General features: G+C 63.4%; 55 protein-coding genes and 1 pseudogene (1 of these 56 running past the window's edge). 35 read left to right on the top strand and 21 right to left on the bottom strand.

What is annotated here, in order from left to right:
• Window positions 1-248 precede the first annotated feature (248 nt).
• The gene (locus tag MKZ91_RS19520) at window positions 249-686 is read left to right on the top strand and encodes a BA14K family protein (protein WP_336172723.1); all 438 of its coding nucleotides are present in this window, start codon (window positions 249-251) and stop codon (window positions 684-686) included.
• A 108-nt stretch (window positions 687-794) separates the two neighbouring features.
• On the opposite strand, the gene MKZ91_RS19515 is transcribed toward MKZ91_RS19520, so the two are convergent.
• Window positions 795-1,436: an MBL fold metallo-hydrolase gene (locus MKZ91_RS19515; protein ID WP_336172721.1), complete on the bottom strand. Its 642-nt coding sequence runs from the start codon at window positions 1,434-1,436 to the stop codon at window positions 795-797.
• Between the two features lie 68 nt (window positions 1,437-1,504).
• Window positions 1,505-1,669 (bottom strand): hypothetical protein, encoded by a 165-nt coding sequence (locus MKZ91_RS19510; RefSeq protein ID WP_336172720.1) that lies wholly within the window; start codon window positions 1,667-1,669, stop codon window positions 1,505-1,507.
• 140 nt (window positions 1,670-1,809) lie between these two features.
• Here MKZ91_RS19510 and MKZ91_RS19505 point away from each other — a divergent pair, with 140 nt between their 5' ends.
• Together MKZ91_RS19505 and MKZ91_RS19500 are read left to right on the top strand one after the other, a co-directional pair.
• Complete coding sequence (locus MKZ91_RS19505) at window positions 1,810-2,433, top strand: DUF1236 domain-containing protein (protein ID WP_336172719.1); 624 nt, start codon at window positions 1,810-1,812, stop codon at window positions 2,431-2,433.
• Between the two features lie 336 nt (window positions 2,434-2,769).
• Complete coding sequence (locus MKZ91_RS19500) at window positions 2,770-3,036, top strand: hypothetical protein (RefSeq protein WP_336172718.1); 267 nt, start codon at window positions 2,770-2,772, stop codon at window positions 3,034-3,036.
• A 76-nt stretch (window positions 3,037-3,112) separates the two neighbouring features.
• On the opposite strand, the gene MKZ91_RS19495 is transcribed toward MKZ91_RS19500, so the two are convergent.
• Window positions 3,113-4,003: a branched-chain amino acid aminotransferase gene (locus MKZ91_RS19495; protein WP_336172717.1), complete on the bottom strand. Its 891-nt coding sequence runs from the start codon at window positions 4,001-4,003 to the stop codon at window positions 3,113-3,115.
• A 374-nt stretch (window positions 4,004-4,377) separates the two neighbouring features.
• Between MKZ91_RS19495 and MKZ91_RS19490 the strand changes: the two genes are divergently transcribed.
• From MKZ91_RS19490 to MKZ91_RS19475, 4 genes are all read left to right on the top strand, one after another.
• Complete coding sequence (locus MKZ91_RS19490) at window positions 4,378-4,857, top strand: MarR family winged helix-turn-helix transcriptional regulator (protein WP_336172716.1); 480 nt, start codon at window positions 4,378-4,380, stop codon at window positions 4,855-4,857.
• 160 nt (window positions 4,858-5,017) lie between these two features.
• Window positions 5,018-5,719 carry a response regulator transcription factor gene (locus tag MKZ91_RS19485; protein ID WP_336172715.1) on the top strand — a complete coding sequence of 234 codons (702 nt, stop codon included), beginning with the start codon at window positions 5,018-5,020 and terminating at the stop codon, window positions 5,717-5,719.
• Between the two features lie 32 nt (window positions 5,720-5,751).
• The gene (locus tag MKZ91_RS19480; RefSeq protein ID WP_336172714.1) at window positions 5,752-7,134 is read left to right on the top strand and encodes an ATP-binding protein; all 1,383 of its coding nucleotides are present in this window, start codon (window positions 5,752-5,754) and stop codon (window positions 7,132-7,134) included.
• A 59-nt stretch (window positions 7,135-7,193) separates the two neighbouring features.
• On the top strand, window positions 7,194-7,697 hold the full coding sequence (locus tag MKZ91_RS19475; protein WP_336172713.1) for a tetratricopeptide repeat protein: 504 nt from the start codon (window positions 7,194-7,196) through the stop codon (window positions 7,695-7,697).
• A 3-nt stretch (window positions 7,698-7,700) separates the two neighbouring features.
• On the opposite strand, the gene MKZ91_RS19470 is transcribed toward MKZ91_RS19475, so the two are convergent.
• From MKZ91_RS19470 to MKZ91_RS19450, 5 genes are all read right to left on the bottom strand, one after another.
• Complete coding sequence (locus MKZ91_RS19470) at window positions 7,701-8,264, bottom strand: protein tyrosine phosphatase (RefSeq protein ID WP_336172712.1); 564 nt, start codon at window positions 8,262-8,264, stop codon at window positions 7,701-7,703.
• A gap of 5 nt (window positions 8,265-8,269) precedes the next feature.
• Window positions 8,270-8,611, bottom strand: coding sequence for a tRNA-binding protein (locus MKZ91_RS19465; protein ID WP_336172711.1), 342 nt, complete (start codon window positions 8,609-8,611; stop codon window positions 8,270-8,272).
• Window positions 8,612-8,775: 164 nt separating this feature from the next.
• A complete protein-coding gene (gene proC / locus MKZ91_RS19460) occupies window positions 8,776-9,594 on the bottom strand; it encodes a pyrroline-5-carboxylate reductase (RefSeq protein WP_336172710.1) in 819 nt (272 codons plus the stop codon).
• A gap of 2 nt (window positions 9,595-9,596) precedes the next feature.
• Window positions 9,597-10,097, bottom strand: coding sequence for a YbjN domain-containing protein (locus MKZ91_RS19455; RefSeq protein ID WP_043618087.1), 501 nt, complete (start codon window positions 10,095-10,097; stop codon window positions 9,597-9,599).
• A 448-nt stretch (window positions 10,098-10,545) separates the two neighbouring features.
• Entirely contained in the window at window positions 10,546-10,806 is a 261-nt protein-coding gene (locus tag MKZ91_RS19450; protein ID WP_336172709.1) for an accessory factor UbiK family protein, read from the bottom strand.
• Between the two features lie 203 nt (window positions 10,807-11,009).
• Here MKZ91_RS19450 and lgt point away from each other — a divergent pair, with 203 nt between their 5' ends.
• The 6 genes from lgt (at window position 11,010) to MKZ91_RS19420 (ending at window position 17,279) form a co-directional block, all read left to right on the top strand.
• Window positions 11,010-11,852, top strand: a complete 843-nt coding sequence (lgt, locus tag MKZ91_RS19445) for a prolipoprotein diacylglyceryl transferase (RefSeq protein ID WP_336172708.1) — start codon at window positions 11,010-11,012, stop codon at window positions 11,850-11,852.
• Window positions 11,853-11,864: 12 nt separating this feature from the next.
• On the top strand, window positions 11,865-12,968 hold the full coding sequence (locus MKZ91_RS19440; protein ID WP_336172706.1) for a class I SAM-dependent methyltransferase: 1,104 nt from the start codon (window positions 11,865-11,867) through the stop codon (window positions 12,966-12,968).
• Window positions 12,969-13,173: 205 nt separating this feature from the next.
• Complete coding sequence (gene pgeF / locus MKZ91_RS19435; RefSeq protein WP_336172705.1) at window positions 13,174-13,968, top strand: peptidoglycan editing factor PgeF; 795 nt, start codon at window positions 13,174-13,176, stop codon at window positions 13,966-13,968.
• A gap of 1 nt (window position 13,969) precedes the next feature.
• Window positions 13,970-15,121, top strand: a complete 1,152-nt coding sequence (locus MKZ91_RS19430) for a M24 family metallopeptidase (protein ID WP_336172704.1) — start codon at window positions 13,970-13,972, stop codon at window positions 15,119-15,121.
• A 177-nt stretch (window positions 15,122-15,298) separates the two neighbouring features.
• Window positions 15,299-16,138, top strand: a complete 840-nt coding sequence (locus tag MKZ91_RS19425; RefSeq protein ID WP_336172703.1) for a hypothetical protein — start codon at window positions 15,299-15,301, stop codon at window positions 16,136-16,138.
• Window positions 16,139-16,346: 208 nt separating this feature from the next.
• Window positions 16,347-17,279 (top strand): ribose-phosphate pyrophosphokinase, encoded by a 933-nt coding sequence (locus MKZ91_RS19420; RefSeq protein WP_065775021.1) that lies wholly within the window; start codon window positions 16,347-16,349, stop codon window positions 17,277-17,279.
• Between the two features lie 117 nt (window positions 17,280-17,396).
• Here the strand turns inward: MKZ91_RS19420 and MKZ91_RS19415 are convergent, their stop codons facing one another.
• The 3 genes from MKZ91_RS19415 to MKZ91_RS19405 all read right to left on the bottom strand — a co-directional run bounded on the left by MKZ91_RS19415 (window position 17,397) and on the right by MKZ91_RS19405 (window position 20,800).
• Entirely contained in the window at window positions 17,397-17,795 is a 399-nt protein-coding gene (locus MKZ91_RS19415; RefSeq protein WP_336172701.1) for a DUF779 domain-containing protein, read from the bottom strand.
• Window positions 17,796-17,956: 161 nt separating this feature from the next.
• Complete coding sequence (gene adh / locus MKZ91_RS19410) at window positions 17,957-19,465, bottom strand: aldehyde dehydrogenase (protein WP_336172700.1); 1,509 nt, start codon at window positions 19,463-19,465, stop codon at window positions 17,957-17,959.
• Window positions 19,466-19,843: 378 nt separating this feature from the next.
• Window positions 19,844-20,800 (bottom strand): helix-turn-helix domain-containing protein, encoded by a 957-nt coding sequence (locus MKZ91_RS19405; RefSeq protein ID WP_336172699.1) that lies wholly within the window; start codon window positions 20,798-20,800, stop codon window positions 19,844-19,846.
• A gap of 311 nt (window positions 20,801-21,111) precedes the next feature.
• Here MKZ91_RS19405 and MKZ91_RS19400 point away from each other — a divergent pair, with 311 nt between their 5' ends.
• From MKZ91_RS19400 to MKZ91_RS19375, 6 genes are all read left to right on the top strand, one after another.
• Entirely contained in the window at window positions 21,112-22,293 is a 1,182-nt protein-coding gene (locus MKZ91_RS19400; protein WP_336172698.1) for a benzoate/H(+) symporter BenE family transporter, read from the top strand.
• Window positions 22,294-22,538: 245 nt separating this feature from the next.
• A complete protein-coding gene (locus tag MKZ91_RS19395) occupies window positions 22,539-23,147 on the top strand; it encodes a 50S ribosomal protein L25/general stress protein Ctc (RefSeq protein ID WP_336172697.1) in 609 nt (202 codons plus the stop codon).
• A 263-nt stretch (window positions 23,148-23,410) separates the two neighbouring features.
• Window positions 23,411-25,795 carry a putative bifunctional diguanylate cyclase/phosphodiesterase gene (locus tag MKZ91_RS19390; protein WP_336172696.1) on the top strand — a complete coding sequence of 795 codons (2,385 nt, stop codon included), beginning with the start codon at window positions 23,411-23,413 and terminating at the stop codon, window positions 25,793-25,795.
• 110 nt (window positions 25,796-25,905) lie between these two features.
• Window positions 25,906-26,640, top strand: coding sequence for a substrate-binding periplasmic protein (locus MKZ91_RS19385; RefSeq protein WP_336172695.1), 735 nt, complete (start codon window positions 25,906-25,908; stop codon window positions 26,638-26,640).
• 67 nt (window positions 26,641-26,707) lie between these two features.
• Window positions 26,708-27,427 (top strand): aminoacyl-tRNA hydrolase, encoded by a 720-nt coding sequence (gene pth, locus MKZ91_RS19380; protein ID WP_336172694.1) that lies wholly within the window; start codon window positions 26,708-26,710, stop codon window positions 27,425-27,427.
• A gap of 143 nt (window positions 27,428-27,570) precedes the next feature.
• Window positions 27,571-28,494, top strand: a complete 924-nt coding sequence (locus MKZ91_RS19375) for a squalene cyclase (protein ID WP_336172728.1) — start codon at window positions 27,571-27,573, stop codon at window positions 28,492-28,494.
• Between the two features lie 55 nt (window positions 28,495-28,549).
• Here the strand turns inward: MKZ91_RS19375 and MKZ91_RS19370 are convergent, their stop codons facing one another.
• Window positions 28,550-29,179 (bottom strand): TetR/AcrR family transcriptional regulator, encoded by a 630-nt coding sequence (locus MKZ91_RS19370; protein ID WP_336172693.1) that lies wholly within the window; start codon window positions 29,177-29,179, stop codon window positions 28,550-28,552.
• Window positions 29,180-29,302: 123 nt separating this feature from the next.
• Here MKZ91_RS19370 and MKZ91_RS19365 point away from each other — a divergent pair, with 123 nt between their 5' ends.
• Window positions 29,303-29,863 (top strand): GFA family protein, encoded by a 561-nt coding sequence (locus MKZ91_RS19365; protein WP_336172692.1) that lies wholly within the window; start codon window positions 29,303-29,305, stop codon window positions 29,861-29,863.
• Window positions 29,847-30,149 (top strand): DUF6958 family protein, encoded by a 303-nt coding sequence (locus tag MKZ91_RS19360; protein WP_336172691.1) that lies wholly within the window; start codon window positions 29,847-29,849, stop codon window positions 30,147-30,149. Before MKZ91_RS19365 ends, MKZ91_RS19360 begins: the two co-directional genes overlap by 17 nt.
• 72 nt (window positions 30,150-30,221) lie before the next feature.
• On the opposite strand, the gene clpS is transcribed toward MKZ91_RS19360, so the two are convergent.
• Window positions 30,222-30,533 (bottom strand): ATP-dependent Clp protease adapter ClpS, encoded by a 312-nt coding sequence (gene clpS, locus MKZ91_RS19355; RefSeq protein ID WP_336172690.1) that lies wholly within the window; start codon window positions 30,531-30,533, stop codon window positions 30,222-30,224.
• A 109-nt stretch (window positions 30,534-30,642) separates the two neighbouring features.
• Window positions 30,643-31,218: a hypothetical protein gene (locus MKZ91_RS19350; protein ID WP_336172689.1), complete on the bottom strand. Its 576-nt coding sequence runs from the start codon at window positions 31,216-31,218 to the stop codon at window positions 30,643-30,645.
• Window positions 31,219-31,409: 191 nt separating this feature from the next.
• On the opposite strand from MKZ91_RS19350, the gene ychF reads away from it, so the two are divergent.
• A complete protein-coding gene (gene ychF, locus MKZ91_RS19345; RefSeq protein WP_336172688.1) occupies window positions 31,410-32,513 on the top strand; it encodes a redox-regulated ATPase YchF in 1,104 nt (367 codons plus the stop codon).
• A gap of 85 nt (window positions 32,514-32,598) precedes the next feature.
• Here the strand turns inward: ychF and MKZ91_RS19340 are convergent, their stop codons facing one another.
• A complete protein-coding gene (locus MKZ91_RS19340) occupies window positions 32,599-33,705 on the bottom strand; it encodes a hypothetical protein (RefSeq protein ID WP_336172687.1) in 1,107 nt (368 codons plus the stop codon).
• A gap of 190 nt (window positions 33,706-33,895) precedes the next feature.
• On the opposite strand from MKZ91_RS19340, the gene MKZ91_RS19335 reads away from it, so the two are divergent.
• The 3 genes from MKZ91_RS19335 (at window position 33,896) to MKZ91_RS19325 (ending at window position 35,204) form a co-directional block, all read left to right on the top strand.
• Window positions 33,896-34,348: a MaoC family dehydratase gene (locus tag MKZ91_RS19335; protein WP_336172727.1), complete on the top strand. Its 453-nt coding sequence runs from the start codon at window positions 33,896-33,898 to the stop codon at window positions 34,346-34,348.
• Complete coding sequence (locus MKZ91_RS19330; protein WP_336172686.1) at window positions 34,348-34,818, top strand: MaoC family dehydratase; 471 nt, start codon at window positions 34,348-34,350, stop codon at window positions 34,816-34,818. The genes MKZ91_RS19335 and MKZ91_RS19330 overlap by 1 nt, the downstream gene beginning before the upstream one ends.
• Before the next feature lie 173 nt (window positions 34,819-34,991).
• Window positions 34,992-35,204, top strand: coding sequence for a hypothetical protein (locus tag MKZ91_RS19325; RefSeq protein WP_336172685.1), 213 nt, complete (start codon window positions 34,992-34,994; stop codon window positions 35,202-35,204).
• A gap of 85 nt (window positions 35,205-35,289) precedes the next feature.
• Here the strand turns inward: MKZ91_RS19325 and MKZ91_RS19320 are convergent, their stop codons facing one another.
• Window positions 35,290-35,835: an adenine phosphoribosyltransferase gene (locus tag MKZ91_RS19320; protein ID WP_336172684.1), complete on the bottom strand. Its 546-nt coding sequence runs from the start codon at window positions 35,833-35,835 to the stop codon at window positions 35,290-35,292.
• Window positions 35,836-36,033: 198 nt separating this feature from the next.
• On the opposite strand from MKZ91_RS19320, the gene MKZ91_RS19315 reads away from it, so the two are divergent.
• Complete coding sequence (locus MKZ91_RS19315) at window positions 36,034-36,219, top strand: DUF1059 domain-containing protein (protein WP_336172683.1); 186 nt, start codon at window positions 36,034-36,036, stop codon at window positions 36,217-36,219.
• Window positions 36,220-36,243: 24 nt separating this feature from the next.
• Here the strand turns inward: MKZ91_RS19315 and MKZ91_RS19310 are convergent, their stop codons facing one another.
• The 3 genes from MKZ91_RS19310 to MKZ91_RS19300 are packed head-to-tail and all read right to left on the bottom strand — an operon-like array spanning window position 36,244 to window position 38,752.
• The gene (locus MKZ91_RS19310; RefSeq protein WP_336172682.1) at window positions 36,244-37,503 is read right to left on the bottom strand and encodes a CCA tRNA nucleotidyltransferase; all 1,260 of its coding nucleotides are present in this window, start codon (window positions 37,501-37,503) and stop codon (window positions 36,244-36,246) included.
• A complete protein-coding gene (locus tag MKZ91_RS19305) occupies window positions 37,500-38,132 on the bottom strand; it encodes a CoA pyrophosphatase (protein ID WP_336172681.1) in 633 nt (210 codons plus the stop codon). Before MKZ91_RS19305 ends, MKZ91_RS19310 begins: the two co-directional genes overlap by 4 nt.
• Window positions 38,129-38,752, bottom strand: coding sequence for a DUF1285 domain-containing protein (locus MKZ91_RS19300; protein WP_336172680.1), 624 nt, complete (start codon window positions 38,750-38,752; stop codon window positions 38,129-38,131). The genes MKZ91_RS19305 and MKZ91_RS19300 overlap by 4 nt, the downstream gene beginning before the upstream one ends.
• Window positions 38,753-38,923: 171 nt before the next feature.
• On the opposite strand from MKZ91_RS19300, the gene MKZ91_RS19295 reads away from it, so the two are divergent.
• The 6 genes and pseudogenes from MKZ91_RS19295 to MKZ91_RS19270 all read left to right on the top strand — a co-directional run bounded on the left by MKZ91_RS19295 (window position 38,924) and on the right by MKZ91_RS19270 (window position 46,654).
• Complete coding sequence (locus MKZ91_RS19295) at window positions 38,924-39,937, top strand: AAA family ATPase (protein WP_336172679.1); 1,014 nt, start codon at window positions 38,924-38,926, stop codon at window positions 39,935-39,937.
• 3 nt (window positions 39,938-39,940) lie between these two features.
• The gene (locus MKZ91_RS19290; protein WP_336172678.1) at window positions 39,941-40,861 is read left to right on the top strand and encodes a DUF58 domain-containing protein; all 921 of its coding nucleotides are present in this window, start codon (window positions 39,941-39,943) and stop codon (window positions 40,859-40,861) included.
• On the top strand, window positions 40,858-43,668 hold the full coding sequence (locus MKZ91_RS19285; protein WP_336172677.1) for a DUF4159 domain-containing protein: 2,811 nt from the start codon (window positions 40,858-40,860) through the stop codon (window positions 43,666-43,668). Before MKZ91_RS19290 ends, MKZ91_RS19285 begins: the two co-directional genes overlap by 4 nt.
• A gap of 10 nt (window positions 43,669-43,678) precedes the next feature.
• The gene (locus MKZ91_RS19280) at window positions 43,679-45,748 is read left to right on the top strand and encodes a hypothetical protein (protein ID WP_336172676.1); all 2,070 of its coding nucleotides are present in this window, start codon (window positions 43,679-43,681) and stop codon (window positions 45,746-45,748) included.
• Window positions 45,745-46,218: a GNAT family N-acetyltransferase gene (locus tag MKZ91_RS19275; RefSeq protein WP_336172675.1), complete on the top strand. Its 474-nt coding sequence runs from the start codon at window positions 45,745-45,747 to the stop codon at window positions 46,216-46,218. The genes MKZ91_RS19280 and MKZ91_RS19275 overlap by 4 nt, the downstream gene beginning before the upstream one ends.
• Window positions 46,219-46,272: 54 nt before the next feature.
• Window positions 46,273-46,654 (top strand): annotated as a pseudogene (locus MKZ91_RS19270) (GNAT family N-acetyltransferase).
• A 58-nt stretch (window positions 46,655-46,712) separates the two neighbouring features.
• Here MKZ91_RS19270 and MKZ91_RS19265 read toward each other — a convergent pair.
• Entirely contained in the window at window positions 46,713-47,258 is a 546-nt protein-coding gene (locus tag MKZ91_RS19265) for a GNAT family N-acetyltransferase (protein ID WP_336172674.1), read from the bottom strand.
• A 260-nt stretch (window positions 47,259-47,518) separates the two neighbouring features.
• Here MKZ91_RS19265 and MKZ91_RS19260 point away from each other — a divergent pair, with 260 nt between their 5' ends.
• Window positions 47,519-48,496, top strand: a complete 978-nt coding sequence (locus MKZ91_RS19260; protein WP_336172673.1) for a glutathione S-transferase family protein — start codon at window positions 47,519-47,521, stop codon at window positions 48,494-48,496.
• A 36-nt stretch (window positions 48,497-48,532) separates the two neighbouring features.
• On the opposite strand, the gene MKZ91_RS19255 is transcribed toward MKZ91_RS19260, so the two are convergent.
• On the bottom strand, window positions 48,533-49,000 hold the full coding sequence (locus MKZ91_RS19255) for an NUDIX domain-containing protein (RefSeq protein ID WP_336172672.1): 468 nt from the start codon (window positions 48,998-49,000) through the stop codon (window positions 48,533-48,535).
• Window positions 49,001-49,109: 109 nt separating this feature from the next.
• Here MKZ91_RS19255 and MKZ91_RS19250 point away from each other — a divergent pair, with 109 nt between their 5' ends.
• Both MKZ91_RS19250 and MKZ91_RS19245 read left to right on the top strand, forming a co-directional pair.
• The gene (locus MKZ91_RS19250; RefSeq protein ID WP_336172671.1) at window positions 49,110-50,012 is read left to right on the top strand and encodes a metallophosphoesterase family protein; all 903 of its coding nucleotides are present in this window, start codon (window positions 49,110-49,112) and stop codon (window positions 50,010-50,012) included.
• Window positions 50,013-50,286: 274 nt separating this feature from the next.
• On the top strand, window positions 50,287-50,435 hold the beginning of the coding sequence (locus MKZ91_RS19245) for a tetratricopeptide repeat protein (protein WP_336172670.1). Its footprint extends 400 nt past the window's final position; 149 of the gene's 549 nt are visible here — the first part of the coding sequence; the start codon lies at window positions 50,287-50,289; its stop codon lies off the right edge, out of view.

Below are 50,435 nucleotides of genomic sequence, written 5' to 3'. Positions count from 1 at the left end.
CGGGTTTCTTCAACATGGCCCACTGAATCACAAACCCCCAGCTCTCGCCAGGGGTTTGTCAGCAGTCTGAGCCCGGCAAACTTGCCGGGTTTTTTTGTTTCGAGCCTCTGCGAGCGCGCCGGCTCCGTCGTTTTCGAACGCGCAACCCTGGCAGATTTTTTGTTCAGGCTCGGTTCAGTTTGGCGGCCTTAACCTTTCCCCATCATGAATTCCGGATTTGTCCGGCCCAGGCGATAGGATTGAAGCCCATGAACAAGTTCATCAAAGCAGCCGTTCTTTCGGTCGCTGCCGCTGCAATGGTCATTCCGACCTTCGGCGCCGCCGAGGCTGGCGGCCGTCATCACGACCATGACGACGCATGGGCAGCAGGTGCGGCAGGCCTGGTGGCCGGCGCACTGATCGGCGGAGCGATCGCGCAGCCGCGGTACAATGGCGGCTACAATGAGCGCGTCTACATCGATCCGGAGCCGGAATACGACTATTACGAGCCGCGCCCGGTCTATCGCGCCCGTCCAGTCTACCAGGCCCGTCCTGTCGTCGACAATTACGGTGGCGGCTACCGCTCGCTGGAGCCGTGGACGCCGTCCTGGTACCGCTACTGCTCGCAGCGCTACCGCTCGTTCAACCCGGACAACGGCACGTTCCGTGGCTATGACGGCCGCAGCTATTTCTGCACCGCCGGCTGATCAAGCCGACTGATAAAAACGACGCCAGATGCAAGAAAGCGCATGCCTCCCACGAGGCATGCGCTTTTTGATTCGGGGGTCTTCGGCAAGAGCCAGGAGTCGCGCCGATCAGAGACCGCGCAGATACGGATTGGTGCGGCGCTCTTCGCCGATCTGGCCGCCCGGGCCGTGACCGCAGATGAAGCCGACGTTATCGCCAAGTGGCAGGATCTTGTCGCGAATGGAATCAAGCAGCTGCTGGTGATTGCCGCCGGGCAAGTCGGTGCGGCCGATCGAACCATGGAAGAGAACGTCGCCGACATGGGCGAAATTCTGTGCCCGGTTGAAGTAGACGACGTGGCCGGGCGCATGACCGGGGCAGTGCAGGACCTCGAAGACGTGATCGCCGAAGGAAACCGTATCGCCCTCTTCGAGCCAGCGGTCTGGGATGACGTTCTGGACCTTCATCGCCAGGCCAAAGCGTTCGGCCTGGCTTTCGAGCCTTTCGAGCAACGGCAGATCGTCCTTGTGCGGCCCGATGATCTCCAGCCCGAGCGCGTCCTTGAGCTCCTTGGCCCCGCCGGCGTGGTCGATATGGCCATGGGTGATCCAGATGGCCTTCAGCGTGATGCCGTTCTCGCGGATCGTCTGCAGGATGACATCGACATCACCACCGGGATCGACGATCACGCCTTCCTTGGTCTCACTGTCGAACAGCACCGTGCAATTCTGCTCGAAATGGGTAACCGGGATGATGCCCGCCTGTAACATGCGCGTCTGCCTCGATAGGGATCTTGTATTTCACCTATAGCGGCAAACGGCGCCCGTGACAGCGCCAATCAGCGCAGCTGGGCAATTTGAGCGGTAGCGGGTTGCGGCGCCGGCCATTGCACCGTCGTCATCAGCAACGCCGAGATCGCCAGTTCCGCGGCAACGACGATTCGAACCACCGGCCGCAGATTGCGGGCGGCGAGATTGGCGGTTTCCGTGTGCGCGTCCTGCATGATGATCCCCTCTCCTGCCGCCCGTTCTCCTGTCTCGGCGGCAGGGTCACCATGTCACATCGTCATATTTCGTGACGTTCCCTCGGGAACATCCCCCCACAAAGCGGCGTTTGGCCCTCACCAACATAAGGAGAAAGATGATGGTGAAGCTCACCCGCCCCCTGTTGCGAGCCACTGCGGCCGCGGGTTTCCTGCTGACCGCCGGCCTGCCGGCGGCCTTTGCAGCCATGACCGCAACCACCGTGACGGATCTCAACGTGCGCACGGGTCCGGGGCCACAATATCCGACGGTTGGCCTCGCTGCGCGCGGCAGCACCGGTGTTCTCGACGGCTGCATCGAAGGCAGCAAATGGTGCCGGATCGATGTGAACGGCCTGCGCGGCTGGGTCTACGCGCAGTACCTGACGACCGATCTGAGCGGCTCGCCCGTGGTGATCGAAGAGCGCCGCTCCGACCTCGCCATTCCCGCCGTCACCTACGAGGTACAGCCCGGCGAACCCGTCATCGTCAGCAGCGGCGACGAACTGATCGGTCCGGTCGAGCAGATCGATCCGATCGTGCCGCCGGAAGCCGTTGGCACCTATGTCACCACCAACCCTGGCGACACAGTCTATCTCGACGGTGAGGTGGTCGTCGGCGCTGAACTGCCGCAGTCGGTCGCGGTTCGCCGCGTGCCGGACTATGGCTATGACTATGTCAGCATCAACGGTCAGCCCGTGCTGGTCGAGCCCGCGACACGCCGGATCGTCTACGTCTACCGCTAAGCCAATCAGGCTTCGGCGGCAACCGGTCGCCGAAGCCTCTCCCCTCAGAACATCTCGCGTGAGCGTCGGCGTCCGTTCTCAGAGCGCGAATCATCGATCCGCCACCTCAAGTCGAGAAGGTTCCCTCCCGGTTTGCGAAGCGGTTTTTTGATGAAATGGCGCCCGTTGACGCGGTTTTTGCGCCAAAAAGCGGGATAATTCGAGCAAACAGCCGGTTCGGCGCATAGCTCCCGATGTGTCAAATTGACAATATTCCAGATTCGGCTTCAACCTATCGATGCCGGATTATCGGCTTTTAGTGGCGCGTCCACGACGAGCCACGACACGGAGGGATCAATGGAAGCATTAATGCCTATCCTTACCCAATTGATCGCGGGGGCGGCCGGCGGCAACGCGGCCAGCGCAATGTTGAAGCAACAGGCATTCGGTGTCGTCGCACGGACCATCGTCGGCGCAATCGGCGGCCTGGGCGGAGGGTTCCTCATTCAGATGCTCGGTGGTGAAGCCGCGGCAACCGGTCTTGCCATGCAGGCCATTGGCGGCCTTGTCGGCGGCGGCGTGCTGAGCGGCATCGTTGGGCAGTTCCTCGGCAAGACGGCCTAAGCCTGCGATCAAATCCGTAGCAAGACAAAAGGCGGCCGGGGGCCGCCTTTTCTGCTTGAGAGCGTGATGCTGATCTTTACTCGGCGGCTGCGGAAACCGGATAAACTTCCTTCATATAGTCGTTCATCAGCGTTTCGCAGATCGTGGCCGGCGTGAAGCGGTAGGGGCCGATCTCGGACACCGGCGTCACTTCGGCAGCCGAGCCGGTGAGGAAGCACTCGGAAAAACCGGACAATTCTTCCGGCATGATCGCCCTCTCGACCACCTCGTAGCCGCGACGCTTGGCAAGCTCGATCACCGTGCGACGGGTGATGCCATCGAGGAAGCAGTCCGGCACCGGCGTATGGATGACGCCGTCCTTGACGAAGAAGATGTTGGCGCCGGTCGCTTCCGCCACCCGGCCGCGATAGTCGAGCATCATCGCATCGGCATAGCCCTTGGCTTCCGCCGCATGCTTGGAGATAGTGCAGATCATGTAGAGACCGGCGGCCTTCGACTTCGACGGTGCGGTCTGCGGATCCGGACGGCGATACTCGGCGATGTCGAGGCGGATGCCCTTCAGCTTCTCGGCCGGATTGAAATAGCTGCCCCATTGCCAGATGGCGATCGCCACGTTGATGCGGTTGTTCTGGGCCGAAACACCCATGCTCTCGCTGCCGCGCCAGGCGATCGGCCGCACATAGGCCTCGGAAAAGCCCTGGCGCTTGAGAAGCTCGACGCTGGCCGCATCCAGCTCTTCCACCGAATAGGGGATCTTGAAGCCGAGAATGTCGGCCGACTGGTGGAGGCGCTGATTGTGCTCGGTGAGCTTGAAAATGCGACCGCCATAGGCACGCTCGCCCTCAAACACGGCGCTGGCGTAGTGCAGACCGTGGGTCAGCACATGAATCTTGGCGTCCTTCCATGCGACGAACTCGCCGTTGAACCAGATTTCTCCGTCCAACTGATCAAAAGGAACCGCTGCCATGGTGTCATCCTCCGGCGCCTGTGCGCCATTCTTACTGTTGATTGCCGTCCTGCTTTCAGTCTATCGGCAAACTGATTGAGGGAAAATTCAATTACAAGATTTTGGATTTGCGATCGTAGCGGCGCGGCATATCCTCCTACAGCGCCGCTCGTCTTGCCAGACGAGCAGAAGTCGCTGTAGCACTTTGAATTGCTGCAAGTATCTATCCTTAAATCAGCTAGGATTTAAGGGAACATGCAGTGAGGTGTTGCCAACGCCAGATGTCTCGCTTACCGAGCATGGACGCTAACGACACGGTAAAAATATGTCAATAAAGCTGACATATTTTTCGGAATGTTTCGCAAGTTGCAATCTGGCTGAAAGGAAATGACCGCGTGGCCGGCCAATCCAAAGAGAACACCCGGTATCTCACCGATGGCGCCGCCGATGACGACACGATCGACTTCGAGATCATCGAGCTGCTGTTCTTCGCCTATCGTGACTTCACCTCGGATCCGGATGCCATCCTCGAAAAGAGCGGCTTCGGACGGGCGCATCACCGCGTCGTGCACTTTGTCGACCGCGAGCCCGGCATGACCGTTGCCGACCTCCTCGACACGCTGAAGATCACCAAGCAGAGCCTTGCCCGCGTGCTCAAGCAGCTGATCGATTCCGGCTATATCCGGCAGGAGACGGGCCCCGAGGACCGGCGCCAGCGCATGCTCTATACGACCGAGGAAGGCCAGGCGCTGGCGCGGGCGCTGGCGGAGCCACAGTCCCGCCGCATAGCCGAGGCATTGGCAAGAACCGGACCGGGCGCACGGGAAACGGTCAAACGCTTTCTCGCCGGCATGAAGAACAGCGCCGCGGACTGACACGAGGCCCCGCTTCTTGCAGGCGCCTGTGGAAGCCTGCTGCATGTTCCCTTATTTCCTTGCGGATTTAAGGGTAAAACATGCAGCAATTCAAAGTGCTACAGCGGCCGTGGCGTGGCTGACGGACGTAAGCGCGCTGGCTAATCTGGGGAAGCGTGGAATGACGACGAAAGCGACTGTCTCGGACGATGCGGCTCACCTCCTGATCGTCGACGACGACCGGCGCATCCGCGACCTGCTCAACCGCTACCTGGTCGAACAGGGATTTCGCGTGACGACGGCCTCCGATGCCGACGAAGCCCGGCGAAAGCTCGTCGGTCTCGACTTCGACCTCCTGATCGTCGACGTGATGATGCCCGGCGAAAGCGGCATCTCGCTTACCCATAGCCTCAGGCAGATCAAGACCGTGCCGATCCTGATGCTGACGGCGCTGGCGGAATCGAACTCCCGCATAGAAGGTCTCGAGGCCGGCGCCGACGATTACCTGTCGAAGCCCTTCGAGCCACGCGAACTGGTGCTGCGCATCAACAACATCCTGCGCCGCAACCAGCCGGCCCAGGCACCCAAGGTCGATCAGGTCATCTTCGGCCCCTACACCTTCTCGGTGGTGCGCAAGGAGCTGAGGCGCGGCGCCGATCACATCCGGCTCACCGACCGCGAGCAGGAGATCATGACATTGTTCTCGCAGCGCGCCGGCGAGACGATCCCGCGCCACGAATTGATCGGCGACGATGCCGAAGTCGGCGAGCGTACGATCGACGTGCAGATCAACCGCCTGCGCCGCAAGATCGAAGACGACCCGTCAAATCCCGTTTGGCTGCAGACGGTGCGCGGCATCGGCTACCGGCTGAGCGTGGATTGAGATGGCAGCCCTTCCGATGAGAGCGGCAGATCATGGCAAGCTTTGACGGTATAGAAGGCGGGACGTCGGGCTCGAGCGACAACGCCTGGCGACGGTTCACGCGCTGGCTGCGCCGCCGCCTGCCGATGGGCCTCTACGCCCGCTCACTGCTGATCGTCATCATTCCCATGGTGCTCTTGCAGTCGGTGGTCGCCTTCATCTTCATGGAACGGCACTGGCAGCTGGTGACGCAGCGCCTGTCGGCGGCCGTCACCAGCGACATCGCCGCCATTGTCGACCTCATCGACACCTTCCCCGCCGACCGCGATATCGGCGAGATCATTCGCATCGCCAGGGACCAGCTCGATCTCAGCATCTCGGTGGACCCACCCGGCGAACTTCCGCCGCCGCGGCCGAGCCCCTTCTTCGAAATTCTTGACCAGATCCTCGGTGAAGAGATCTCCGACCAGGTGCGTCGCCCGTTCTGGATCGATACGGTCGGCAACTCCAAGCTCGTTGAAATCCGCATCAAGCTCGACGACGGGCGCATTCTCCGGGTCTATGCCCGGCGCAACCAAGCCTATGCGTCGAACACCCATATCTTCCTCGTCTGGATGGTGGCAGCATCGCTGGTGCTGCTGACGATCGCGATCCTCTTCCTGCGCGGCCAGATCCGGCCGATCCTGGCTCTGACCAAGGCGGCCGAGAGCTTCGGCAAGGGTCAGAAGATCGACGACTTTGCACCCCGCGGCGCCGACGAGATCCGCCGCGCCGGCCTCGCCTTCATCCTCATGCGCGAACGCATCGAACGCCAGATCGAGCAGCGCACCGCGATGCTCACCGGCGTCAGCCACGACCTCAGGACCATCCTTACTCGCTTCAAGCTGCAACTGGCGCTCGCCGGCAACAATCCCGACCTCGAAGGCCTGAACCAGGATGTCGAGGACATGCAGAACATGCTGGAGGGCTATCTCGCCTTTGCCCGCAGCGAGGCCGAGGAAGATGTCGGCCAGTTGAAGCTCTCGGACCTGATGACCCGGCTTGCGGCCGAAGCCGAACTGCTCGGCAAGACGCTCACCACATCCATCGAAGGTGAGGACGAAGTGCGCGTGCGGCCGAACGCCTTTACCAGGCTTGTCGCCAACCTTGCCTCGAACGCCTATCGCTACGCCAACACCGTCAACATCGACGCCCGCCATAGCACCAAATGGGTCACGATCATCGTCGACGACGATGGCCCGGGCATTCCCGAGCGGTCGCGCGAGGACGTGTTCAAGCCGTTCTTCCGCCTGGACGAGGCCCGCAATCTCGACAGTTCCGGCACCGGGCTCGGGCTCGCGATCGCCCGCGACATTGCGCGCAGCCATGGCGGCAACGTCACCCTTGGAGACAGCCCGCTCGGCGGCTTGAGGGCAACGGTGCGCGTGCCCGCTTGACGACCACGCCCCGGCGGGCCACTGCTCGCCCGCGAGGATCGGAGCCGTGGGAGTGAGCTGTGCCGGACGCCATCGACTGGAATGATTGGGAGCGACGGCTGGCCGACCTGTGGGCCGCGTTCGATACGATCAACGCCGAAACCTTCATCGCACGGATCGACGCGCTCGCAGCCGAGCTTCCGCCGGATGACACCATTGGCCTGTTCGAACGGGGCTGCGCCCAGGATTCGACCGGTCATGAGGCCAGCGCCGAGCGCCTGTACCGGCAGTCTCTCGCAAACGGGCTCACCGGCATCCGCCGCCGGCGCGCCACCATCCAGCTTGCGAGCACGCTGCGCAATCTCGGCCGCGCCGACGAAGGCGTTGCGTTGCTTGTTGTCGAGCGGACCAGACCCTCGGACGATCTCGATGACGCCGTCAGCGCCTTCCTGGCCCTCTGCCTCGTCGATGCGGGGCGCGCGAAAGAGGCGGCCGGGCTCGCGCTCGGCAGCCTGTCACGGCACCTGCCCCGCTACAACCGTTCGCTCAAGCGATACGCGGACAGCCTGTTGCCTGACATGTGAGCGCTAGCGCTGATAGATCGACGTCAGGCCGCGACGTTCGTTGAAGCGGTGCCACGCGTCGATCCGGCGCGGGTGGCGGGCGCGCATCGCATCAAGCGGCTGAAGCAGCCGACCCTGACGCCCGAGTGCTGCGTCGAGGATCTCGATGATGCGACGGTTCGGCCACGGCTTGCGCGTGATCGTCAGCAGCGCTCGGAATGCCTCGTCCTCCCGCCCCTCGCCCAACTGGTGGGCGATCAACCCATAGGCAAAGGCGGTGGAGCGGCTGACACCGGCGTGGCAATGCACGAGGATGCGGCTCGACGCATCTTCTGCAGCCGGTCGCATTTCCTCGAACACCGCGAGCACCAGATCCGGAAAATGCTGCGTGGCGTTCAGGTTCTCCTGGTCGCGCATGCGCACCACGCGGTGGCTTGCCGCGGCGATGACAGGCACATTCGCGTCTAGCAGCTCCGGATCGAGCAGCGAAAGCACATGGCTTGCGCGCCAGTCGAGCGCGGCGTCGGCTGCGCGCCAGAGGCAGGAAACCTTGACGCGCTCGGGGATGGCTTCGAAGGCAATGGTCATGGGGATCACATCAGTTTCTTGCCGTTGGGAACCGGCTTGTCGGTGGCAGCCAGCACGATCGCTCCGGCCTCGTCTTCAAAGCCCAGCGTCAGCACTTCAGAGCGGACAGGACCGATCTGGCGCGGCGGAAAATTGACCACACCCAGCACCTGCCGCCCGATAAGATCCTCCGGGCGATAGTGCACCGTGATTTGGGCTGATGACTTTTTTATGCCGATCTCCGGACCGAAATCGATCGTCAGCTTGAAGGCCGGCTTGCGGGCTTCGGGAAAGGGCTCGGCCTCGACGATCGTGCCAACGCGGATGTCGACGCGCTCGAAATCAGCAAATTCAATTGTCTCAGCCATCGCAATTCCCTTTGTGAAAAATTCTCAGTTGCCGGGCTTAAAGCATTGGCGGAGATTCTTGAAGGTTCGGCGCAATGATGAAGCCGCTCGCCGATCCCACGAAATGAGCCGGCCCCGCGACGATGCCGCAGGGCCGCAGGATTATCGCGAACCGGGAGTGTATCTCAGCCAGCCAGTTCCTCGGCCCGCTTGCGCGCCGCCGCGATCGCCTTGTCGAACAGCGGCTGCATGCCGTCATCGGCCATGAGCACCGAGAGTGCCGCAGCCGTCGTGCCGCCCGGCGAGGTGACGTTCTGGCGCAGGCGCGCCGCTTCGTCGGGGGACTGGTGCAACAGTTCGCCAGCCCCCGCGACGGTTTCCCGCGCAAGCCGCATGGCAAGGTCCGCCTGAAGGCCGGCCTTGCGGCCCGCCTCCGCCATGCACTCGACGAGGTAGAAGACATAGGCCGGACCGCTGCCCGAAACGGCGGTGACGGCATCGATCTCGGCTTCGGTCCTGACCCATTCGACCGGGCCGCTGACCTTGAGCAGATCATGAACCTGGGTGCGCTGCGCCTCGCTGACACGGTCATTGGCAAAGGCACCGGTTACGCCGCGGCCAATCATCGCCGGCGTGTTCGGCATGGCGCGAACCGTGGCGGCAGCGCCGAGATGGCTTTCGATAAAGGCGAGCGTCTTGCCGGCCGCAACCGATACGATCACGGTGTTCGCACCGACGAGCGGCTTCAGCGGCGGCAAAACCACGTCCATCACCTGCGGCTTGACCGCAACGAAGATGACACCGGCCTTCACGCCGGCCGGAGCCGCGGTCGCATGGGTGACGCCGTTGTCGACGATCAGCTTTGCCATGGCCGGCGGCGGGCCGGGATCGACGACGAGCACGTCAGCGCCGTTGACGCCGCTCTTCAGCCAACCGGAAAGCATGGCGCCGCCCATATTGCCGGCGCCGACAAGCACGATGGGACCGGAAGCGACATTGGTCATGATCAGGCCTCTCCAACCGTTTCGAACAGGACCGCATCGACCGCGCGCTGCGCGTCCATGCCGGACCAGACGACGAATTGAAACGCCTGATAATAGGATTCGCAAGCGTCGAGTGCGCTCGACAGCAGTACCTCGACCTGCTGATTGGTGGGCTCGGCCCCGCCGGCGAGCAGAAGCGACTGGCGGAAGATCACCACTTCCTCCTGACGCCACAGGTCGAAGTGGCCCATCAGCACCTGCCCGTTGATATGGGACAGCAGCCGGATGACTTCGTTGACCCGGCTTTCCGGCACCTTGATATCGAAGGCACAGGCCAGGTGCAGAGCCTCGAACTCCTCCATCCAGGAGAAGGAAACGTGGTAGTCCGCCCACTTGCCTTCGACCGTCATGGCGATTTCGTCTTCGCCGGATCGTTCGAACGACCAGTCGTTATTGGCAGCCACGAACTCGATCATATCGACCGGGTTGGATTGGCGCTCGACTTCCATTTCCAAAAGGCTCATGCATCACCCTGTATAGGTGGGGCATGGGCATGCGTCATCACGTTCACACGACGCAACGCTGCAAACCCAACACCGATTACAAACACACTATGATTGCTGAACTCACATCCATCCTGGCTGACTTACCCTGCCCGGAGCTTGCGTGGTTCGTTTCGAATCATCATTTAAAATCAGTGTATAATGGCGGAGTCAGGCTGCCAGCCCCTCGGCCCAAAAATAGCCGTGAACAATCGCGGCGGCGTTGTCATCTGAATGAAGCGCGAGAGCTTAACCGACTCTGCCGTAAGGGTTTTTTGCCAGTGTCCACAGGTGGAAAACTTTTCAGGTTTTATTAACCACTGACGCACCGTTCCTCGGCGGCCGGGTCTAACGGCAGCAAAAAGCCCGCGGAATCGGTCCGCGGGCGAAGTAAAAAACGCTGAAACAGCGTTATTTCGGCAGAATCGCGTTACTTGCCGCTCTCGGCGAGACGCGCTTCCAAAGCCTCGATGCGGGCAAGCAGCGCATCGTTTTCTTCGCGCGCCTTGATCGCCATTTCCTTGACCATCTCGAATTCCTCGCGCTTGACCACGTCGAGCGAATTCAGCGTCCGTTCGGCCTGCGCCCGGAAGGCGGTCTCGACCTCGCGGCGAACGCCCTGGGCGGCACCTGCAGCGTCGGTCATCAGCTTGGCGAAGTCATCGAGAATGCGGTTGGCGCCTGTGCTCATCGTCGGAATCTCCATTTCAGCCGCCGCCTCACAACTGCGATGCGGTCCTTGGTTTCAGGTAGGGTCATGGGCGGGCGGATGCAAGGAAAATCACATCCCCTCCTCACGCGCCTGTTTCCGTAGCGTCTACCGCCGCCCTTGACCGGGCGGAAATCGCTCGCCATGTTCCGCCGAAACAACCGGCCCGGCACGAGATAAATCAATTGGAAACGCTAGCGACCCGCCTCGCCATCCTCCCCTTCCCCGAAATCGATCCCGTCATCGTCCAGATCGGCCCGCTGGCCATCCATTGGTACGGCCTCGCCTATGTCGCGGGCATCCTGATCGGCTGGTATTATGCGCGCCGGCTGGCAACGAACACCACCCTTTGGCGCGACAACGCACCGGCGATGACGATCCAGCAGCTTGATGACTTCCTGCTGTGGGCGGCGGGCGGCATCGTGCTCGGCGGCCGCATCGGCTACATCCTCTTCTACGATCTCGGTTCCGTGCTCGCCAACCCGATCCGGGCACTGGAAATATGGAACGGCGGCATGTCGTTCCATGGCGGCTTCCTCGGCACGACGCTCGCCATGATCATCTTTGCGCGCAAGAACCGCATTGCGCTCTGGAGCCTGTTCGATGTCGTCTCGGCGGTGGTGCCGATCGGCCTGTTCTTCGGGCGCATCGCCAACTTCATCAACGGCGAGCTATGGGGCCGACTGTCGTCGATGCCGTGGGCGATCGTCTTTCCGACTGGCGGCCCCTTTGCCCGCCATCCGAGCCAGCTCTATGAAGCGGCACTCGAAGGTCTCGTTCTGCTCACCGTGCTCGCCTGGTTCATCTATCGCCGCCAGGCGTTGAAATCCCCCGGCCTCGTCACCGGCATCTTCGTGCTTGGCTATGCCATGAGCCGTATTTTCGTCGAATTCTTCCGCGAACCGGACGCCCAGATCGGCTATCTTGCCGGCGGCTGGCTGACGATGGGCATGCTGCTTTCGCTACCGATGGCGCTCGCCGGCATTTGGGCGATCGCAAGGGCGCGGCGCGCGGCTGCGACCGCTTAACTGGACGGATTGATGACGACACCACTTGGCGACAAGATCAAGGCGCTGATCAAGGCTCACGGACCGATCAGCGTTACCGACTATTTCTCCCTTTGTCTGGCGGATCCGGAGCACGGCTACTACCGGGTGCACGAACCCTTCGGCAAAGAGGGGGATTTCACCACTGCACCGGAAATCAGCCAGCTCTTCGGCGAGATGATCGGCGTCTTTCTCGTTCACGCCTGGCAGCAGCACGGCAAGCCCGAAGGCACCGTGATCGCCGAGATCGGCCCCGGCCGCGGCACGATGATGTCCGACATGCTGCGTGTCGTGCGCAAGCTTGCGCCCGATCTTTATGCCGCCGCCAGCGTGCACCTCGTCGAAACCAGCGAAAGGCTGCGCAAGATCCAGGCCGAGACGCTTGCCGCTCATGGCAACAAGGTCGAATGGCACTCAAGCTTCGAGACCCTGCCCGAAGGCTTCCTGTTGCTTGCCGCCAACGAGCTGTTCGATGCCATCCCGATCCGCCAGTTCGTGCGCACGGCGCAAGGTTTTCGCGAGCGTATGGTTGGCCTCGATGCCAACGACGAACTGACCTTTGCCGCTGGCATCGCCGGCATCGACCCCGACCTGTTGCCGACGCCGGCGCAAGGGATTGCCGAAGGCACGATCTTCGAGATTGCGCCGGCCCGCGACGCGGTGATGTCGGCCCTTTGCGAACGGCTGAAGATCAGCGGCGGCACCGCCGTCATCATCGACTATGGCCATCTCGCCACCGGCTATGGCGACACGCTGCAGGCAATCATGGACCATGAATATGATCCGCCGCTCGCCAATCCGGGCCGAGCCGATCTCACCAGCCATGTGGACTTCGAGCAGCTTGCCCGCCGTGCCAAGACCGACGATGTGCAGATCAACGGCCTTGCCCATCAGGGCGATTTTCTGGTCGGGCTGGGCCTGCTCGACCGCGCCGCAGCGCTCGGCCGCGACAAGGATGCGCTGACGCAGGAAGGCATTCGCCAGGATGTGGAAAGGCTCGCCGGCGCGGGTGCCGGAAAGATGGGCGAACTGTTCAAGGTGCTGGCCGTCAGCAGCCCGCCGGTGCCCCTGTCGCCGTTCCGCAGGCCCAAAGCTTGAACTGAGCGGGATGAGGAAAACGTATGGATTTTCCGCCCGCATCCCGCGCCAACTTAATCGAGCCGAACGACACCCCTGCCGTTCGGGAATTGACAGCCCTGCCATCGCAGGTCAACATCGCGCCGGCAAGTCAGCAGCCATTCGCCGGGCCGGACGCGCGCCCAAACCCATTGATATCGTTCAGAAAGCAAAGGCGAATATAGCGATGCAGCATGATGCCGTGCTCTCCCCCGTGCAAAGCTCGCTCTTCGGCGAGAGGGTCGGTCCGGCGATCGCGCACGGCTATTTCACCCGAAAGGGCGGCGTCTCTGAAGGGCTTTATCGCGGTCTCAATGTCGGCCTCGGCTCGAACGATGATCGCGCCCATGTCAACGAGAACCGCACGCGTGTTGCCCGTTGGTTCGGTGCGCCGCTCGAGCACCTGGCGACCGTGCACCAGGTCCATTCCCCTGACGCCATCGTGGTCGACGAAACCTATGACGGCGCCCGCCCGCAAGCCGATGCGCTGGTGACCGCAACGCCCGGGATCGTGCTCGGCGTGCTCTCGGCCGACTGCGGCCCCATCCTGTTTGCCGATGCCGAAGCCAGCGTCGTCGGTGCGGCACACGCCGGCTGGAAGGGGGCGCTCACCGGCGTGCTGGAAAGCACCATCGAGACGATGGTCTCGCTCGGCGCCCGGCGCGAGCGTATCGTCGCCTGCCTCGGCCCATCGATCAGCAAGCGCAACTACGAGGTCGGCGCGGAGTTCGTCGACCGCTTCGTCGCCGCCAACGGCAACTACGCCTCCTACTTCAACGTTTCGGACCGTGAGGGTCATGCGATGTTCGACCTGCCGGCCTTCACGATCCGGCGGTTGACCGAGGCCGGCGTGACGGCCGAAAATCTCGATATCTGCACCTATGCCGACGAGGATCGTTTCTTCTCCTATCGCAGGACGACCCACAGGCAGGAGCCAGACTACGGCAGACAGATTTCCGCCATTTGCATACGGGGGACCTGACATGGCGCTTCAATTTGCCCAGGAAGAATATGCAGGCCGCCTGGAGCGGCTGACGGAGAAGATGCGCGAGGAGAAGCTCGATGCGGTGCTGCTCTTTGCCCAGGAAAGCATGTATTGGCTGACCGGCTACGACACCTTCGGCTATTGCTTCTTCCAGACGCTTGTCGTGAAGAAAGACGGCTCGATGGTCTTGCTGACGCGGTCGGCAGACCTGCGCCAGGCCCGCCACACCTCGAATATCGAGCGCATCGAGATCTGGGTGGACCGCGCCAATGCCGATCCGACGATGGACCTCAAGAATCTCTTGAGCGAGCTCGACCTGCTCGGTTGCCGCATCGGGGTCGAATACGACACCCACGGCATGACAGGTCGCAACGCCCGGCTGCTTGACCGCCAGCTCCAGACCTTCGGCGAACTGATCGACGCCTCGCATCTCGTCAGCCGTTTGCGCCTGATCAAGAGCGAAGGCGAAATCGCCCATGTCGAAAAGGCTGCCAGCCTCGCCGACGACGCGCTCGACGCCGCCCTGCCCCTCATTCGCCCCGGCGGCAATGAGGCCGACATTCTTGCCGCCATGCAGGGCACGATCCTTGCCGGCGGCGGCGACTATCCGGCCAACGAATTCATCATTGGCTCCGGCGCCGATGCCCTTTTGTGCCGCTACAAGGCCGGCCGCCGGTTGCTCGACAGCCAGGACCAGCTGACGCTGGAATGGGCCGGCGTCAGCGCGCATTACCACGCCGCGATGATGCGCACCGTCGTCATCGGCGAACCCACCAACCGCCACCGCGAACTCTACAGCGCCTGCCGCGAGACGATCCAGGCGATCGAGATGGTGCTGCGCCCCGGCAACACCTTCGGTACCGTGTTCGACATGCATGCCAGGATCATGGACGAGCGCGGCCTTGCCCGCCACCGGCTGAACGCCTGCGGCTACTCGCTCGGCGCCCGCTTTTCGCCCTCCTGGATGGAGCACCAGATGTTCCACCTCGGCAACCCGCAGGAGATAGAACCGAACATGTCGCTGTTCGTGCACATGATCATCATGGATTCCGACAGCGGCACGGCCATGACGCTCGGCCAGACCTACCTCACCACCACAGACACGCCGCGCGCGCTGTCGCGCTATGGGCTCGACTTCATCTCTGCTTAGGGAAATCCGCCTAGACTTGTTGTGAATTGACTGAACAGGAGACGGTTTAGGGCAATTCCGGCAAGGTTTCGAAACGGCTTTCCGTCCGGAATTGCATGGTTCCAGGCCCTTTCACGGTTTCAACGAAACAATGAAAGGACCGGGGAGAACTGCCGCGAAGAAACGGACGGTTTGAGCATGCGAAAGCTTTCAACGCCCATCGCCAGCCTTGGCTTCGTCATTGCGCTCGCCGGCTGCAACAGCACTGACATGCTGACGCCGCAGGTCGACGTCGGCGCGGGAACCTTTCGCTCGCCGCCGGTGACGCAATCCGACCTCGATGCGATGTCGAACCAGACGGCGGTCGCACCGGTCCAGCGCGTGCCGGTCAGCCAGACCACCGCCTACTCGCCGCAGCCGGCTCCCTCGAACACACCGACCGCCTACGCGACGGGCGACGCGACCTATACCGATCCGGCCGGCACCTTCGAGGCGCAGGCAAGCCGGCTTGCCGCCGGCTCCGAGCCCGTCCAGAACACGATCCAGAGCCGTCAGGCACCTGTCGAAGAGGCGCCAGTCCAACACACACCCGTCCAGCAGGCGGCCGCCGCTGCCGAAGAGCTGCAAAGCCAGCCCGATGTCGCCGCATTGCCGAAGGCAAGTGCCGTTGCGAGCGGCACGATCCGCTTCCTGCCGATCATCGGGGCGCCGGTTCAGGCGGTGACGCCGCTCTCCAAGCAGCTCGGCGCCGATGCGCGCGCCCGCGGCCTTACGATCAAGGGCTCGGGTGACGCCAGCAGCGAACACATCCTCAAGGGCTACTTCTCGGCACTAAAGGACGGCGACAAGACCACCATCGTCTATGTCTGGGACGTGCTCGACGGCGGCGGCAACCGGCTGCATCGCATCCAGGGGCAGGACTCGGTACCTGGCGGCGGCACGGACTTGTGGAGTGGCGTGCCGGCGGCAACCATGCAGGGAATTGCGACGAAAACCATCGACGCCTATCTCGAATGGCGGCAATCTCAGGCCGGTTGAACACAAAGTTTTTAGGATATTGGCCTTCGCGGCGCAGCATTCCCCTTGCATTCAAGTTCAGTCTCGCTAAAAAGCGGCCGATCAGCTCTGAACGGCGGCCATCCGCAAAGAATGTCCGCGATTGGAATGGCTCTCGGAATCTGCGCGGAACACACCGCTCCCGGAAAAGTACCGGACGGTGACCGCGCCAGCTCAAGGCGGTCCGTCAATGAAGGTTTTCGCAGGCAATTCGAACCGGCTCCTGGCCGAAGCGATCTGCAACTATCTCAACCTGCCTCTCGGCAAAGCGACGGTACGCCGTTTCGCCGATCAGGAAATCTTCGTCGAGATCGGCGAAAACGTGCGCGGCGAGGATGTCTTCATCATCCAGTCGACCTCCTTCCCCACCAACGATCACCTGATGGAACTGCTCATCATGATCGACGCGGTGCGGCGCTCTTCCGCCCGCCGCATCACCGCCGTGCTTCCCTACTTCGGCTACGCCCGCCAGGACCGCAAGCCCGGTCCGCGCACGCCGATCTCCGCCAAGCTCGTCGCCAACCTGATCACCGAAGCGGGTGCTGACCGCGTGCTCACGCTTGATCTTCATGCCGGCCAGATCCAGGGCTTCTTCGATATCCCGACCGACAATCTCTATGCGATCCCGATCCTGGCCCGCGACGTCAAGGAAAACTACGACCTGAAGAACGTCATGGTCGTTTCGCCCGACGTCGGCGGCGTGGTTCGCGCCCGCGCGCTTGCCAAGCGCCTCGACTGTCTGCTGGCCATCGTCGACAAGCGCCGCGACCGTCCGGGTGAATCCGAAGTCATGAACGTCATCGGCGACGTGAAGGGCAAGGACTGCCTGCTGATCGACGACATCGTCGATTCCGGCGGCACGCTCTGCAACGCCGCTGAAGCACTGTTGAAGAATGGCGCCACCAGCGTTACCGCCTACATCACCCACGGCGTTCTCTCCGGCGGCGCGGTTGCCCGCGTCACCTCGTCGATGCTGAAGGAACTGGTCATCACCGACTCGATCCAGCCGACCACGGCCGTCCAGTCTGCCCACAATATCCGGGTGATCACGACGGCTGGCCTGCTTGGCGAAGCCATCAGCCGCACCAGCCAGGAAGAGTCAGTTTCGAGCCTCTTCGACTAAGGTCGTTCCTAACGCGACAAAGCATTAAAAAACGCCGGCGCCAAAGCGCCGGCGTTTTGCGTTGTGGGGAGGTACCGTCAGGTCCCGAATGCTCGCCCCAGCGGCTGACCCGCCACTTCAACGCCCGCGAAGGACCACGGCGCAGGCCTCGCCACCACCGAACAGCCGCGACCGCGTGAGGAACCGCTTCTCGCGGCCGTTGTCGAGCGAGAACATCCCGCCCCGTCCCGGCACCACATCGATGATCAACTGGGTGTGCTTCCACACCTCGAACTGGCTGGCGCTGATATAGACCGGCACGCCGCCGATCTCGCCCAGCTTCACGTCGTTGTCGCCAACGATGTAATCATCCGCCGGGTAACACATTGGCGAAGAGCCGTCGCAGCAGCCACCGGACTGATGAAACAGGATGTCTGGATGATCGCGCCTAATTTCGGCGATGAAATCGAGCGCCGCCGCCGTTGCAAGCACACGCGGCTCGTTGATCCCGTCGGTTCCCATCGTCTCGGCAGACATGACAAATCTCCCTGCCCCAATGCGCATCATTTGGCACTGTTCGGCTGAGGCGCGGGTGGAGAGCACGCCTCAGCCTTCGGTCGAGCAAGAAGGAAAGGCGGAGAATGCCTTCCAAACCTGCCCGTATTGCCTTCCCCAGCGGCGGGGAAGGCAGAACCCGATCAGAAGAAACCGAGCGCTTTCGGGCTGTAGCTCACCAGCATGTTCTTGGTCTGCTGGTAGTGGTCGAGCATCATCTTGTGGGTCTCGCGGCCGATGCCGGACTGCTTGTAGCCGCCGAAGGCCGCATGCGCCGGATAGGCGTGGTAGCAATTGGTCCAGACACGGCCCGCCTGGATCTCACGGCCGAAGCGGTAGCAACGGTTGGCGTCGCGGCTCCAGACCCCGGCGCCGAGGCCGTAGAGCGTGTCGTTGGCGATCTCCAGTGCCTCGGCCTCGGTCTTGAAGGTGGTGACCGAGACGACGGGCCCGAAGATTTCCTCCTGGAACACCCGCATCTTGTTGTGACCGCGGAACACCGTCGGCTTGACGTAGAAGCCTTCGGCAAGCTCCCCTTCGAGCACGTTGCGGCCGCCGCCGGTCAAGACCTCTGCGCCCTCCTGCTTACCGATGTCGATATAGGAGAGGATCTTTTCGAGCTGTTCGCTCGACGCCTGCGCGCCGATCATCGTGGCGCTGTCGAGCGGATTGCCCTGGCGGATCGCCTCGACCCGCTTCACCGCCCGCTCCATGAACCGGTCATAGATGCTTTCCTGGACCAGCGCGCGGCTCGGGCAGGTGCAGACCTCGCCCTGGTTCAGCGCGAACATGGCAAAACCTTCGAGCGCCTTGTCGAAATAGTCGTCATCCTCGGCCAGCACGTCGGCAAAGAAGATGTTCGGCGACTTGCCGCCGAGTTCCAGCGTCACCGGAATGAGGTTCTGGCTGGCATATTGCATGATCAGCCGGCCGGTCGTCGTCTCGCCGGTAAAGGCGATCTTGGCGATGCGCGGGCTAGTGGCGAGCGGCTTGCCGGCTTCGAGACCGAAGCCGTTGACGATATTGAGCACGCCCGGCGGCAGAAGATCGCCGACGAGGTCGGCCCAAACGAGGATCGAAGCTGGCGTCTGTTCCGCCGGCTTGAGGACGACGCAGTTGCCGGCGGCAAGCGCTGGCGCGAGCTTCCAGGCGGCCATCAGGATTGGGAAGTTCCAAGGGATGATTTGCCCGACGACGCCGAGCGGCTCATGAAAATGATAGGCGACGGTGTCGTGATCGATCTCGCCGATCGAACCTTCCTGGGCGCGGATGCAAGCGGCGAAGTAACGGAAATGGTCGATGGCGAGCGGAATGTCGGCCGCCATGGTCTCGCGGATCGGCTTGCCGTTGTCGAAGGTTTCCGCGCGAGCGAGCAGCTCGAGATTGTCCTCCATGCGGCCGGCGATCTTCATCAGGATGTTGGAGCGCTCTGCGGCAGACGTCCGGCCCCATTTCTCGCGCGCCGCATGCGCCGCATCGAGCGCCAGCTCGATATCGGCGGCGTCCGAACGCGCCACCTGGCAGAGCACCCCGCCGGTCACCGGCGTCGTGTTGTCGAAGTAGCGCCCGGCCACCGGCTCGCGCCATTCGCCACCGATGAAGTTGCCGTACTTCTGCTTGAACGGGCTTTCGACGATCTTCTGATGCAGCATGGTCATTCCTCCCTGAGAACCAGCAACTAAAGCTGTGGAAGGAGCGTGAGGCGGATCGGTTGTCTTCGATAGTCAGGCGCGATCGCCCGCGACGCGATCTGTTTCAGAATTGAGACAAGCAGGCGTCAGCTACTGTGCTGCAATGCAGCAAGCGCGCACCGGAGACGGTCGGAAGCTGCCCGTCATCCCTCTGCCGGGACCTTTTCCCCGAAAGCGGGGCGAAGGAGACTCATGGCATCCGCTCGTCGCAAGAAACGCCGACGCAATCGCTGACGACGAAGCCAGCCGCAAACCTCGCCCCCTCTCCCCGCCTGAGGGACAGGGTTGGTGCTCGGGTTAAACCCGAGGAGAGGGGCAATCCAGAGACGCACGAAACGGTCAGTTGACCTGGAGCCGCTTCATCTTGCGGTAAAGCGTGGCGCGGCTGATGCCGAGCAGCTCGGCAGCCATCGACACATTGCCGTTGGCGCGGGAAAGCACGCGGCGAAGCGCGGCGCGCTCGGCGTCGGGAAGTTCGGCACCGTCGCCGGATGTGCCTTCTCGCAGAAGGTCAGAGGCCGGAACACCGCTCGCGATGCGCTTGTCGTCGAGATCGAGCCATTGCCGCGCCGCGCGCGTCGCGCCGAGAACGAGATCATCGCGATCGACCGCAAGCAGCGCCGGACCGGCCCGGTCGACCGGCACGAGCACGATCCTTGCTCCGGCAAAGGCACGGCGGAACAGGCCGGCTTCGATGCGCCCCGCCGCGTCACGAACGGCTTGAGACAGGAGCGACATGGTGACTTCGGAGGCATCGTCGCGGCAGGTGGAAATGTCAAGCGCCGCCGCCATCCGGCCGCGGTGATCGCGGATCGGAGCGGTCGCGCAGCTGAGGCCGATATTGCGGCTGAGGAAATGCTGGTCACGCTGAATGACGACGGCGCGCTCGTCGGCGAGCGCCGTGCCGATGCCATTGGTACCGACGCTCGCTTCGCTCCAGACCGTGCCCGACCAGAGCCCAACGCCGCGAAACTCGGCGTCATCGCCAACAGCGCCGCGCCGCTCCAGCGCCACGCCTTGATCATCGGTCAAGAGCAGGCAGCACCCTGCCCTGCCAACGGTCGCAAACAGCCGGTCGAGTTCGATGCCGGCTTCCGCCACCAATTCGCCCGAGCGTTCGCGGGCGGCGCGAAACGCGCTGTCGGCCAGCCGGAGCGGCGTTCGCGCGTCTTCCGGTGCCAGTCCGTGCAGGGTCATGCAGCGACGCCAGGAAGCGGCAACCGGTGAGCTGGCCGCGGCCGATGGCTGATGCGCAACCCTGTAGACGTGATCCGAATGGTCTCTGACGGCAGGCATCGGCTTCCTCCCTGAAGCGTCGTCCGGCGACGGCGGATCCGGCCGATCTCCCAAGCAGCCGTTCCACGATGGGCGCCACTATAGCCATCGATATCAGCTAAGGTCCAGCCAGACGAAGGTACCGTACCGCTCACGCATCACCGCGTTTCATGGTTGCATCACGCAGCCGATATCGACAGCGCAACGGAATGTGCTACTGCATGCTTTCTTAAATCCAAGCTGATTTAGGCAGAAGCATGCAGCCGTTCGAAGATCGCTGCAGGCAAACGCAGTGAATTGCCGACGACTTCCCACAACAACCGGTTGCCGCCATGTTTCGTGACTTTTCGCTCCAGAGCCTGTTCATGGGCTTGCTGATCGCCTTCGTCGGTTTTGCCAGTTCGTTTGCCGTCGTGCTGCACGGCCTCGGTGGCGTCGGCGCCAGCGAAGCCCAGGCCGCGTCCGGTCTGATGGCGTTGTCGATTTCGATGGGTGTGTGCGCCGTCATCCTGAGCGCGGCCACGCGGCTGCCGGTCAGCATCGCCTGGTCCACGCCGGGTGCTGCCCTTCTCGCCAGTTCCGGCGTGGTGGAAGGTGGCTTCAATGCGGCCGTTGGCGCCTTCCTCGTCTGCGGGCTACTGATCGTCATCGCCGGCCTGTGGAAGCCGCTTGGCCGCATGGTCTCGTCCATTCCGACCGCCCTTGCCAACGCCATGCTCGCCGGCGTCCTGCTCAGCCTGTGCTTTGCGCCGGTCAAGGCGATCGGCTTCAACCCGCTCTTCGGCCTGCCGATCTTGCTTGCCTGGGCGATCGTCGGCAGTGTCAACAAGCTCTATGCCGTGCCGGCTGCCCTCCTCGCCTTCGTGCTTGTCATAGCCTTCGGTGTCGAGATGCCGGCCGGCGCCCTGGCAGACCTGTCTTCGGCGCTGGTGCCGCGTCCGGAACTCGTGATGCCCGCCTTCACCATGCCGGCGATGATCAGCATCGCCTTGCCGCTGTTCATCGTCACCATGGCCTCGCAGAACATTCCCGGCATCGCCGTCATGAAGGTCAACAACTACAACCCCACCCCCGGCCCGCTGTTTGCAACGACCGGTCTTTTCTCGATGCTGAGCGCGCCATTTGGTGGCCATGCCGTCAACCTGGCGGCCATCACCGCCGCCATGGGCGCCGGGATCGACAGTCATCCGGACCCGGCAAGACGCTACTGGTCGACGATCAACGCCGGTGTCTTCTACGTCATTTTCGGCCTGCTGGCCGGTGCCGTCACCACCTTTGTCAGCCTTGCGCCATCGGTGCTGATCGAGGCGGTCGCGGGCCTTGCGCTCGTCGGCGCCTTTGCCGGCTCCGCCATGGCAGCCTTCACCGAAGCCAAGACGCGCGAAGCTGCCGCGATCACCTTCCTGGTGACGGCCTCCGGTGTCAGCTTCGGTGGTGTCTCGGGCGCCTTCTGGGGCCTGATCGCTGGCGGTCTGATGCTGGCGCTGGCGCGGTTCACTCGGAAGAAGGCTTGAGCGCGACGCGGGCACGACACGCCTTCACTTGTTGAATTGGCACGTGCCGCTTCCTCAAAACTGCCGTGCTCGTTTGCGCCACATGGTTTAAAACCGCGGCAAAGCTTGCATTTGCGGGTGATCTCGTCTATGGAGCGCCCGTCCGCGTAGACACCCTTGGAGGCAACGCGGATGAAGCCCTTGCGGCTTCGGTTCTTCCGCCTGGCGGATGAACTCTCCAGCATTAGACACAGAAAGGTCTACCCATGAGCCACGCAACTTATGAGCTCAAGGCCGAGACGCGCGAACGGGTTGGTAAGGGGTCCTCCCGTGAACTTCGTCGCAACGGTCTTATCCCGGCTGTCATCTACGGTGACAAGCAGGCCCCCGTTTCCATCGCACTCTCCACCAAGGAAGTGACGATGAAGATCCACGCCGGCGGTTTCATGACCACCGTCGCGACCATCGACGTCAACGGCGAAAAGATCCGCGTCCTGCCGAAGGACTACCAGTTGGATCCGGTCCGTGACTTCACCATGCATGTCGACTTCCTGCGCGTCTCCAAGGACAGCCAGGTTACCGTCGAAGTTCCGGTTCACTTCGAAAACGAAGAGAAGTCCCCGGGCCTCAAGGCTGGCGGCGTTCTCAACATCGTTCGCCACGAAGTCGAGCTGAACGTTTCGGCCAACGACATTCCGGAATTCCTGAGCGTCGACCTCTCCGGCCTCAAGGTCGGCGACGCCGTTCACATTTCCAACATCAAGCTGCCGAAGGGCGCGACCCCGGTCATCGCCGACCGCGACTTCACCGTTGCAACGATCGTTGCTCCGGCTGGTGGCGTGAAGGAAGAAGCCGAAGGCGACGCAGAAGCCTAATCCGGTTGCCGATGACCGGCCCGGCGCCGGTCTTTCCACCCTTGACGGAAAGCCCGTCCCGCTCACGCGGGGCGGGCTTTCTGCATTGTTGGCACCCGAGCCGCCATAAACAACCGCTCCGCCTCGCCTCATGATTTATCATGTAGCGATTTCAGCAACATTTAAGGATTTGATGATGTTCTTGCTGCGGGGAAACCGTGGGCAAGATCTTAAAGAGAATCCGAAATGACATGCGTGGCAACACCTTCTAAGGCGTGCGTCCAATGATGCACTCCGTGGAGAACCGGTTTATTGCGATCGTCTGCGGCGCGATGCTTGTCTTCATTGCCCCGCTTCTCGTCCTCTTCCTGAGCATTTCCGGCGATCGAATCGCCCGCGAACGGCTGCACAACACCGAACTGCTGATGGCCGCAAGCGCCGAAGCGCTCGGCAAGCCGATCTGGGACTTCGACAGCGACGGCATCAAGCACATCGCCCGCTCGCTGATCAACGGCACCGACATTCTGTCCGTCACGGTGCGCGACCAGACCGGCTCGATCCTCGCGCAGATGCCGCTCGGCGGCGCTATGACCTCCACCAACGATCGCATCCTCAGCCTGCCGATCTCCTACCAGTCGGTCGACGGACTGAAAGAGATCGGCCGCATCGAGGTGCGCGTCCCGACACCCGGCCTGCTGTCGCAGTTCAGCAAGGACGAACTGGCGATCCTTGCCATCCTGCTTTTTGCCGTCGCCATCGTCTTTGCCGCAGCGCTCGTCGGCAACCGCTTCACCGTCATGCGCCCGCTGATGCGGCTGACCGCAGCGATCGAGGCCACCCGCCGGCTCGGCTCGCGTCACCGCGTCGACTGGACCTCCGACGACGAAATGGGCGCGCTCGCCGCCAACTTCAACGAGATGCAGGACCGGCTCGAGCGCGAGGAGACCGAACTCAAGAGCGCCCACGAACGCGTCACCGACATCTATAACCTGACGCCGGCGATGCTGTTTTCCCTCGACGTCGATGGCCGGCTGCTTGCGGTCAGCGATTACTGGCTGCTGGCGACCGGCTACGACCGCGACGACGTCATCGGCCGCGACTTCATCGACTTCATCGATACCCACTGGCACGAGACCTACCGCAGCCAGGCCAAGACGATTGCCGTCGGCGATCATGCGATCCGCGAAGTCACGGTCCCCTTCCGCAAGGCGGACGGCGACGCGATGACCGTGCTCATCCAGGAAACGAACGCAACCGGCGAAAGCAGCCTGTCGCTCTCGGTCATGACCGACGTCACGGCGCTGAAGCAGGCGGAAAGCCGCAACCACACCCAGGCGATCACCGACCACCTGACCGGCCTGCTCAACCGGCAGGGTTTCGAGGCCGCGCTCGACGAGGCGATCAAGCAGGCCGACGAGTGCGGCATGCAGCTCGGCTGCCTGTTCATCGACCTCGACCGGTTCAAATGGATCAACGACAATTTCGGTCATGCGGCCGGCGATGAGGTGCTGCGCCATACGGTGGAGCTCATCCACGCGTCGCTGCAGCCCGGCGACATCATGGCCCGGCTCGGCGGCGACGAATTCGCCATCCTGCTTTCGAACTCGGATGCAGCGGCCCTTGCGACCGAGATCGGCGAACGCATCGTTGCGGCCCTCCATGAACCGATGCCGATTGCCGGCAACGAACTCTTCGTCAGCGCCAGCGTCGGCGTTGCCGTCTATCCGACCCATGCCGAAAACGCCTCCGACCTGCTGCTGAAGGCCGATATGGCGATGTATGCGCGCAAGCACGACGGCAAGAACGGGCTGCAGCTGTTCGACGGCAGCATGCTCGACGCCTCGCGCGAGCGCCACGAGATCGAACAGTGCATCGAAGCCGGCCTGAAAGATGACCATTTCGAAGCCTGGCTGCAGCCGATCGTCAGCCTCGCCGACGGCCAGATCGCCGGTTTCGAGGCGCTGATGCGCCTCAACCACCCGGAAAAGGGCCTGATGCCCCCCGGCAAGATCATCGGCATTGCCGAAGAGACCGGCACCATCGCCCGCATCGGTGACCGCATCCTCGAAAAGGCAATCTGCCATCTCGCAGCGATCTCCAAGCTGGACGGGACCCAGGACACCTATCTGGCCGTGAACTTCTCGCCGCTGCAGTTCGAGCTGACACTGCCGCACAAGCTCGCCGCCCTGCTCTTGAAGCACCACATCTCGCCGAGCCGGATCGTCGTCGAGATCACCGAAGCCGTGCTGATGCTCGACAACCCGGAGGTCCACTCGGTGTTGAAACAGCTCAACGAATTCGGCTGCCGCATCGCACTCGATGACTTCGGCACCGGCTATTCGTCGCTGAGCTACCTCAACCGCTTCCCGGTCGACATCGTCAAGGTCGACCAGTCGTTTACCCGTTCACTCAGTTCCGGCACCGCCGATGTCCGCCGCAAGAGCCGGATGCTGATCAAGGGCATCCGCACCATCTCGCACCAGATGGGCTGCACCGTCGTTGCCGAAGGCATCGAGACGAAAGAGCAGTGGCAGCTCTTGCGCAAGCTTGGCGTCGATTGCGGTCAGGGTTATCTTTTCAGCCGGCCGATGCCGATCGACAGCATGCTGGTGATGCTCGAAAGCGACTCGGAGGCAAAAACCCCTGCCATGACCGGCATGCGGGCATGATGACGTTTGCCGGCAGCGCAAGCAAAGGCCGGAATTGGATACCCTGAGGAACGCGGTTCGGCGGCAACACCGCCGGGCCACAGGCCACGGGCAAAGAAGGAGAAACGGACGTGAAGGCGCTGACGCTGGCATTATTTCTCGGTCTCTCCGCGACGGCCGACGCTCAGACGATCAAGTTCGTGACCGAGGAATATCCGCCCTACAATTTTTCCACCGAGAATGGCCCGAGTGGTGCTGCCGTCGATCAGGTCAAGCGGATCATGGAGCGCTTGGACCGGCCTTACACAATCGAGGTCCTGCCCTGGGCTCGCGCCTTCATGCTGGCTGAAACCGATCCGGCCTACTGCGTCTTTACGACCGGTCACGACGCCGAGCGCGACAAGAAGTTCCACTGGGTCGAGCCGCTGTTGATCGACCACATGATCATGGTTCGCCATGCCGGCTCGAACATCGCGCCGCAATCGCTCGAGGATGCCCGCCGATTCACCATCGGGACCCAGCGCGAGGACTTCTCCGCATCCTATCTGCGCGAGCACGCGTTTCCGAAGATCGACTATGCGGCGAGCCTCGACTCGAGCCTGAAGAAGCTGATCGCCGGGCGCGTCGATCTGCTGATGACGTCCGAGAAGACCTTCCAGAGCATGCGCGCCGAGGGCAAGCCGGTGGAGGCCGCGCTGGTGCTTGAGGGCAAGCTCTACGGCATTGCCTGCCACCGCGACATGCCGCGCGACGTCATCGCTCGCATGCAGCATGAACTTGACCGTCTGATCGGCAACGGCACCCAGGACGCGATCTTCAAGCAGTATGGTCTGACGCCGAATGCCAGCCTGCAGGCGGAGAAATAGGCGTTGACTTCCGGCAGGTGCGATGTCTTTGGATGGCACCAACCCGAAATCATGAACGCGTAGCACCATGTTGATCATCGCAGGACTTGGCAATCCAGGTTCGAAATATGCCGCCAACCGGCACAATATCGGCTTCATGGCCGTCGACGTCATTCATCGCCGGCACGGCTTTTCTTCCTGGTCGAAGAAGTTCAAGGCCGAGATCGCCGAGGGCGAGATCGCCGGCGAACGCGTGCTGTTGATCAAGCCGCAGACCTATATGAACCTGTCCGGCGAGTCCGTCGGCGAGGCCATGCGCTTTTACAAGCTGCAGCCGAAGGACATCACCGTCATCTATGACGAGCTCGACCTGCCGGCCGCCAAGGCGCGCATCAAGGTCGGCGGCGGCCATGGCGGCCACAACGGCATCAAGTCGATCGATGCCCATTGCGGCAAGGACTATCGCCGCCTGCGGCTTGGCATCGGCCATCCTGGCGTCAAGGACCTCGTGCACGCCCACGTGCTCGGCGACTTCGCCAAGGCCGACCAGGCCTGGCTGGTGCCGCTGCTCGACGCCATCGCCGACAATGCCGACATGCTGGTGCGCGGCGAGGATTCCCAACTCCTCAACAAGATCGCGCTCGCAACCGGCGGCAAGCCGGAGGCGGAAAAGCCCGAGGCCCCGAAGAAGCAGGGCGCCCAGTCGCATATCCATCAGGCGCGCAATTCCGCCCAACCGAAGAAGCTTCCAGCAACCGGTCCGATGGCCGACATGCTGAAGAAGATGTTCGGCTCCAAGAGCGACTGACTTTCCATTTCCAGGAGGCGCACTAGTTTGCGACTGGCTGGCCTTGAGGACCGGCCCGTCCACGCGAGCCTGGAGCACGCCCCGTGACCGACCCGGTGATTGACTGGCTTCTCGCTTCGGATCCGTCGATCCGCTGGCAGGTCATGCGCGACCTGCTCGACGCTCCCGAGCCTGAATGGCGGGCCGAAAGGGCGAAGGTGGAGACCGAAGGCTGGGGTGCACGGCTTCTTTCCCATCAGGACGCCGACGGGCAATGGGACGGCGGCGCCTTCATCCCTGCCGATTTCGATGAGCACGAATGGTCGGAGCGCGGCCAGCCCTGGACCGCGACATGCTTTTCACTGTCGCAGCTCCGGGAATTCGGTCTCGACCCCTCAACGGAACGCGCCAGGCGAACGGTCGCACTGATCGGCGCCAATTCCCGTTGGGACGAAGGTGGCCAACCCTATTGGCAGGGCGAGATCGAAGAGTGCATCAACGGCCGGACGGTCGCTGACGGCGCCTATTTCGGCGTCGACGTCACACCGATCGTCGAAAGGCTCGTCAACGAGCGCCAGGGCGACGGTGGCTGGAACTGCGAGCGCATCAACGGCTCAACCTGTTCGTCCTTCGCCAGCACCATCAACGTGCTCGAAGGATTGCTGGAGTTCGAGAAAGCAACTGGCGGCACGCAGCACTCGCGCCAAGCACGCCGGACCGGCGAGGACTATTTGCTCAAGCGTCGCCTCTTTCATCGTCTGGGCACCGGCGAGCCCGCGGACAAGCGCTTCCTGTGCCTCTGCCATCCGAGCCGCTGGCATTACGACATCCTGCGCGCGCTCGACTATTTTCGCGCGTCGGCACTGTTGACCGGCGCCAAGCCCGATCCGCGCCTCGGCGACGCGATCGATCATCTTTGTTCGCGCCGCCTGGAGAATGGCACCTGGCCGCTGGACTGGAGCCCGCGCGGGCGGGTGTGGTTTGCCGTCGACGACGGGCCGGACAAACCCTCCGAGTGGATCACACTCAAGGCGATGCGGGTGCTCAGGTGGTGGAATGCGTCGTCCTCAGCAGACACGGCACCCTGACGTCCGCCGCGATGCCGCCCGGGAAGCGCCCGCAAACGCCGACCGAATTGAACGGCTAAACCGCCCTGTGGGCCGCAAGGAAGATCCGGACGGCTTCCTTTGCGTGAGCCTGCAATGTCTCCGGCGCCGGGATGGCGCCGTCGCCCAGAAGCATCGCGTCGTTCACCGGCCCGCCCATGACCAGCCAGTTGAAGAAGGCGCCGGCCACATGCGTATCCTGCACCTTGAGGTCCCCCTTTTCACTGTAGCGGGCAAAGGCGGCCGCGAGCCGCTTGATCGACCGCATCGGCCCGCGCTCGTGCAGCGCCTGGCCAAGCTCAGGAAATCGCTCAACCTCAGCAATCACCAGACGCCGCACCTGCATCAGTCGCGGCGTCATCACGATCGTCAGCAGCTGGGTGGCGTAATCGAGTAGGAACGCTTCTATCGGCTCGTCGCCAATCGGATCGGCAACCTGTTCCTGGAACTCGTCTCCGGCCCCGCCGGTCATGCTGCGCACGACTTCCAGAAACAGCGCCTCCTTGCTCTGGAAATGCGCATAGACGGTCTGTTTCGACACCTCGGCGGTCGCCGCGATCTCGTCCATGTTTGTGCCGAGAAAGCCGTGCTTGAGGAAAAGATCGCTGGCCGCCGCCACGATCTGCTTGCGGGTGCGCTCCATGCGCGTCTTTGCGCCATTGCTCAATCCTGTTCCCTGCCCTTCCCGCACATCGTCAAATCACCGGCGAGACAGGATAGGCCAGCTGGATTGACAAATCAAACTGGACGGTACAGTCTAGTTAGCGAGATGACATCGGAGAAAGAGGTCATGACCAAACCGCATGGAAAAGTTCGGATCGCCGCTTGCCGCTGCGGGCAGGTCGCGCTTGAAGCCGTCGGCGAACCGATCGTCGGCGCCGCCTGCTACTGCACCAGTTGCCGCGCCGCCGGCGAGCAGATCGAGGCGTTGCCAGAAGCCTCGCCGGTGCTGGAGGCCGACGGCTCGACACGCTTTGCGCTCTACCGGAAGGACAGACTTCGTTGCATCCGCGGCAGCGACCTGCTCGCGGCACACCGGTTGACGCCCAAGGCGACGACGCGCAGGGTGATCGCGCGCTGCTGCAACGCCGCCATGTTCCTGGAGTTCAAGGGCGGCCATTGGCTGAGCGTCTACAATCAGCGTTTCGAGCCCGGCGATCAGCCGCCGCTGGAAATGCGAACCATGACAAGGGACCGCAGGCCCGGTGTGGAATTCACCGACGCCCTGCCGAGCTACAACACCCATTCCGGCCGGTTCATGTGGCGGCTTTTGACCGCCTGGGCTGCCATGGGCTTCCGCGCACCCAGGATCGACTATGTGAAAGGCGAGATGAATGGCGTCTCCGGCTGACAAGATCGAGATCGAGAACATCGTCTCGCCGGGCCATAGCTACCGGGTCGACAGGACGAAGTACGAGGCGATGCGGGACGCCCTGCTTGCGGTGCTGCCAAAGGCTGCCCCCGGGCTCACGGTCGCCGAAGCCAAGGAGCGCCTCCTGCCGCTGTTGCCGCAGAGCCTTTTCCCGGAAGGGGCAAAAGCCGGCTGGTGGCTGAAGGCCGTCCAGCTCGACCTTGAAGCCAAGGGCACGATTGCGCGCGAGGCAACGAAGCCGCTGCGCTTGCACAAGAACACATAGGCGTCTCCGGCAATTGTTCAGAAAAGGTCTCACGTCCGGACGGGCGCAAGGCAAGGCAGGGTCGCACGCCCCCTATTCCTCGGGCTCGGTCGTAAAGAGCAGCGGGAAGCCCGCCTCCTTGGCGAGATCCGTCGCCGCCTTGGCCTTGGTTTCCGCAATGTCGCGCGCGCAGACGACGACAACGGACGTGCCCATCTTGTGCGCCGTCATCATCACCCGGTAACTGGCCTCTTCGCTCATTCGAAAGACAGACTTCAACACGCCGACGACGAATTCGCGCGGCGTATAGTCGTCGTTGAGCAGCATGACCTTGTAAAGCTTCGGCCGTTCGAGCTTCGGCTTGACCTTCACTTTGACTTTTCTGGCAACCTCGTTGTCACTCATCGGAATTCACCCCGTTGATGACAGAATGGGCGGCACGACCGCGAGCCGCACTATCCTACGGGCGAGCGCATCGATCAAGCAAAAGCAGCTTTCTCAGCGCTGCCGCAGGTCAGTCATTCCCCCGATGGCCGACGAACATCTTGGTCGCCGCGTCATAGGAACGTGCCCGCTCTAGCGCCACCTCCGCCGTCTGCTTGCGCGCCAGCAGCGCGTGGAAAAAGCAATGCACGAATAGCGGCGCGTCGGTGCCCTCCGGCGAGCCATCAGGGGCAATGTAAAGGGCAGCGTCACCCTTCAGGGCAAAGGCGTCGCCATAGGCTTTGCCGCCGGTTTCGCAACAGGTACTGAGGACGATCTTGCCCTTGAGCTTCGCGTGTTCGGCGACGACCGGCGGCGGCAGGCTGCCCTCGACCAGCATCGACGTGTCGATCTCGTCGATGTAATCGCCGAAGACGAAACCATTTTCGTCGCCGTGGCCGCAGATGATGAGATATTGGTGCACGCTTTCACCGGCGCCGATCAGGGTCAGAAAATCCTCAGGCGTTCCCGGCAGATGCAGGGTGACGACAGCGCCGAGGCTCTCCAGCATGGAGCGGATCAGCAGCGCTTCTAGCGTGTCACCGATATCGACGACGGCGACCGGCACGCGCGGAAACATGAACTTCTGGTCGATCAACTCCGCCATTCCCGCTCACTCTCATTCTTCACTGCCACAGCTACTTGCGACACATTTCGCAGCGCATATGCAGCCCACACGCCGTGCGTTCAACGGGCGGAGCCCCTTATTTACCGTGAACGGGGTGTCCGCCCTTGACCGGGAAGCGCCCTTCCCGCATAGCCACGCCAACGGAATTTTTAAGATACGGACGAGACCCCATGGGCTTCAAATGCGGTATTGTCGGACTGCCGAATGTCGGCAAGTCCACCCTCTTCAACGCGCTGACCAAGACGGCGGCCGCCCAGGCGGCGAACTACCCGTTCTGCACCATCGAGCCGAATACCGGCGAAGTGGCGGTGCCGGATCCACGCATGCGCAAGCTTGCCGACATCGCAAAGTCGAAGGAAATCATCCCGACGCGCATCTCCTTCGTCGACATCGCCGGCCTGGTGCGCGGCGCGTCGAAGGGCGAAGGCCTCGGCAACCAGTTCCTCGCCAACATCCGCGAAGTGGACGCCGTCGTGCACGTGCTGCGCTGCTTCGAGGATGACGACATCACCCACGTCGAAGGCCGCATCAACCCGGTCGCCGACGCCGAGACGATCGAGACCGAGCTGATGCTCGCCGACCTCGAAAGCCTGGAGCGCCGCACCGAGCAGACCCGCAAGCGCGCCGTCGGCAAGGACAAGGATTCCATGGCGCAGCTTCCGATCATGGAAGCTTCGCTGAAGCTCCTGCAGGACGGCAAGCCGGTCCGCACGCTGCTGTCGACGCTCGACGCCGAAGAACTGCGCATCCTCCAGGGCCTCAACCTCCTGACCGCCCACCCGGTTCTCTACGTCTGCAACGTCGCGGAAAGCGATGCGGTCGACGGCAACGAGCACACCCGCTCCGTCGCCGAAATGGCCAAGGCGCAAGGCGCTGAGAGCGTTGTGATCTCGGCTGCAATCGAATCCGAAGTGGCGCAGCTGCCGGAAGACGAATCCAAGGAGTTCCTCGGCGCGCTCGGTCTGGAAGAAGCCGGTCTCGACCGCCTGATCCGCGCCGGCTACAAGCTGCTCGACCTCATCACCTACTTCACCGTCGGCCCGAAGGAAACCCGCGCCTGGACGATCCAGCGCGGCACCAAGGCACCGCAGGCCGCCGGCGTCATCCACACCGATTTCGAGCGCGGCTTCATCCGCGCCAATACGATCGCCTACGAAGACTACATCGCGCTCGGTGGCGAAACCGGTGCCAAGGAAGCCGGCAAGGCGCGTGACGAAGGCAAGGAATACGTCGTCCAGGACGGCGACGTCATCCACTTCCGCTTCAACACGTAAGGCGCGCTCTGATCCGGCGCCTGAGGCGCGGGATCAGCAGGCCAGGACGCGCTGCAGCAGTGCAGCGCGCATCAAGATCCCGATGTTACGGCGCGGCATGCAACCGCGCCGTCATCGTTTCCGGAAGCAGGTCGATGACAATACGGCGCAGCTTCTGCCAGAAGATGCCGATGAACAGCACGGTGGCGCCGACGGCCGCGAAGGCGACGAAGACGTAGCTGTCGAGCGAAGCGTCCGCCTGGCTGAGCATGGTCCAGATCGCCCCCCCGAGAGACAACAGCCCCGACGTGACGAAGGCGCGGCGGTCGATGACGAGCCCGACCAGCATGAACAGCGCGACGATCAGGATGGCGGCAGTCGCCTGGCCGAACCCGGCCTGTCCATCCCACCAGGTCCCGCCACCATTGGTCAGGAAGACCAGTCCCATCAGTGAATAGAGCAGCGCCGGAGCCGCAGCCAGATGCAGCCAGAAGGCCGTATCCGAGCGCGTCGTTACACGCTGAGGATCCGAGACGTCATAGCGCATGGCAACCGCAAAGACGCTGAGCGCGCCGACAAGCAAGGTGAGTGGCAAAAGCATAAAGCCGTTGTCGTTGGCAATGTCGATCCCCAGGCTCTTTTCAAGGGCCGCAAGGACCGCGACCACGGCGACCAGGGCAATCGAGAGGACCAGGCCGGCTAATGCCAGCGGAACGCGGTAGCGCCAGTAGAACAAGGCGAGCGGGATCGGAAACGCCGACAGATAAGCGAGCGCATAGATCAGCGGCTTCCAGGTATCGGCCTGATCGCTGACGAAATGCAGCAACGTCGTCCCGACCCAATGTACAAGCGCAAGCGTCAAAGCCACCGAAGGCAAGGCCAATCGCTGGCGGCGCACGAGAATTTCCGCAAGCACGAGAATGACCGGCAGCGTGATGATCGGACCACCCAGGCCCCACAGGCCGATGAGGACGACGACGACACCGATCGTGATCAGGATATCGTGAAAGCCTCGGATGAAACGGGGCTGCTCGCTGTCCTCGGCCGTTTGACCATCCAGTGCGGCATCAGCCTTGTCGGCAGCGATATCAGCGGGTACGGGGCCGAAGCCAAAGCCGCGTTCGGCAAGATAGGCTTCGAGATCGCCCACCTGATGGGCGGAGATGATCCCCTTATCGGCAGCGCGTGCGAGCGCTCTGTTCAGTTCGGTCACGGTTGCTCCTCAAAAGGCGCCGGCGAATGCGACGCCGAGACAGGTGGTTGCATGAAGATCCGGCAGGCGCAACCTGGAAATTGCCTCGACCCCGGTCCAAAAACCTGCGGGGCCGGCCCGCGCAATTCGATTCCGATTTGGAAAAGAATGCAGTACGTAATGCGGCGGCAATCAGATGGGACAAATGCGCATGCTGTATTTCGAGGATTTTTCCGAAGGGCGACGTTTCGAATACCAACCGGTCGAGTTGAAGCCGGCGACAATGATCGCCTTTGCCAGCGAGTTCGACCAGCAGCCGATGCATCTCGATGAAGAGGCCGGAAAACGCAGCATTCTCGGTGGTCTTGCCGCCTCTGGCTGGCACACCAGCGCCATCGGCATGCGCATGATGCTCGACGCTTTCATGGGCGATTCGTCATCGCAAGGATCGCCCGGCATCGACTTCATGGACTGGAAGAAACCGGTTATCGCCGGCGACGTTCTTTCCGGCTTCAGCCTCGTTGTCGAAGCCCGGAGGTCGAAGTCGCGCCCCGGTCTCGGCATCGTCAAGTTCCGCAACGAACTCATGAACCAACGCGGCGAGCCGGTCACGGTCTCCGAGTGCTCGGTTCTCTTTCGTTGCCGCGAGAAGGAACAAGGCTGATGATGACGATGGAAGAATTCTACGCCGGGCACAAAAAGACCGTCATCGGCAGCCTGGCCTTCACGCCACACGATATCATCCGCTTTGCCCGCGACTTCGATCCGCAGCCCTTCCATCTCGATGAGGAAGCGGCACGGCATTCGCTCTTCGGCGGCCTTTGTGCATCCGGTTGGCACACTTGCGCCGGGTGGATGCAATGTTTCGTCCGCTTCTGGAAGAACGAGCAGCGGCGTCTCGCGGCCGAGGGGCTGCGTGCGCCCAACCTCGGCCCCTCCCCGGGATTTCGCGATCTCAGGTGGCTCAAGCCGGTCTATGCCGGCGACACCATCACCTATTCCGTCACCTTCCTCGAAAGCCGGACGCTCGCCTCCAAGCCTGGCTGGCGCATCAACACAATCCTGTGCGAGGGCGAAAACCAGCATGGTGAACCGGTCATCCGCTTCGAGAGCAAGGTGATCGAGTTCGTGTAACGAGCCGCACATCGGCCCGAAAATCGGGCCGATCGTTCCAAAGCCCCTTAATCCCCGCGTGTTTTGCGCGTAAAATTCGAGATGAGACAAAGCGCGTTGGCGCTCTCGCGCGCCCGTGAACAACGCCGCTTTGCGTCAAGGAAAACGGGAGTGGGAAAACGGGAGTGCTGACCATGGAAAAGACCCACGTCTGCGAATTGGCGGATGCCTATTTGCGTCTCGGCGGTCACCGCCGTGTCGTCATCGACGACAATGAGACATCCGTCAGAACCTGGGAATCAGAACCGCCGGAAGCCGAACGGTTCTGGCAGCGGGAAGTGGAGACCCTGCCGCCGGCAACGCAGCGCGAAGTGCAGCTGATGTTGCGGACGATCAATCGCCTCTAGTGCGCTTGGGTTACGACGAAGAAGGATGTTCTGGTTGCGAGAACAGCAGGTGCGGACGCCGCCCGCACCCATGCCTGTTCGAGGATCAGTGCCCTTCGAACTCGATCAGCGTGCGAACATTGACGCCGAGCGCTTCGAGCTTCTTGCGGCCGCCGAGTTCAGGAAGGTCGATGACAAAGCAGGCCGCGACGATTTCCGCGCCCATCTGCTTCAACAGCTTGGTGGCCGCTTCCGCCGTTCCGCCGGTCGCGATCAGGTCGTCTACCAGGATCACCTTCTCGCCCGGCTTGATCGCGTCCTTGTGCATTTCCATTTCATCGACGCCGTATTCCAGGCTGTAGGCGATGCGCACGGTGTCGTGCGGCAGCTTGCCCTTCTTGCGGATCGGCACGAAGCCCGAGGAGAGCTGGTGGGCGATCGCCCCGCCGAGAATGAAGCCACGGGCCTCGATGCCGGCGATCTTGTCCACCTTGGTTCCGGCATAGGGATGCACGAGTTCGTCGATCGCGCGGCGAAATGCGCGCGGGTCACCAAGCAGCGTGGTGATATCCCGGAACATGACACCCGGCTTCGGATAATCAGGAATATTCCGGATGGAGGCGATCAGTTCCGATTGAACGGTGCTCGTCATGGGCAAAAGGCCTTTGCGTCTCTTGTTACCGCAAACCCATAACACCATCGCCGGGCTTGTCGATAATGCTTTCTTATTGCGGCGTCCCCGGAACAATTTGGTCGCACCGGGGGTTGATGCTAGGCTGTGTGCGGTCGCCATGGAGGAATGGACGGCCGCGCTCTCGCATCAAACAATCACACAGGGAAGGAAGCAGCCATGCGCCTGTTTGAATGCGGTTCACTCGTCCCGGGTTGCGAATGGCACACGCGCGCCGACAATGACGCGGAAGTCGTGCGTCGCGTCGTCGAGCACATGCGCCAAACCCACGGCGAAACACTCATCCGCGAAAACATGATCGACAACATCAAGGCCCGGATCGTCGACGAAAGCAAGGCGGCCTGACGGTCTTGCCTGAGCCAGCTTGTTCTAAGCCGGCCGGACCATCGCTTCGAGCCGGGCGAGCAGATTTGCCCGGTCGAGGCTGAAATTGCGCTCGACCCACAGATTTTCAAGCTCGCTGAGGAACTCTCCCACTTTCGGGCCTGCCGGTACCCCCGCCTTGAGCACGTCCGCCCCGTTCACAGGAAAGCCCGGACGCTGCCACGCCTCGGCACGCGCCAGCAGGCGTCGCAAGGAGGCCGTCTCTGAAAGCAACGCCGGATCGCCTTCGGACTTGCGGCGTGCCGTCGCCAGCGCCAGCCGCAGCTTGACCGATATCCCTTCGCTGCCGTGACGATAGAGCAAACGGTCGAGCGCCGCATCGACGGTGGTCGCGGCGATCGCCGGCGCCTTGGCCCAACGGCTGAAGAAGGCGGCCTCGGCCTTCGAAAGGCGCAGACGCTCCGCCATCGCCTCCAGCCGCGCCTCGTCCGGCGGCACGATCGCGGCAAGGCGCATGAGCGGATCCGGCGTCCAGCCGAAAGCCCGTTCCGCAGTAACCAGTTCCGGGATCGCGTCGATGCCCCACTTTTCCGTTTCCGGCAGGATTTCGGTGAGCACGCCGGCCTGGCGCATCCACAGCAGTGCCCGGCCCGGATCGGCGGCCGAAAGCAGCTTCTTGGTTTCCGCCCAGACCCGCTCGGCCGAAAGCGTCGCAAGTTTGGACCTTGCCCTGGCGCAGGCGCGCAGGCCGTCGGCATCCGGCCGGCCATTGCCGTAGTGAGCGAAGAAGCGGAAGAAGCGCAGAATACGCAGATAATCCTCGGCCACGCGCTCGGAAGCGTCACCGATGAAGCGCAAGGTGCGCGTTTCAATGTCGGCGAGCCCGCCGACATCGTCGAACACCTCGCCACGCGCATCGGCATAGAGCGCGTTGATGGTGAAGTCGCGTCGCTCGGCGTCGGCCTTCCAGTCGCCACCGAAGGCGACTTCCGCCCGACGGCCGTCGGTCGAGACGTCGCGGCGCAGTGTCGTCACCTCATAGGGCGTCCCGTCGATGACAAGCGTCACCGTGCCGTGGTCGATGCCCGTCGGCACCACCTTGATGCCTGCCGCCTTGGCCCGCTCGGAAACCTCTTCCGGCCGCCAGGTGGTGGCCATGTCGATATCCCCGGCGGCAAGCCCCATCAGGCTGTTGCGCACCGCGCCACCGACGATCCTGACCTCGCCGCCCTCGACGTTCAGGACCTCGAAGACACGACGCAGAGAGGGCGTAGAGAACCAGCCTTCGCCGGCAACCGAAGTCATGCATAGAGCCTTTCATAGAGCATGCGCAGAATGCCGGCGGTGATACCCCAGATGTTGCGTTCACCATAGGGCATTCGATAAAAATGCCGCTCCTCGCCCTGCCAGTGCCCGCTGCCGCGGGCATGATTGCTGGGATTCATCAGAAACGACAGCGGCACCTCGAAGACGCTTTCGACCTCCTCCGGATTGGGGATGAGTTCGAAACCGGGTTTGACCACGGCCAACACCGGGGTGATGCGAAAGCCCGACATCGCCATGTAGTGCGGCAGGCGCCCGATGGTCTCGACGAAACGCGGATCGAGACCGATCTCCTCCTGCGCTTCGCGCAGTGCCGCCACCTCCACCGAGCGGTCCTCGGGGTCGACGGCGCCGCCGGGAAAGGCGACCTGGCCGGAATGTTTGCGCAGGCTGGCGGTGCGCTGGGTCAGGATCACGGTCGCGTCGTCGCCGTCGTCGACGACAGGCACGAGAACCGCGGCGTCCTTAAGCTTCAGCGTTTCCAGATAGGGCACGATGCCGGGATTGAGCAGGAAATCGCCATGTTCACGCCAGGCCGTATCGATCGGCCCGCCCATCTGGGTCAGCGCACGACGGCGAAACTCGTCGGCAGAGAAAGGATGCGAATTCATCGGGAAAGCGCTTCCAGTTCGGCCGCCGGCATGATCGGGAAAATGGCGCCGGCCGAGCGCACGCAGAACATCTCGACACCATCGACGGCGAGCGTCTCGCCAAGCTCGACGATGTCGTACATGACAGGCCGCGACACCAGCGCCTCCAGCCGCCCGCGCACGAGCAGATACGGCTTCAGTTCCCGGTTCTCGCCGTGGATGACAAAGCGCAGCGGATGTTCGGGCCCGGCTTCGACCACGTCGCCGACATTGGTGCGGAAGGTCAGCACCTGGCCTTGCTCGCCATGGGTCACGCTCATCTCGACGCCAACGAAGGGCGCATCGACGATGCGGATGCCGACCTTTTCCACAGGGGTCACCAGATAGGTGCGGCCATCCTCGTCCTTGCGCAGAACCGTGGAAAACAGCCGGACCAACGGCTGCCGGCCGATCGGCGTGCCCAGATAGAACCACGTGCCGTCGGCGCGGATCTCCATGTCGATGTCACCGCAAAACGGCGGATTCCAGCGATCGACCGGCGGCAGACCTCGCGCCTTTTCGCCCGTCTGACCTGCCGCGCGCGCAATCAGCGCGGCCAATCCGGCGGCATCGCCCGTTTGCTGAATTTCGGCCTCTGCCATCGTTCCGTCCCGTTTGCCCTCGATTTTCGTGTCGAGACCTTTGATATCTCACGAGATAGTGCGTCCGCTGCGACTTGTCAGCCGTCGGCCAGGGTCTAAATTGGAATAAGGCAACTGAAATCCCGGTAAAGGCGATTCGGTTCAACAACGGGCGACCGGGGAGTTACGACCATGACTGTGATGAAGGGCGCGACGGACGCGGTCGACGAGAAGGCGATTGTGGCTGCGGCCGAAAGTGCGCTCGGCGAGATCGCCCGGGTGCGCGCCGAGGTCGGCAAGGTCATCTTCGGCCAGGAAAGCGTGGTCGAACAGACCCTGCTCGCCGTTCTGTCCGGCGGCCACGCGCTGCTCGTCGGCGTACCCGGCCTTGCCAAGACGAAACTCGTCGCCACGCTCGGCACCGTGCTCGGCCTCGATTCCAGCCGTGTGCAGTTCACGCCCGACCTCATGCCTTCCGACATTCTTGGCTCGGAAGTGATGGACCAGGATGCCGCAGGCCACCGCTCGTTCCGCTTCATCCCCGGCCCGATCTTCACGCAATTGCTGATGGCCGACGAAATCAACCGTGCCTCGCCGCGCACGCAGTCGGCGCTGCTGCAGGCGATGCAGGAGTACCACATCACGGTCGCGGGCGCCCGCAAGGACCTTCCGCAGCCCTTCCATGTGCTCGCGACCCAGAACCCGCTGGAGCAGGAAGGTACCTATCCGCTGCCCGAGGCGCAGCTCGACCGCTTCCTGATGCAGGTCGATGTCGGCTATCCCGAGCTTGACGCCGAACGGCAGATCCTGCTCGAGACCACCGGCGTCGGCGAGGCAACCGCCCATCCGGTGATCGATGCCGCGCGCCTCCAGCAGATCCAGAGCCTCATCCGCCAGATGCCGGTTGGCGAGAAGGTGGTCGATGCCATCCTGTCGCTGGTGCGCTCCGCCCGTCCCGGCAACGGCAATGCCGAAACCGACAAGAATGTCGCCTGGGGCCCTGGCCCGCGTGCCGGCCAGGCGCTGATGCTGTGTGCCCGCGCCCGTGCGCTCTATGACGGACGCCTGGCGCCGTCGATCGACGATATCCTGGCGCTTGCCGAGCCCGTCCTCCAGCACCGCATGGCGCTGACCTTCGCCGCCCGCGCCGAGGGCATGACCGTGCGCGACGTCATCGCCGGTCTGGTGAAACAGGCCAGAGGCTAGCGCATGGCCACCGTCGGGCACATAGTCTCGCGTACACCCGCCAATGACGTGCTTTCACGCGCGCAGCAGCGCGCCATGCTCGTGCCCGATTGCCTGGTCGAAGCGCGCCGCATCGCCAACACCGTGATCTCCGGCTGGCACGGCCGGCGCAAGCGCGGCATCGGCGAGAATTTCTGGCAATTCCGGCCCTATTCGGATGGCGAGAGCATGTCGCGCATCGACTGGCGCCGCTCAGCCCGTGACGACCACACCTATGTGCGCGACCGCGAATGGGAAGCCGCGCACACGATCTGGCTGTGGGCCGATCTGTCACCGTCGATGATGTACAAGTCGAAGCTCGGCGCCGTCTCCAAGGAAAGCCGCGCGCTCGTTCTGATGCTGGCGCTTGCCGAAATCCTCGCCCGTTCGGGCGAGCGCATCGGCTGCCCTGGGGTCATGGAGCCGATCTCGGCCCGCAATGCCGCCGAACGGCTGGCAACGGCGATCATGCTCAGCCCGCTGGCCGAGGGCCTGCCTGAGACCGGGATGATCCGCAGCACCAGCGACCTGGTGCTGATCGGCGACTTTCTCGACCCAGCCGAAAAGATCATGGAACGGCTCGGCCCGCTTGCAAGGCGCGGCCTGCGCGGCCACGTCGTCGAAATCGCCGATCCGGCCGAAGAGGTGTTTCCCTATAGCGGCCGAACCGAATTCACCGATCCGGAAACCGGCGAGAAACTGACGGCCGGGCGTGCCGAAGTTCTGCGCGAAGACTATCAGCGCGCCTATACTGGCCGCCGCGACAGTCTCGGCGTGACGCTTCGCCACCTCGGCTGGACCTTTACCCCGCACAGGACCGACCGGCCCGCCTCCGAGGCACTGGTGGCCGTGCACACCTACCTATCCGGCATGCCGGGACGGGCAACTCATGGGGGCCAGCTATGAGCGGCCTGCCCTTCCTGTTCACCAATCCGGCCATCCTTGCCGCACTAGTCGCCCTTCCGGTAATCTGGTGGCTGCTGCGCATGACGCCGCCAAGACCCGCGGCCGAAGTGTTTCCTCCGTTGCGCATCCTCGCCTCGGTGATGAAGCGCGAGGAAACCCCTGCGCAAAGTCCCTGGTGGTTGACGCTTCTGCGCATGCTGATGGCAGCCGCCTTGATTCTGGCGATCGCCGATCCGGTCATGAACCCGCGCCAGAACACCCTTTCGGCAGCAGGCCCGCTGGCGCTCGTCGTCGACAACAGCTGGGCGACGGTCGCCGATTGGGATCAGCGGGTCGAGACCGCCGGCGCACTGATCGACGATGCAGCCGCAAAGGACCTGCCCGTATCGATCGTCTTTACAACCGACCGCCAGCATGACGCGACACCGGCGTCTGCGGCCACCGCACGCGACCGCCTGACGGCGGCGCAGCCGCAGCCACTGCCGTCGGACCGCGGCCGGGCGCTTGCCGCCATGAAGACCGCCCTTTCGGCAACACCGCCCGGAACCCTCGCGTTCCTCAGCGACGGCATCGAGGCTGAGAACGGCCAGACGATGGGTGACATCGCCGATCTCGGCGCTGCCAATGTCCGCCGGATCGAAGGCGACGGCGAAAACGCCATCGCGCTGACATCGGCGACCAACGAAACCGAAGGCATGCGGGTGACTGCATCGAGGCTGCCGCTTGGCGAGCCCCGCGCCTATTATGTGCTTGCCCGCGATATTCGCGGCACGGCAATTGCCGAGGGCGAACTGCGCTTCGCGCCCGGCGCCACCAGCGCCAACGCCCTGCTGCGAGCACCGTTCGAACTGCGCAACGATTTCGCCCGCCTGACGATCGAGGGCCAGGCGACCGCCGGTGGCGTCCGCCTGCTCGACGACGGCAATCGCCGCCGGCGCGTGGCGCTGCTCAGCGGCGAGGTCCGCCAGTCGCAGCCACTGCTGTCGCCGCTCTATTACATCAAGCGGGCGCTCGAACCGCATGCGGACCTGATCGAGCCGCGCGAGGAAGCAGTCGGCAAGGCGATCGCCGAACTTTTGGCCCAGAACCCGTCGATCCTGGTCATGGCTGACGTCGGCCGCTTGCCGGACGAAAGCTATCCGCTGGTGACCCGCTGGCTGGAAAATGGCGGCATGCTGATCCGTTTTGCCGGTCCAAGGCTTGCCGGAGCGCCGGCCGACGACCCGCTCGTTCCCGTCGTGCTCAGGCAGGGCGAGCGCACGCTCGACGGCGCGCTTTCCTGGTCGGAGCCGCAGCCCTTGGCCGACTATCCGCCCACCAGCCCCTTTGCCGGCCTGGAACACCCGCGCGAAGTCCTCGTCAAGCGCCAGGTCTTGGCACAGCCGACACCCGACCTTGTGGAACGGACCTGGGCCAATCTGGCTGACGGCACGCCGCTGGTAACAACGGCAGAACGCGGGCGCGGACGCATCGTGCTTTTCCACGTCAGCGCCGATCCGAACTGGTCGAACCTGCCGATTTCGGGATCGTTCGTCGACATGCTGCGCCGCTCGATCCAGCTTTCGCGCGCCGGCGGCGTTGCCGGCGACCAGGCAAGCAAGGCGCAGACGCTGTCGCCCTACCGACTGCTGAACGCCCGCGGCGAATTGATGAGCGAAGCCGGCAGCGCCCGGCCGCTCGAGATTGCTCCCGGCGTACCCCCGACAGTGTCCGCCGACACGCCGCCCGGCCTTTATGGTTCCGAAGAGGGCTTCGTCGCCAACAACCTCCTGCCCGAAGGCAGCACGCTTGCCCAGATCAGGGGCGCTCTCGTCGGCGAACGGGCCGAAGGGCTGGAGGGTGCGCGCCCGATCTCGATCCGGCCGCATCTCTTCGCGCTTGCCCTGATCCTATTCCTGATCGACGCGCTGATCGTGCTTTACATGACCGGTGCCCTGACCGGGCTTCGCCGTCGCACGGCTGGCAGCGCCGCTGCCGTCGCCCTGCTCCTCTCCTTTGGCCTTGCCGCAACGGCTCCGACGGACAGCTACGCCCAGGACAACCAGCCGAGCGATGAGCAGACGCTGCAAAGGCTGGACACCACCCACCTCGCCTATGTCATCACCGGCGAGACGGAAGTCGACCGGCTCTCCGAGCAGGGGCTGCAAGGACTGACCAACTATTTGACCTACCGCACGGCACTCGAGCCGGGAGCGCCCGTCGGCATCGACCTCGAACAGGACGAACTGGCCTTCTATCCGATCATCTATTGGCCGGTCTCGGCGACGGCGCCGATGCCGAGCAGCCGGGCGATCAGCCGCATCGATGCCTATATGCGCAACGGCGGCACGGTTCTTTTCGACACCCGCGACGAGTTCTCTTCGCTCACCCCGACGGCAGCGGGCGACAGCCCCAACGTCCAGCGCCTGCAGGAAATGTTGAGCGGCCTCGATATCCCGCCGCTGGAGCCGGTGCCCTCCGATCACGTGCTGACGAAGGCTTTCTACCTGCTGTCGAACTTCCCTGGGCGCTATACGGACAGCCAGTTGTGGGTGGAGGCGCAACCTGACGAGAACGAAGAACAGGCCAACCGTCCGGTGCGCGGTGGTGATGGCGTGACACCGATCATGATCACCGGCAACGACTTTGCCGGCGCCTGGGCGGTCGACGCGAACGGCGTGCCGTTACTGCCGACGGTTCCGCCGGACGAAATGCAGCGCGAATTTGCCTACCGGGCCGGCGTCAACATCATGATGTATATGCTGACGGGCAACTACAAGGCCGATCAGGTCCATGTGCCGGACCTCCTCCAGAGGCTTGGGCAGTGAGGACCGATCGATGACCTATGGCTTTGCCCCGCTGCTCCCGTTCTCCTTCTTCGTGCCGCTTGTCGCGATCGCGTCGTTGCTCGTCGGCTTCGGCCTTTGGCGGAAGGTAAGAGGCGCGTGGCTGCGTGCCCTCGCCTTGGCCGCTCTTGGGCTTGCGATCGCCAACCCCTCGATTTTCGTCGAGCTGCGCGATCCCCTTTCAACGATTGTTGCCGTTGTCGTCGACCGCAGCCAGAGCCAGCAGAACGGCGAACGGACCGAGCAGACCGATCGTGCGGTCGAGGGCCTGAAGGCGCGGCTGGCGGCGATCCCGCTCATCGAACCGCGCATCGTCGAGGCAAAGACGGATCCGGCGAGCGTTTCTCCGTCCACGGATCTCTTCACCGCTCTTACAACGTCGCTGTCCGACGTGCCTCCCGCGCGCATCGGCGGCGCCATCTTCGTGACCGATGGCCAGATTCACGACGTGCCCGAAGTGACGCGCAAACTCGGCTTCGATGCGCCGATCCATGGGCTCATCACCGGCAAGCCCGACGAGTTCGACCGGCGTGTCGAACTGATCAATCCGCCGCGCTTCGGCATCGTCGACGAGGAACAGAAGCTGTCGTTCCGGGTCGTTGACGACGGCGCGGCCCCCGGCGGAACCGCCGAAGTGACCATCCGCCTGAACGGCAACGAGATCGCCCGTGAACGGGCCGAACCCGGGACGGAAGTTCCCTTCAGCTTCACCGTTCCACGCGGCGGCAACAATGTGCTCGAATTTGCCGTCGACGCCATTCCCCGCGAAGTCACCACCGCCAACAACCGTGCCGTCCACGTGCTCGACGGCATCCGCGAGAACCTGCGCGTGCTGCTGGTCTCCGGCGAACCGCATGCCGGTGAACGCGCCTGGCGCAATCTGCTGAAATCCGACGCGGCGGTCGATCTGGTGCATTTCACCATTCTGCGCCCGCAGGAAAAGCAGGACGGCACGCCGATCAACGAACTGTCGCTGATCACCTTCCCGACGCGCGAACTGTTCGTCGACAAGATCAACGAGTTCGACCTCATCATCCTCGACCGCTACCAGCACCGCGGCCTGTTGCCGATCCTCTTCTATGACAACATCGCCCAATATGTCGAAAACGGCGGCGCGCTGCTGATCGCCGCGGGTCCCGAGCACGCCGGCGACGATTCGATTGCGGCAACGCCGCTGTCGGCCGTGCTTCCGGCATCGCCGACAGGGGTCATGAACGAAAAGGCCTTCTTCCCTCGCCTGTCGGAGGAAGGGAGGAAACATCCGGTGACCCGCGGCCTCGAAGGCTCCGACAGCGATCCGCCGCATTGGGGCCGCTGGTTCCGCACCGTCGATGTCGACCGCCCGCAGGGCCACACCGTGATGCAGGCCGCCGACGGCGAGCCGCTGCTGGTGCTCAACCGCGTCGGCAAGGGCCGCGTCGCCATGCTGCTTTCGGACCAGGGCTGGCTCTGGGCTCGCGGATTTGAGGGCGGCGGCCCCCATGTCGCGCTCTATCGCCGCACTGCCCACTGGCTGATGCAGGAGCCCTCGCTTGAGGAAGAAGCGCTGACCGCGCGCGCCCGCGGTCGGACGCTCGAGATCACCCGCCAGACGATCGATGGTGATCCAGGGCCGGTCACGCTCGTTTCGCCCTCCGGCGGAAAACAGGAGATCAAGCTCACCGAGCGCCAGCCGGGCCTCTATTCCGCTGAACTGGCCACCAGCGAGACCGGGCTCTATGAAATGGCGAACGGTGAGCTCACCGCCCTTGCCCATGTCGGCGATCCCAATGCGCCCGAGTTCAAGGCGGCGATCTCGACCGAAGACAAGCTGCGTCCCTGGGCGGAAAAGACCAAGGGGCTGGTGCGGCGCCTGGCAAGCGCCGATGGCCCGCTCGATCTGCCGAGCGTCCTGCCGGTCAGGGGCTCCATACGATCGGTCGACGACCAGCGCCTCTCCATCCGCATGACCGACGAGACGGTGCTGAAGGGTATCAACTCGGTGCCGCTGTTCACCGGCCTGCTCGGCCTTGCCGCCCTGCTCTTCCTGATCTCGGCCATGTGGTACCGCGAGGGACGATGACCGGTCCGGCCGTTACCGTCAGCGATCTTCGCGACACGCCGCATTTCTTCGATGCGGTCGCCGACCGGATCTGGCGTGCCTGGTGGGAGCCTCATGGTTTCCCGCTCAGCCACATCGAAGGATTGCTTGAAAACAGCATGGGCAAGGACACGCAATCCCTGTGCCTGGTGGCCCATGATGGCGCCCGTTTCGTCGGCACCGCCTCGGTGATTGCCTCCGACCTCGAGGAACGTCCGGACCTGACGCCCTGGGTGGCGGCGGTCTGGGTCGATCCGCCATTTCGTGGGATCGGCATCGGTGGCGCTATCGTGCTGAAGGCCGCCCGTGCCGCACTCGACACCGGCGTTGTGGCCGTGCATCTCTGCGCCCTTCCGGGCAAGCGAGCCTTCTACGAGCGCATCGGCTGGCGGCTCGACGAGAAAGACGTCGGCGAGGACCGCCTCGACGTCTTCAGCATGCGCCGCAGCTGAGAGGATCCGACGTTTGTAGTCACCGACGCCCCGGCCCCCGAGGCGCTCGAAGCAATCGGCCATGGCCTGACCACCTTCAACGCCGCCGATGTCGGGCCGTCCGAGCGGCGGTCGCTCGCCGTGCTGATCGGCGGGCCTGAAGCCAGGGGCCAGCGCGGTGGCCTGGGCGGTTATACCGCCTGGGGCTGGCTCTTTGAGCAATGGCTGTGGCTGCCCGAGGACCTGCGTGGCCGGGGGCTGGCTGGCCAATTGCTGCAGGCGGCTGAAGAGGAGGCACGAAACCGCGGTTGCCACGGGGGGGGGCTGGATCGACACCTTCAACCCGCAGGCCCGGCGCGCCTATGAGCGCCAGGGCTACGAGGCCTTCGGCGAACTGCCCGATTTTCCACCGGGCCGCGCCCGTGTCTTCCTGAAGAAATCGCTCGTGGCGCGATAGCGCCGAACCAGCTTCAAGGCTGGACGTGGATGGAAAGCCGGAATGCCCCGCTCACCGTTCACACGGCAAGCGGAAGCTCGAAGGGTTGTTGCAAGGCAGCCTTTTCGTCTCGCCAGGCAATGACGCCCGCAAGACCGGCATGCACATCCTCGGCCATCGGCACTACCAGCACCCGCGCCGGATCGACCGGGCCTGGGAATTCAAGTGCGGCGTAGCGGACCTTCTCGAAGCCGAGCGGCTGGTAATAGGGCGGATCGCCAACGAGGATCACCGCATGCGAGCCCTTCCGCCGCGCCGCCTCCACCGCGATGCGCACCAGTTCCCGGCCGATGCCCTGGTTCTTGTGCGACGGCCTGACGGCGAGCGGTCCGAGCAGGTGCCCCTTGACAGAACCCGCCATGACCGGCGTCATGCGAACCGATGCGATCGTTTCGCCGTTGTCGGCGCAGATGAAGGACAGCGACCGGTCATGCGGTCCCTGCTCGCGAATGCGTGCAGCCGCCCGGGCGAACCGGCCGGGGCCGAAGGCTTCTTCGTTGATGATTTCGATGGCTGCGTCATGGGACGCGTCTTCGGTCAGGTAGACGAGATCGTGCTTTTTCATGGGATCAGGAACCAGGCATGCAGACGAACATAGGGATGGCTTCGCCCGAAGGTGGGCGTTTGCAGCATCAGCGTCGTCGCAGGTTTCCCGAGAACATCATCAGTGCGGTTTCTTCCAGGCACGAAAAAAAGTTGTGACATCGCCGATATCAGAAAATTGCCCTCTGTCAAAGCCCAAAACGCACTGTTCTGATTTCGCTATCTATCGCGCGTCCGCAGAAGCGCTATCTATGGATGCAAGCATTACCAAGGAGATCGCTCATGGGCAGGTTGGTGGATGGCGTCTGGCAGGACGTCTGGTACGACACGGTGGCAACGAACGGCCACTTCAAGCGCAGCGCATCACAGTTCCGCAACTGGGTGACCTCAGATGGATCGGCGGGCCCGAGCGGCGACGCCGGCTTCAAGGCGGAAGCCGGGCGCTATCATCTCTATGTTTCGCTTGCCTGTCCCTGGGCGCACCGCACGCTGATCTTTCGCAAGCTGAAGAAGCTGGAAGACCTGATTTCCGTCTCCGTCGTCGACCCGCTGATGCTCAGCCAAGGCTGGGAGTTCAAGGAAGGCGGCATCGGCACCGCCGACCACCTCTTCGGATCGAAGGCACTGTGGCAGATCTATACCCGCGCCGATGCCAACTATTCCGGCCGGGTGACGGTGCCGGTTCTCTGGGACAAGCAGCAAAACACCATCGTCTCGAACGAATCCTCTGAAATCATCCGGATGTTCAATTCCGCCTTCGACGGCCTCACCGGCTCGACGCTCGACTTCTATCCGGAAGAGCTGCGTGCCGAGATCGATGCGCTGAACACCGATGTCTACAGCGACGTCAATAACGGGGTTTACAAGGCCGGCTTCGCCACCACGCAAGGTGCCTACGAGGAAAGCGTCACGGCACTTTTTGCCCGGCTCGACAAGCTGGAACAGCGCCTGGCGTCGCAGCGTTACCTCACCGGCAGCCGCCTCACCGAGGCCGACTGGCGCCTGTTCACGACGCTGGTGCGCTTCGACCCCGTCTATGTCGGCCACTTCAAGTGCAACATCCGCCAAATCGCCGGCTACCCGAACCTTCAGGGCTACCTGCGCGAACTATACCAGGTGCCGGGCGTGGCCGAGACCGTCGACATGCGCCACATCAAGGAGCACTACTACCGCAGCCACACGACCATCAACCCGACGGGCGTCGTTCCGGTGGGCCCGGCGCTCGATCTTAAGGCTCCGCACGGACGTGACGCGCTTTAAGTCCTTGTATTCGCAGGACCTAAAGCGCCGCCGCGCCTACCAGTAACGGTCGAAAACAATGCCGCCGGCAAGTTCCGCGAGCCGGCGGCGCGTTGCCGGCGTCGTTGCCTCCGGCAGGGCATCGAGCGGAAAGAAACCGCTTTCGGCAATTTCCACATCCGGCGTCTTCGGCGTCGTCTGCCTGACACCGTCGCAACGGTAGAAGACGACATGATCGCGGCGGCTTGTGCGCCTGTTGTAGTAGACCTGGATCAAAACGGGCGGCACGGTCACCTCGAGATTGCCCTCCTCCCGCAGCTCCCGCAGCAGGCCGTCAATGGACGCTTCGTTGCGATCAAGGCCGCCACCCGGCAAATGCCAACCGGGCAGGTAGGAATGGCGCACCAGGAACACCCGCCCCTCACTGTCGAAACAGGCGGCACGCACGCCGATCGTCATGCCGCGCGCCAGCGCATAATAGCCGTGTGCAAGCCGCATCAGGAGCCGGAGATACCAGCGCCGCATCTCCGGTGGCCGTTCGTCGCTCAGTCGCCTTGTCCTTCTGCCTTTCCAGCCGCGCGATTCATTGGGCGAGCTGATTCCCCTGGAGCGGAATATGCGCTAGACGGGGTCGATGTTCAAACTCGCCCATATCTCCGATGTCCATCTCGGCCCCCTGCCCGAACTGTCCCTGAGGGAACTTGCGTCGAAGCGCATCACCGGTTTCGTCAACTGGCACCGTAACCGTGCGCACCATCTGTTCACCGGCACGCTCGACACACTGCTCGCCGACATCGAGAAGAAGGATCCGGATCATCTGGCGATCACCGGCGACCTCGTCAATCTCGCCTCCTCGCGCGAGATCACCGCTGTGACCGGATGGCTGGAAGATGCCGGCAAGCCCGAGAACATTTCCGTCGTTCCCGGCAACCACGACGCCTATGTGCCCGGCGCCTACGAAAAGACCACCCGCGCCTGGTATCCCTATATGCGTGGCGACGATGCACCCGCCCACTGGCACGACCGGCACCATTGCTTTCCCTACATGCGGGTGCGCGGACCCGTGGCGCTGATCGGTTGCTCGACGGCCGTCGCCACACCTCCCTTTGCCGCCAGCGGCTACTTCGGACAAAGGCAGGCACGCGCCATGGTCAACATGCTGCGTGCCGCCGGTGAAGCCGGTCTCTTTCGCATCGTCATGATCCATCATCCGCCGATCCGCGGCGCAGCTTCGATGCACAAGCGCATGATCGGTATCCGCCGTTTTGCCGCGACGATCTCGTCGGGCGGGGCGGAGCTCGTCATCCATGGCCACACCCACCTCAACACCGTCTACTGGCTGAAGGGACAGCAGATCCCTGTCCCCGTCGTCGGCATCGCCTCGGCCTCCCAGGGACCAGGCGGCCACAAGCCACCGGCCGCCTACAACCTGTTCACCGTAACCGGCGAGCCCGGCAATTGGCATCTGACACGCGAACGCTACGCGCTGAACGCTGATGCAACGACGGTGTCACTGGCCGAGACGACCAGGCTGTGAAATCGGCCTCGCCGGCCGTCTCAGCAAAAAAATCCATCGCCCGGCGAATAAACACCGGTCTTCAAGCGTCCTATCACGGGTGACACGCCGCACGCTGGCGACGTGGCGCCAGTGACGCAATGCGGGTGACGAGAGGGCCGCCTTCTGGCATGGTTCACGTCACGACGCCGGGCGTGCGCCGGTTGCGGCACGTTCTCCAGCATCGGGAACGGCAACCGCTTCGAAACGCAGCGCGGGCTTTCGGGGTCATGCGCAAGGAACGGGAGATAGCATGATGAGCACGAGGACCCTTTTGCTTACCCTTTTTGCTGCCGGCGCGGCCACCTTTGCGGCGCAGACCGTGATGGCGGCCGGCGAGGACACGAGCGAGCCGCCGAAGAAGACCAAGACGACCACGCAATGCACGGATGGCAAGGTCTGGGA

The sequence above is a fragment of the Ensifer sp. MJa1 genome (assembly GCF_037026475.1).
GTDB lineage: Bacteria > Pseudomonadota > Alphaproteobacteria > Rhizobiales > Rhizobiaceae > Ensifer.
Note: the sequence above shows the minus strand (reverse complement) of the source record. Positions and strands in the feature narration are given on the sequence as shown.

Bases quoted from the DNA above. Each gene is read 5' to 3' on its own strand.
- MKZ91_RS19520 (WP_336172723.1), top strand. From the start codon at position 249: ATGAACAAGTTCATCAAAGCAGCCGTTCTTTCGGTCGCTGCCGCTGCA.
- MKZ91_RS19515 (WP_336172721.1), bottom strand. From the start codon at position 1,436: ATGTTACAGGCGGGCATCATCCCGGTTACCCATTTCGAGCAGAATTGC.
- MKZ91_RS19510 (WP_336172720.1), bottom strand. From the start codon at position 1,669: ATGCAGGACGCGCACACGGAAACCGCCAATCTCGCCGCCCGCAATCTG.
- MKZ91_RS19505 (WP_336172719.1), top strand. From the start codon at position 1,810: ATGGTGAAGCTCACCCGCCCCCTGTTGCGAGCCACTGCGGCCGCGGGT.
- MKZ91_RS19500 (WP_336172718.1), top strand. From the start codon at position 2,770: ATGGAAGCATTAATGCCTATCCTTACCCAATTGATCGCGGGGGCGGCC.
- MKZ91_RS19495 (WP_336172717.1), bottom strand. From the start codon at position 4,003: ATGGCAGCGGTTCCTTTTGATCAGTTGGACGGAGAAATCTGGTTCAAC.
- MKZ91_RS19485 (WP_336172715.1), top strand. From the start codon at position 5,018: ATGACGACGAAAGCGACTGTCTCGGACGATGCGGCTCACCTCCTGATC.
- MKZ91_RS19480 (WP_336172714.1), top strand. From the start codon at position 5,752: ATGGCAAGCTTTGACGGTATAGAAGGCGGGACGTCGGGCTCGAGCGAC.
- MKZ91_RS19470 (WP_336172712.1), bottom strand. From the start codon at position 8,264: ATGACCATTGCCTTCGAAGCCATCCCCGAGCGCGTCAAGGTTTCCTGC.
- MKZ91_RS19465 (WP_336172711.1), bottom strand. From the start codon at position 8,611: ATGGCTGAGACAATTGAATTTGCTGATTTCGAGCGCGTCGACATCCGC.
- proC (WP_336172710.1), bottom strand. From the start codon at position 9,594: ATGACCAATGTCGCTTCCGGTCCCATCGTGCTTGTCGGCGCCGGCAAT.
- MKZ91_RS19455 (WP_043618087.1), bottom strand. From the start codon at position 10,097: ATGAGCCTTTTGGAAATGGAAGTCGAGCGCCAATCCAACCCGGTCGAT.
- MKZ91_RS19450 (WP_336172709.1), bottom strand. From the start codon at position 10,806: ATGAGCACAGGCGCCAACCGCATTCTCGATGACTTCGCCAAGCTGATG.
- MKZ91_RS19440 (WP_336172706.1), top strand. From the start codon at position 11,865: ATGACGACACCACTTGGCGACAAGATCAAGGCGCTGATCAAGGCTCAC.
- pgeF (WP_336172705.1), top strand. From the start codon at position 13,174: ATGCAGCATGATGCCGTGCTCTCCCCCGTGCAAAGCTCGCTCTTCGGC.
- MKZ91_RS19430 (WP_336172704.1), top strand. From the start codon at position 13,970: ATGGCGCTTCAATTTGCCCAGGAAGAATATGCAGGCCGCCTGGAGCGG.
- MKZ91_RS19425 (WP_336172703.1), top strand. From the start codon at position 15,299: ATGCGAAAGCTTTCAACGCCCATCGCCAGCCTTGGCTTCGTCATTGCG.
- MKZ91_RS19420 (WP_065775021.1), top strand. From the start codon at position 16,347: ATGAAGGTTTTCGCAGGCAATTCGAACCGGCTCCTGGCCGAAGCGATC.
- MKZ91_RS19415 (WP_336172701.1), bottom strand. From the start codon at position 17,795: ATGTCTGCCGAGACGATGGGAACCGACGGGATCAACGAGCCGCGTGTG.
- adh (WP_336172700.1), bottom strand. From the start codon at position 19,465: ATGCTGCATCAGAAGATCGTCGAAAGCCCGTTCAAGCAGAAGTACGGC.
- MKZ91_RS19405 (WP_336172699.1), bottom strand. From the start codon at position 20,800: ATGCCTGCCGTCAGAGACCATTCGGATCACGTCTACAGGGTTGCGCAT.
- MKZ91_RS19400 (WP_336172698.1), top strand. From the start codon at position 21,112: ATGTTTCGTGACTTTTCGCTCCAGAGCCTGTTCATGGGCTTGCTGATC.
- MKZ91_RS19395 (WP_336172697.1), top strand. From the start codon at position 22,539: ATGAGCCACGCAACTTATGAGCTCAAGGCCGAGACGCGCGAACGGGTT.
- MKZ91_RS19390 (WP_336172696.1), top strand. From the start codon at position 23,411: ATGATGCACTCCGTGGAGAACCGGTTTATTGCGATCGTCTGCGGCGCG.
- pth (WP_336172694.1), top strand. From the start codon at position 26,708: ATGTTGATCATCGCAGGACTTGGCAATCCAGGTTCGAAATATGCCGCC.
- MKZ91_RS19375 (WP_336172728.1), top strand. From the start codon at position 27,571: ATGCGCGACCTGCTCGACGCTCCCGAGCCTGAATGGCGGGCCGAAAGG.
- MKZ91_RS19365 (WP_336172692.1), top strand. From the start codon at position 29,303: ATGACCAAACCGCATGGAAAAGTTCGGATCGCCGCTTGCCGCTGCGGG.
- MKZ91_RS19360 (WP_336172691.1), top strand. From the start codon at position 29,847: ATGGCGTCTCCGGCTGACAAGATCGAGATCGAGAACATCGTCTCGCCG.
- clpS (WP_336172690.1), bottom strand. From the start codon at position 30,533: ATGAGTGACAACGAGGTTGCCAGAAAAGTCAAAGTGAAGGTCAAGCCG.
- MKZ91_RS19350 (WP_336172689.1), bottom strand. From the start codon at position 31,218: ATGGCGGAGTTGATCGACCAGAAGTTCATGTTTCCGCGCGTGCCGGTC.
- ychF (WP_336172688.1), top strand. From the start codon at position 31,410: ATGGGCTTCAAATGCGGTATTGTCGGACTGCCGAATGTCGGCAAGTCC.
- MKZ91_RS19335 (WP_336172727.1), top strand. From the start codon at position 33,896: ATGCTGTATTTCGAGGATTTTTCCGAAGGGCGACGTTTCGAATACCAA.
- MKZ91_RS19330 (WP_336172686.1), top strand. From the start codon at position 34,348: ATGATGACGATGGAAGAATTCTACGCCGGGCACAAAAAGACCGTCATC.
- MKZ91_RS19325 (WP_336172685.1), top strand. From the start codon at position 34,992: ATGGAAAAGACCCACGTCTGCGAATTGGCGGATGCCTATTTGCGTCTC.
- MKZ91_RS19320 (WP_336172684.1), bottom strand. From the start codon at position 35,835: ATGACGAGCACCGTTCAATCGGAACTGATCGCCTCCATCCGGAATATT.
- MKZ91_RS19315 (WP_336172683.1), top strand. From the start codon at position 36,034: ATGCGCCTGTTTGAATGCGGTTCACTCGTCCCGGGTTGCGAATGGCAC.
- MKZ91_RS19310 (WP_336172682.1), bottom strand. From the start codon at position 37,503: ATGACTTCGGTTGCCGGCGAAGGCTGGTTCTCTACGCCCTCTCTGCGT.
- MKZ91_RS19305 (WP_336172681.1), bottom strand. From the start codon at position 38,132: ATGAATTCGCATCCTTTCTCTGCCGACGAGTTTCGCCGTCGTGCGCTG.
- MKZ91_RS19300 (WP_336172680.1), bottom strand. From the start codon at position 38,752: ATGGCAGAGGCCGAAATTCAGCAAACGGGCGATGCCGCCGGATTGGCC.
- MKZ91_RS19295 (WP_336172679.1), top strand. From the start codon at position 38,924: ATGACTGTGATGAAGGGCGCGACGGACGCGGTCGACGAGAAGGCGATT.
- MKZ91_RS19290 (WP_336172678.1), top strand. From the start codon at position 39,941: ATGGCCACCGTCGGGCACATAGTCTCGCGTACACCCGCCAATGACGTG.
- MKZ91_RS19285 (WP_336172677.1), top strand. From the start codon at position 40,858: ATGAGCGGCCTGCCCTTCCTGTTCACCAATCCGGCCATCCTTGCCGCA.
- MKZ91_RS19280 (WP_336172676.1), top strand. From the start codon at position 43,679: ATGACCTATGGCTTTGCCCCGCTGCTCCCGTTCTCCTTCTTCGTGCCG.
- MKZ91_RS19275 (WP_336172675.1), top strand. From the start codon at position 45,745: ATGACCGGTCCGGCCGTTACCGTCAGCGATCTTCGCGACACGCCGCAT.
- MKZ91_RS19265 (WP_336172674.1), bottom strand. From the start codon at position 47,258: ATGAAAAAGCACGATCTCGTCTACCTGACCGAAGACGCGTCCCATGAC.
- MKZ91_RS19260 (WP_336172673.1), top strand. From the start codon at position 47,519: ATGGGCAGGTTGGTGGATGGCGTCTGGCAGGACGTCTGGTACGACACG.
- MKZ91_RS19255 (WP_336172672.1), bottom strand. From the start codon at position 49,000: ATGCGGCGCTGGTATCTCCGGCTCCTGATGCGGCTTGCACACGGCTAT.
- MKZ91_RS19250 (WP_336172671.1), top strand. From the start codon at position 49,110: ATGTTCAAACTCGCCCATATCTCCGATGTCCATCTCGGCCCCCTGCCC.